This window comes from Marinobacter sp. AC-23 (genome assembly GCF_001858325.1).
Lineage (GTDB): Bacteria > Pseudomonadota > Gammaproteobacteria > Pseudomonadales > Oleiphilaceae > Marinobacter.
This window is the reverse complement of sequence record NZ_MBPP01000027.1, coordinates 1-43,412: the sequence shown is the minus strand read 5'-3', so window position 1 is coordinate 43,412 and position 43,412 is coordinate 1. Positions and strand designations below refer to the sequence as shown.

General features: G+C 54.3%; 40 protein-coding genes and 4 pseudogenes. 22 read left to right on the top strand and 22 right to left on the bottom strand.

Translation table 11 applies throughout. The annotated features are described in order from the left end of the window. The coding region (locus BCA33_RS21765) for an IS3 family transposase (protein WP_254774331.1) at positions 1–190 on the top strand (190 nt) is incomplete at its 5' end. A gap of 378 nt (positions 191–568) precedes the next feature. On the opposite strand, the gene fba is transcribed toward BCA33_RS21765, so the two are convergent. The 5 genes and pseudogenes from fba to tkt all read right to left on the bottom strand — a co-directional run bounded on the left by fba (position 569) and on the right by tkt (position 5,880). Then, the gene (fba, locus tag BCA33_RS10345) at positions 569–1,633 is read right to left on the bottom strand and encodes a class II fructose-bisphosphate aldolase (protein ID WP_071265584.1); all 1,065 of its coding nucleotides are present in this window, start codon (positions 1,631–1,633) and stop codon (positions 569–571) included. A 63-nt stretch (positions 1,634–1,696) separates the two neighbouring features. Next, positions 1,697–2,860, bottom strand: coding sequence for a phosphoglycerate kinase (locus BCA33_RS10340; protein WP_071265582.1), 1,164 nt, complete (start codon positions 2,858–2,860; stop codon positions 1,697–1,699). A 38-nt stretch (positions 2,861–2,898) separates the two neighbouring features. After that, on the bottom strand, positions 2,899–3,024 hold the full coding sequence (locus tag BCA33_RS22790) for a hypothetical protein (protein ID WP_368087237.1): 126 nt from the start codon (positions 3,022–3,024) through the stop codon (positions 2,899–2,901). Positions 3,025–3,027: 3 nt separating this feature from the next. Next, a pseudogene (locus tag BCA33_RS10335) lies at positions 3,028–3,926 on the bottom strand (type I glyceraldehyde-3-phosphate dehydrogenase); the annotation flags it as partial. Further along, positions 3,926–5,880: pseudogene (gene tkt, locus BCA33_RS10330) on the bottom strand (transketolase). The pseudogenes BCA33_RS10335 and tkt, both read right to left, overlap by 1 nt. A gap of 301 nt (positions 5,881–6,181) precedes the next feature. Here tkt and BCA33_RS10325 point away from each other — a divergent pair. The 9 genes from BCA33_RS10325 to BCA33_RS10285 all read left to right on the top strand — a co-directional run bounded on the left by BCA33_RS10325 (position 6,182) and on the right by BCA33_RS10285 (position 14,102). Beyond that, positions 6,182–7,186: a metalloregulator ArsR/SmtB family transcription factor gene (locus tag BCA33_RS10325; RefSeq protein ID WP_071265580.1), complete on the top strand. Its 1,005-nt coding sequence runs from the start codon at positions 6,182–6,184 to the stop codon at positions 7,184–7,186. Positions 7,187–7,350: 164 nt separating this feature from the next. Next, positions 7,351–8,541, top strand: a complete 1,191-nt coding sequence (gene metK / locus BCA33_RS10320; protein ID WP_071265578.1) for a methionine adenosyltransferase — start codon at positions 7,351–7,353, stop codon at positions 8,539–8,541. A 62-nt stretch (positions 8,542–8,603) separates the two neighbouring features. Further along, a complete protein-coding gene (gene ahcY / locus BCA33_RS20255; RefSeq protein ID WP_071265577.1) occupies positions 8,604–9,977 on the top strand; it encodes an adenosylhomocysteinase in 1,374 nt (457 codons plus the stop codon). A gap of 12 nt (positions 9,978–9,989) precedes the next feature. Next, positions 9,990–10,859: a methylenetetrahydrofolate reductase [NAD(P)H] gene (metF, locus tag BCA33_RS20250; RefSeq protein WP_071265575.1), complete on the top strand. Its 870-nt coding sequence runs from the start codon at positions 9,990–9,992 to the stop codon at positions 10,857–10,859. Positions 10,860–11,035: 176 nt separating this feature from the next. Beyond that, the gene (locus BCA33_RS10305) at positions 11,036–11,794 is read left to right on the top strand and encodes a transporter substrate-binding domain-containing protein (RefSeq protein WP_083394717.1); all 759 of its coding nucleotides are present in this window, start codon (positions 11,036–11,038) and stop codon (positions 11,792–11,794) included. 92 nt (positions 11,795–11,886) lie between these two features. Next, positions 11,887–12,558 (top strand): amino acid ABC transporter permease, encoded by a 672-nt coding sequence (locus BCA33_RS10300; RefSeq protein ID WP_071265573.1) that lies wholly within the window; start codon positions 11,887–11,889, stop codon positions 12,556–12,558. A 13-nt stretch (positions 12,559–12,571) separates the two neighbouring features. Next, positions 12,572–13,318 (top strand): amino acid ABC transporter ATP-binding protein, encoded by a 747-nt coding sequence (locus BCA33_RS10295; protein WP_071265572.1) that lies wholly within the window; start codon positions 12,572–12,574, stop codon positions 13,316–13,318. Positions 13,319–13,521: 203 nt separating this feature from the next. Further along, positions 13,522–13,728, top strand: a complete 207-nt coding sequence (locus BCA33_RS10290) for a type II toxin-antitoxin system VapB family antitoxin (RefSeq protein WP_071265570.1) — start codon at positions 13,522–13,524, stop codon at positions 13,726–13,728. After that, positions 13,725–14,102: a type II toxin-antitoxin system VapC family toxin gene (locus tag BCA33_RS10285; RefSeq protein WP_071265568.1), complete on the top strand. Its 378-nt coding sequence runs from the start codon at positions 13,725–13,727 to the stop codon at positions 14,100–14,102. Before BCA33_RS10290 ends, BCA33_RS10285 begins: the two co-directional genes overlap by 4 nt. 1,173 nt (positions 14,103–15,275) lie before the next feature. Here the strand turns inward: BCA33_RS10285 and BCA33_RS10270 are convergent. The 3 genes from BCA33_RS10270 to BCA33_RS10260 are packed head-to-tail and all read right to left on the bottom strand — an operon-like array spanning position 15,276 to position 17,675. Then, positions 15,276–15,650 (bottom strand): hypothetical protein, encoded by a 375-nt coding sequence (locus BCA33_RS10270; protein WP_071265562.1) that lies wholly within the window; start codon positions 15,648–15,650, stop codon positions 15,276–15,278. A gap of 1 nt (position 15,651) precedes the next feature. Beyond that, a complete protein-coding gene (locus BCA33_RS19800) occupies positions 15,652–17,148 on the bottom strand; it encodes a type VI secretion system PAAR protein (RefSeq protein WP_083394716.1) in 1,497 nt (498 codons plus the stop codon). Between the two features lie 38 nt (positions 17,149–17,186). Then, on the bottom strand, positions 17,187–17,675 hold the full coding sequence (locus BCA33_RS10260) for a DUF2505 domain-containing protein (RefSeq protein ID WP_071265560.1): 489 nt from the start codon (positions 17,673–17,675) through the stop codon (positions 17,187–17,189). A 180-nt stretch (positions 17,676–17,855) separates the two neighbouring features. Between BCA33_RS10260 and BCA33_RS10255 the strand changes: the two genes are divergently transcribed. The 4 genes from BCA33_RS10255 (at position 17,856) to BCA33_RS10240 (ending at position 22,441) form a co-directional block, all read left to right on the top strand. Further along, positions 17,856–19,205: an adenosylmethionine--8-amino-7-oxononanoate transaminase gene (locus BCA33_RS10255; RefSeq protein ID WP_071265558.1), complete on the top strand. Its 1,350-nt coding sequence runs from the start codon at positions 17,856–17,858 to the stop codon at positions 19,203–19,205. Positions 19,206–19,220: 15 nt separating this feature from the next. Then, a complete protein-coding gene (locus tag BCA33_RS10250; protein ID WP_071265556.1) occupies positions 19,221–19,955 on the top strand; it encodes a 16S rRNA (uracil(1498)-N(3))-methyltransferase in 735 nt (244 codons plus the stop codon). A gap of 106 nt (positions 19,956–20,061) precedes the next feature. Beyond that, entirely contained in the window at positions 20,062–21,291 is a 1,230-nt protein-coding gene (locus BCA33_RS10245; RefSeq protein ID WP_071265554.1) for a DUF445 domain-containing protein, read from the top strand. 109 nt (positions 21,292–21,400) lie between these two features. Then, complete coding sequence (locus tag BCA33_RS10240; protein WP_071265552.1) at positions 21,401–22,441, top strand: HDOD domain-containing protein; 1,041 nt, start codon at positions 21,401–21,403, stop codon at positions 22,439–22,441. Here BCA33_RS10240 and BCA33_RS10235 read toward each other — a convergent pair. The 5 genes from BCA33_RS10235 to BCA33_RS10215 form a co-directional block, all read right to left on the bottom strand. Then, positions 22,419–23,753 (bottom strand): YihY/virulence factor BrkB family protein, encoded by a 1,335-nt coding sequence (locus BCA33_RS10235; protein WP_071265550.1) that lies wholly within the window; start codon positions 23,751–23,753, stop codon positions 22,419–22,421. The genes BCA33_RS10240 and BCA33_RS10235 overlap by 23 nt on opposite strands. Positions 23,754–23,879: 126 nt before the next feature. After that, complete coding sequence (lpoB, locus tag BCA33_RS10230) at positions 23,880–24,482, bottom strand: penicillin-binding protein activator LpoB (protein ID WP_071265548.1); 603 nt, start codon at positions 24,480–24,482, stop codon at positions 23,880–23,882. Positions 24,483–24,494: 12 nt separating this feature from the next. Beyond that, positions 24,495–24,887: a YcfL family protein gene (locus tag BCA33_RS10225; protein WP_071265546.1), complete on the bottom strand. Its 393-nt coding sequence runs from the start codon at positions 24,885–24,887 to the stop codon at positions 24,495–24,497. 35 nt (positions 24,888–24,922) lie between these two features. Beyond that, on the bottom strand, positions 24,923–26,434 hold the full coding sequence (locus BCA33_RS10220; protein WP_254774330.1) for a COG3014 family protein: 1,512 nt from the start codon (positions 26,432–26,434) through the stop codon (positions 24,923–24,925). Between the two features lie 130 nt (positions 26,435–26,564). Next, entirely contained in the window at positions 26,565–27,500 is a 936-nt protein-coding gene (locus BCA33_RS10215) for a D-2-hydroxyacid dehydrogenase (protein ID WP_071265544.1), read from the bottom strand. A 75-nt stretch (positions 27,501–27,575) separates the two neighbouring features. On the opposite strand from BCA33_RS10215, the gene tmpT reads away from it, so the two are divergent. The 4 genes from tmpT to BCA33_RS10195 all read left to right on the top strand — a co-directional run bounded on the left by tmpT (position 27,576) and on the right by BCA33_RS10195 (position 33,310). After that, entirely contained in the window at positions 27,576–28,229 is a 654-nt protein-coding gene (gene tmpT, locus BCA33_RS10210) for a thiopurine S-methyltransferase (RefSeq protein ID WP_071265542.1), read from the top strand. Positions 28,230–28,467: 238 nt separating this feature from the next. Beyond that, entirely contained in the window at positions 28,468–30,390 is a 1,923-nt protein-coding gene (locus BCA33_RS10205) for a PrkA family serine protein kinase (protein WP_071265540.1), read from the top strand. A gap of 68 nt (positions 30,391–30,458) precedes the next feature. Then, a complete protein-coding gene (locus tag BCA33_RS10200; protein WP_071265538.1) occupies positions 30,459–31,754 on the top strand; it encodes a YeaH/YhbH family protein in 1,296 nt (431 codons plus the stop codon). Next, on the top strand, positions 31,751–33,310 hold the full coding sequence (locus BCA33_RS10195) for a SpoVR family protein (protein WP_071265536.1): 1,560 nt from the start codon (positions 31,751–31,753) through the stop codon (positions 33,308–33,310). Before BCA33_RS10200 ends, BCA33_RS10195 begins: the two co-directional genes overlap by 4 nt. Here the strand turns inward: BCA33_RS10195 and BCA33_RS10190 are convergent. From BCA33_RS10190 to BCA33_RS10180, 3 genes are read right to left on the bottom strand one after another with little or no spacing between them, the layout of a single operon-like run. Further along, positions 33,299–34,660, bottom strand: coding sequence for a HAMP domain-containing sensor histidine kinase (locus BCA33_RS10190; RefSeq protein ID WP_254774329.1), 1,362 nt, complete (start codon positions 34,658–34,660; stop codon positions 33,299–33,301). The two genes, BCA33_RS10195 and BCA33_RS10190, sit on opposite strands and share 12 nt — an antisense overlap. Continuing rightward, on the bottom strand, positions 34,657–35,328 hold the full coding sequence (locus tag BCA33_RS10185; RefSeq protein ID WP_071265532.1) for a response regulator transcription factor: 672 nt from the start codon (positions 35,326–35,328) through the stop codon (positions 34,657–34,659). The genes BCA33_RS10190 and BCA33_RS10185 overlap by 4 nt, the downstream gene beginning before the upstream one ends. Continuing rightward, on the bottom strand, positions 35,325–35,693 hold the full coding sequence (locus BCA33_RS10180; RefSeq protein ID WP_071265530.1) for a PepSY domain-containing protein: 369 nt from the start codon (positions 35,691–35,693) through the stop codon (positions 35,325–35,327). Before BCA33_RS10180 ends, BCA33_RS10185 begins: the two co-directional genes overlap by 4 nt. Positions 35,694–35,887: 194 nt before the next feature. Here BCA33_RS10180 and BCA33_RS10175 point away from each other — a divergent pair, with 194 nt between their 5' ends. Next, positions 35,888–36,364, top strand: a complete 477-nt coding sequence (locus BCA33_RS10175; RefSeq protein ID WP_071265528.1) for a PepSY domain-containing protein — start codon at positions 35,888–35,890, stop codon at positions 36,362–36,364. A 57-nt stretch (positions 36,365–36,421) separates the two neighbouring features. Here the strand turns inward: BCA33_RS10175 and BCA33_RS10170 are convergent, their stop codons facing one another. The 4 genes and pseudogenes from BCA33_RS10170 to BCA33_RS10160 form a co-directional block, all read right to left on the bottom strand. After that, positions 36,422–37,153 (bottom strand): LrgB family protein, encoded by a 732-nt coding sequence (locus BCA33_RS10170; RefSeq protein WP_071265526.1) that lies wholly within the window; start codon positions 37,151–37,153, stop codon positions 36,422–36,424. Further along, positions 37,146–37,525, bottom strand: a pseudogene (locus BCA33_RS22785) (CidA/LrgA family protein). The gene BCA33_RS10170 and the pseudogene BCA33_RS22785 overlap by 8 nt, the downstream one beginning before the upstream one ends. Positions 37,526–37,540: 15 nt before the next feature. After that, positions 37,541–37,684, bottom strand: a complete 144-nt coding sequence (locus BCA33_RS21750; RefSeq protein WP_254774327.1) for a hypothetical protein — start codon at positions 37,682–37,684, stop codon at positions 37,541–37,543. Further along, a complete protein-coding gene (locus BCA33_RS10160) occupies positions 37,684–38,424 on the bottom strand; it encodes a bile acid:sodium symporter family protein (RefSeq protein ID WP_254774326.1) in 741 nt (246 codons plus the stop codon). The genes BCA33_RS21750 and BCA33_RS10160 overlap by 1 nt, the downstream gene beginning before the upstream one ends. Positions 38,425–38,639: 215 nt before the next feature. On the opposite strand from BCA33_RS10160, the pseudogene BCA33_RS10155 reads away from it, so the two are divergent. Then, positions 38,640–40,075 (top strand): annotated as a pseudogene (locus tag BCA33_RS10155) (wax ester/triacylglycerol synthase family O-acyltransferase). Between the two features lie 34 nt (positions 40,076–40,109). On the opposite strand, the gene BCA33_RS10150 reads toward BCA33_RS10155, so the two are convergent. Beyond that, positions 40,110–40,739 (bottom strand): TetR family transcriptional regulator, encoded by a 630-nt coding sequence (locus tag BCA33_RS10150; RefSeq protein ID WP_071265524.1) that lies wholly within the window; start codon positions 40,737–40,739, stop codon positions 40,110–40,112. Between the two features lie 194 nt (positions 40,740–40,933). Here BCA33_RS10150 and BCA33_RS10145 point away from each other — a divergent pair, with 194 nt between their 5' ends. Both BCA33_RS10145 and BCA33_RS10140 read left to right on the top strand, forming a co-directional pair. Next, positions 40,934–42,049 (top strand): ferredoxin reductase, encoded by a 1,116-nt coding sequence (locus BCA33_RS10145; protein WP_071265522.1) that lies wholly within the window; start codon positions 40,934–40,936, stop codon positions 42,047–42,049. Between the two features lie 11 nt (positions 42,050–42,060). Then, a complete protein-coding gene (locus tag BCA33_RS10140; RefSeq protein ID WP_071265520.1) occupies positions 42,061–43,140 on the top strand; it encodes an acyl-CoA desaturase in 1,080 nt (359 codons plus the stop codon). 23 nt (positions 43,141–43,163) lie between these two features. Here BCA33_RS10140 and BCA33_RS10135 read toward each other — a convergent pair. Further along, on the bottom strand, positions 43,164–43,412 hold a 249-nt coding region (locus BCA33_RS10135; protein ID WP_254774325.1), incomplete at its 5' end, for an Rrf2 family transcriptional regulator.

Below are 43,412 nucleotides of genomic sequence, written 5' to 3'. Positions count from 1 at the left end.
GGATAATGCTCCGATGGAATCGTTCTTTAGTCGGCTTAAGGTGGAGTTGATCTACGCTGAGTGTTTCGAGTCGATCGCAGCGGCCAAATCCGCTATCTTCGAGTACATCGAAATCTTTTATAACCGAAAGAGAAGGCACTCCACTTTGGGCTATCTCAGCCCGGTGGAATACGAGCGCAGATGCGCATAACTGAGTGTCTATTTTTCGTGGGTAGGACCATGCAATAACGCCGAATCGTCGGCGCCTTACGGTTTCGGGTAGTCGTTCTGAGTTTTCTTTCGCACAACACCGCATAACCCACATGCAGAGCCGTACCCAATAGGCGTAACAAAGCGAAGCACCCAGAATTGAAAAAGAGAAATTGTATTGGTACTGAAGAGGTCATCGGCCGTCATCCATAACAAGCAGTGTGTCTATAGCGTACAGCTTTCCACACTAGCCCATCTCTGAACTGTTTGCTGTTGTCCTTTGCAATACTTTGTTAATTCGGGTGAAGAATATCGGGAGGGGAATTCGGAGGGAAAATCACAGCCCCGGGCAGGCGCCCAGGGCTGTATCACTACAGTCTTATTTAACCTTAGGATCCAACTCACCAGCCTCATAGCGCTCAAACATGCGCTCAAGGTTGATAGGCTTGATCTTGCTGGCTTGGCCAGCACAGCCGAAGGCTTCGTAGCGTGCAACACACACTTCGTTCATGGCCTTCATGGTGGCTTTCAGGAATTTGCGCGGGTCGAATTCGGCCGGGTTCTCGGCCAGGAAGCGACGCACAGCACCGGTGCTGGCCAGGCGCAGGTCGGTGTCTATGTTTACTTTACGCACACCGTGCTTGATGCCTTCCACGATTTCGTCAACCGGCACGCCGTAGGTTTCGGGAATCTCTCCGCCGTATTGGTTGATGATTTTCAGCCAATCCTGGGGTACCGAGCTGGAGCCGTGCATAACCAGGTGGGTATCTGGAATGCGCTTGTGGATGGCTTTGATCTGCTCGATGGCCAGGGTGTCGCCTGTGGGTGGGCGGGTGAACTTATAAGCGCCGTGGCTGGTGCCTATGGCGATAGCCAGGGCGTCTACGTGGGTCTTTTTCACGAAGTCGGCGGCTTCTTCCGGGTCGGTCAGCATCTGGCTCATGTCCAGAGTGCCTTCGGCGCCAATGCCGTCTTCTTCACCGGCCTGGCCGGTTTCGAGGGAGCCCAGGCAGCCCAGCTCGCCTTCTACAGATACACCACAGGCGTGGGCCATTTCTACGGTACGGCGGGTTACGTCTACGTTGTATTCATACTCGGTAGGCGTTTTGCCGTCTTCGCCCAGGGAGCCGTCCATCATTACGGAGCTGAAGCCCAGTTGGATGGAGCGCTGACACACAGATGGGCTGGTGCCGTGGTCCTGGTGCATTACCACGGGGATATGCGGCCACTCTTCAATAGCGGCGAGAATAAGGTGGCGCAAGAACGGTGCACCGGCGTATTTGCGGGCGCCGGCAGAGGCCTGAACAATAACCGGAGAATCGGTTTTGTCGGCGGCTTCCATAATGGCGCGCATTTGTTCCAGGTTATTTACGTTAAAGGCTGGCACACCGTAACCATGCTCGGCGGCGTGGTCCAGCAGTTGCCGCATCGAAATCAGGGCCATTTGGTTGTCTCCTTAGTTGAACACTAGTTACAAAATAATGTGGGGCTATCCAAATTCACAAACTTACTGCGTGCCGCGCTCTTCCAGTACGGCAACGGCTGGCAGTGTTTTGCCTTCTACAAATTCCAGGAAGGCGCCACCACCGGTGGAGATATAAGAGATCTTGTCAGCTATGCCGTATTTGTCAACGGCTGCAACTGTGTCACCGCCACCAGCCAGTGAGAATGCGTCGCTTTGGGCGATAGCTTCGGCCAGGGTTTTGGTGCCGTTACCAAACTGCTCAAACTCGAATACGCCTACAGGGCCATTCCACAGAATGGTTTTGGCGTTCTTCAGCAAGTCGGCAAACTGGCCTGCGGTTTCCGGGCCTATGTCCAGAATCATGTCGTCTTCGGTAACGTCGGAAATGTTGCGGGTGGTGGCCGTGGCATCTTCTGCGAACTCACTGGCAACCACTACATCTACCGGCAGTGGGATGTTAACGCGGGAGGCGATGTCTTTGGCGGCGTCTAGCAATTCGTGCTCGCACAGCGACTTGCCTACTGGGTGGCCGGCTGCGGCCAGGAAGGTGTTGGCTATGCCGCCACCTACGATGATCTGGTCGCACACTTTTTCAAGCGCGTTGAGTACGTCTAGCTTGGTAGAGACTTTGGCGCCACCAACAATGGCTACCACTGGCTTGGCCGGGTTATCCAGGGCTTTGCCCAAGGCTTCCAGCTCTGCCGCCAACAGCGGGCCGGCACAGGCTTCTGGTGCAAAACGGGCAACGCCGTGGGTAGATGCCTGGGCGCGGTGGGCTGTGCCAAAGGCGTCCATCACGTAGATATCGCACAAAGCGGCGTATTGCTTGGCCAGGGTTTCGTCGTCTTTTTTCTCGCCTTTGTTGAAGCGGACGTTCTCGAACAGCACTACTTCGCCGTCGGCCACTTCAACGCCGCCGAGGTAATCTTTAATCAGGCGCACTTCCTGGCCCAGCACGTTGGTGAGGTGCTCAGCTACCGGCTTAAGGGAGGCTTCTTCGCTGTACACGCCTTCTTCCGGGCGGCCCAGGTGGGACATCAGCATGACTTTGGCGCCAGCGTCTCTTGCTGCCCTGATGGTTGGCAGGGAGGCGCGGATGCGGGCATCGCTGGAGATCACGCCGTTTTTTACCGGTACGTTGAGGTCTTCGCGAATCAGAACCCGCTTGCCAGCGAGGTTCAGGTTGGTCATTTTTTTGATGGCCATTATCTGGGTTCCGTTGTTTCGGGTTATTGGCAAAGAGTTTAGGAGCGCGACAGCCAGCTCTGGCTTACATCCAGCATGCGGCTGGCAAATCCCCATTCGTTATCAAACCAGCACAGCACTTTTACCATGGTGCCCCGGGTTACGCGGGTTTGGCCGCCATCCACTACGCCGGAATGGGAATCGTGGTTGAAATCGGAGCTGGCTAGCAGTTCGTCGGTGTAGCGAGAATGCCTTTTAATGAGCCGTTGGCGGCTTCTTTGAGCACTTGGTTTACCGATGCTGCGTCGGTGGCTTCTCTTACGTTGAACACCATGTCGATGACGGAAACGTTCATGGTGGGTACGCGCAAGGCGACCGAGCTGAAGCGACCTTCCATGTGCGGAAGCAGCCGTTCGACACCCCGCGCCAGCCCGGTATCCACTGGCACTATGTTGTGGAGTGCGCTGCGGGTAAGGCGAAGATCCTGATGGTGATAAGCGTCGATCACCGGCTGGTCGTTCATGGCGGCGTGAATGGTGGTGGTACTGCCCTGCTCCACGCCAAAGGCTTTATCGAGCACGGTGATCACCGGCACCAGGCAGTTAGTGGTGCAGGAGCCTGCGGCCACTATCTGGTCTGTGTCTGCAATTTCTGTGTCGTTAATGCCGTAAACCACGGTGCGGTCCACATCCGATTCCGCCGGCTGGGAAAACAGCAGGCGCTTTGCACCTGCTTGAATGTGCCGTTCGGCAGTCGCCCGATCTGAATAGGCGCCAGAACATTCCAGCACCAGATCAATATCCAGCTCCCGCCACGGCAGGTCTGCCGGGTCTGCGTGGCTTAGCACGCGGATGGGATCGCCGTTGATGATCAGGTCTTGCCCCTGCACCGCAAGGCTTCCGGAAAACCGGCCGTGGGTGGAGTCGTAACGGGTTAGGTGCGCAATTGTGTCGATATCAGAAAGCTCGTTAATCGCGACCACCTGCAGGTGGTCGCGAAAACCGTTTTCGTATAAGGCACGCAACACGCACTGGCCAATACGGCCATACCCGTTGATGGCAATACGAAAGGGCGCGGAGGCTGTCATCAGGCGTCCAGCAGTTCCGAAGCCACTTCCAGCACGTTCTCTACGGTAAAGCCGAACTCCTTGAACAGATCGCCGGCTGGTGCAGATTCACCGAAGGTGGTCATGCCCACAACGCGGCCGTCCAGGCCCACGTACTTGTACCAGTAGTCGGCAATGGCCGCTTCGATGGCAATGCGGTTGGTGACTTCTATTGGCAGCACCTGTTGCTTGTATTCAGCGCTTTGGGCATCGAATACGTCGGTAGATGGCATGGATACAACACGCACTTTGCTGCCCTGCTCTCGCAACTTGGCAGCGCTGTCCTGTGCCAATCCAACTTCAGAGCCGGTAGCAATCAGGATGAGATCTGGCTCGCCTTCGCTGTCAGAAAGCACGTAGCCGCCTTTGGCAACGTCCACCAACTGCTGCGCATCACGCGCTTGGCCGGGCAAACCCTGGCGGGAGAAGATCAGGGCACTCGGGCCGTCCTTACGCTCCAGCGCGGCTTTCCAGGCCACGGCAGATTCTACCGCGTCGGCCGGGCGCCAGGTGCTCATGTTCGGGGTGGTGCGCAGGCTGGCGAGTTGCTCGACCGGCTGGTGAGTGGGACCGTCTTCGCCCAGGCCAATGGAATCGTGGGTAAACACGAAAATAGAACGCTGCTTCATCAGTGCGGCCATGCGCACGGCGTTGCGGCAGTATTCCATGAAGATCAGGAAGGTGGCGCCGTAAGGTACGAAACCGCCGTGCAGGGCGATGCCGTTCATGATGGCGGCCATGCCGAATTCGCGCACACCGTAATAGATGTAGTTGCCGCTGGCGTCTTCTTTGGTAACGGCCTTGGAGCCGTTCCAAATAGTAAGGTTAGAGCCAGCCAGGTCGGCTGAGCCACCCAGCAGTTCTGGCAACATCGGGCCGTATGCGTTCAGGGTGTTCAGGGAAGCCTTGCGGCTGGCAACGGTCTCGCTCTTGTCCTGACATTCCTGAATGTAAGCCTGGGCTTTTTCAGAGAAGCCGGCGGGCAAATCGCCAGCCATGCGGCGCTTCAGCTCGGCAGCCAGTTCTGGCTCGGCTTTTTCATAGGCCGCGAAGGTCTCGTTCCAGGCATTTTCAGCGCTGGCGCCTTTTTCTTTGGCGTTCCAGGCTTTGTAGATGTCGTCAGGAATTTCAAACGGGCCGTGGCTCCAGCCTAGCGCTTCGCGGGTTAGCACGATTTCGTCTTCTCCCAATGCGGCGCCGTGGCTGCTTTCAGAACCCTGCTTGTTGGGTGAGCCGAAACCAATAATCGTTTTACAGCAGATCAGCGTGGGTTGTTCGGTATTGGCACGGCCTGCTTCAATTGCCGCACGAACGGCATCTGCATCGTGGCCGTCTACATTGGCAATAACCTGCCAGCCATAGGATTCAAAACGCTGAGGGGTATTGTCGGTAAACCAGCCGTCGACTTTGCCATCAATGGAGATGCCATTGTCGTCGTAGAACATGATCAGCTTGCCCAGGCCCAGAGTGCCTGCCAGCGAAGACACTTCGTGGGAAATGCCTTCCATCAGGCAACCATCGCCCAGAAAGGCGTAGGTGTAGTGATCAACCACGTTATGGCCGGGGCGGTTGAACTGCGCCGCCAATGATTTCTCTGCCAGCGCGAACCCAACCGCGTTGGCCATGCCCTGCCCCAGCGGGCCGGTGGTGGTTTCTACACCCGGGTGTAACCGTATTCCGGGTGCCCCGGTGTTTTGGAGTGCAGCTGCCGGAAGTTCTTGATGTCATCAATGGAAACGTCGTAACCGCTCAGGTGCAGCAGGGAATACTGCAGCATGGAGCCGTGGCCATTGGAGAGCATGAAACGGTCGCGGTTGGCCCACTGTGGGTTAGCCGGATTATGGCTTAGGTAATCGTTCCACAGCACCTCGGCAATATTCGCCATGCCCATGGGCGCACCCGGGTGGCCGGATTTGGCTTTCTGAACCGCATCCATGCTCAGCGCGCGAATGGCGTTGGCGAGATCTGTACGAGAGGGCATTGACGTTTCTCCAGTGTTTTTCAGGGATATAGGGAGTAATCCAGCGCTTTTAACAGGGCAATAAAAAGCTGTTTAAAAATGAGGCGCGTATTTTCGCCGATTACGGTGTGCCGGGGCAAATCGACGTGCCGCTTCTGTGTAAATATCCTTACTCGGATCCCCGAAAGAGATTGATTTCAAAGAATGATAAATCTATATCAAAAAACTTTGATATGCCTATTGATTGAACAACCCAACCCACTTACACTCCGCAACCATGACAAGCTTAAGCGCACACGTTAACCAAATATCCTCCGTGGACGTACTTGCCCCTATCTTCAAGGCAAGCGGCGACCCGCTGCGTTTGGAAATTTTGCGCGTGCTGCGTCGCGATACCTTTGGCGTGCTGGAGCTGAGCCAGCTGTTTGATATGCGCCAGTCTGGCATGAGTCACCACTTGAAAGTGATGCACAAGGCAGGGCTGTTGGAGCCGCAGCGTGAAGGCAACGCTATTTTTTACCGTCGCCCGCTGCACCTGGATAACGAAAAGCCCACAGACCAAACCATTCGCCAGATTTTTGAAGCGGTAGATCGCGCGCCTTTGCCCGGGCACCTGCAGGAGAAGATTGAATCTATCCGCAACCAGCGCGCGAATCAGTCGCAGGCGTTTTTTTCCCGGCATTCAGAGCAGTTCCGGGAGCAGCAGGAGTTGATTGCCGCTTTTGATCTGTATGCAGCGCCTGTAGCCGACATGATTCGCAAGCGCACACGGAAGACACGGTGGCAAACGGCGTTGGAAATTGGCCCAGGCGAAGGCGGTTTTCTGCCAGTGCTGGCTGAGCTTTGCGAGCATGTTGTGGCGCTGGATAACAGCCGGGACATGCTCGCCAAAGCCACCCGCACCTGCATTGATGAGCGCCTGAACAATATTGATTTGATAGAAGGTGTAACCGACACCTTGCTGGCCCGCGGGGATGCATTCGATCTGGTAGTGGCCAATATGGTGCTGCACCACGTACCTAGCCCAGCAGACATTTTTCTGGATGCGGCCGCACTGATGAACAACGGTGGTTGCCTGGTGGTTAGCGACCTGTGCAGCCACGACCAAAACTGGGCGAAAGAGAACTGCGGCGATCTGTGGCTTGGCTTTGAACCAGAAGAGCTGACCGCTTGGGCCGCGGCTGCGGGCCTGAAGGCCGGTGAGCAACTGTTTATCGGTTTGCGTAACGGGTTTCAGATTCAGGTAAGGGAGTTCTGGAAAACTCATTTGCCGCTGAGGTAGCCGAACCCGGATACACCAAGCCCTGCACGGGCATATCAAAAAACTTTGATATTGCGTAGGTAGTAGTACCTACTCACGATCAACTTAAAAAACAATGTCGCCGGTGCCTTTAACACCCAAGCGCTACTGGCTAGATTTTAAAACGCTCACAAAGGAGCAAACCTATGTCTGACTACAGTGTGTTCACCTCCGAATCGGTCTCTGAAGGCCACCCGGATAAACTGGCCGACCAGATCTCCGATGCGGTTCTGGATTCCATTTTGGCAGAAGACCCACACGCCCGCGTGGCCTGTGAAACCATGGTGAAAACCGGTGTGGCCATCGTAGGGGGTGAAATCACCACCAGCGCGTGGGTAGATCTGGAAGACCTGGTTCGCGGTGTGATCAAAGACGTGGGCTACACCTCCTCAGACGTAGGCTTCGATGCCGACACCTGCGGCATCATCAATATTATTGGCAAGCAGTCTGTGGAAATCGCCCAGGGCGTTGACCGCCAGAAGCCAGAAGACCAAGGCGCCGGCGACCAAGGCCTGATGTTCGGCTACGCCAGCAACGAAACCGAAGTGCTGATGCCTGCACCTATCACCTTCGCCCACCGCCTGATGGAGCGCCAGGCCGAAGCCCGCAAAAACGGCATTCTGCCGTGGCTGCGCCCGGACGCAAAAAGCCAGGTAACCTGCCGCTACGAAAACGGCCAGGTTGTGGGCATTGACGCCGTTGTGCTTTCAACACAGCACGATCCAGACGTTACCCAGGCCGACCTGAAAGAAGCGGTAATGGAACTGATCGTGAAAAACGTACTGCCTGCAGAGCTGCTGCATAAAGGCACACAGTTTCACGTTAACCCTACCGGCAAATTCGTTATCGGTGGCCCGGTGGGCGATTGCGGCCTTACCGGCCGTAAAATCATCGTAGACACCTACGGCGGCATGGCCCGCCACGGTGGCGGTGCGTTCTCGGGCAAAGACCCCTCAAAGGTTGACCGTTCGGCTGCCTACGCAGGCCGCTACGTTGCCAAGAACATCGTTGCTGCAGGCCTGGCCGACAAGTGTGAGATTCAGGTTTCTTACGCCATTGGCGTGGCACAGCCAACGTCCATCTCTGTAAACACCTTTGGCACCGGCAGGATTGGCGACGACAAGATCATCGAACTGGTACGCCAGCACTTCGATCTGCGCCCATACGCCATCACCAACATGCTTGATTTGCTGCACCCCATGTACCGGGCCACAGCAGCATACGGCCACTTCGGCCGCGAGCCACAAGAAATAACCGTTGGCGACAAGACCTTCACCACCTTCCCGTGGGAAAAGACGGATCGCGCCGCCGCGCTTAAAGATGCCGCTGGCGTCTAACTAATTTTCGGGCGTATTGATGATTTCAATCGCCAAACCAGAACGAATTGGAGAACACCTGAATGAGCAACTTCGAAGATTTCAAAGTCCGCGATATTTCCCTGGCAGGCTGGGGCCGCAAAGAAATCAACATCGCTGAAGGCGAAATGCCGGCCTTGATGGCCCTGCGTAACAGGTATAAAGCGGAGCAGCCGCTGAAAGGCGCCAACATCATGGGCTGCATCCACATGACCATTCAAACAGCCGTGCTGATCGAAACACTGATCGAGCTGGGCGCAGGCGTTCGCTGGTCATCCTGCAACATCTTCTCCACCCAGGATCAGGCTGCCGCCGCTATCGCAGCCCAGAACATCCCGGTATTTGCGTGGAAAGGCGAAACCGACGAAGAATACGAATGGTGCCTGGAGCGCACGGTTGGTGCAGATATCGAAGGCTGGGAACCCAACATGATTCTGGACGACGGCGGCGACCTTACTGCCCTGCTCCACGAAAAGTACCCGGAAATTCTGGCCAACTGCCACGGTGTGACTGAAGAAACCACCACCGGCGTACACCGTCTGCAGGAAATGCTGCGCGACGGCACCCTGAAGGTCCCGGCCATCAACGTGAACGATGCCGTTACCAAATCCAAAAACGACAACAAATACGGTTGTCGCCACAGCCTTAACGACGCCATCAAGCGTGGCACGGACCACCTGATGGCCGGCAAGAAAGCGCTGGTAATCGGTTACGGTGATGTGGGCAAGGGTTCCGCGGCCTCTTTGCGCCAGGAAGGCATGATTGTAAAAGTAACCGAAGCCGACCCAATCTGTGCCATGCAGGCCTGCATGGACGGCTATGAGGTTGTTTCTCCTTACCTTAACGGTGTGAACAGCGGCACCGAGGCAAGCGTAGACAGAGCCCTGCTACAAAACACGGACATTCTGGTGACCACCACCGGCAACATGAACGTGTGTGATGCGAACATGCTCAAGGCTCTGAAGTCTGGCGCGGTTGTGTGCAACATCGGCCACTTCGATAACGAAATTGATACCGCCTTCATGCGCAAAAACTGGGAATGGGACGAAGTTAAGCCCCAGGTTCACGTGATCTATCGCGACAAAGCGGTTAACGACCACCTGATTTTGCTTTCCGAAGGCCGCCTGGTAAACCTGGGCAACGCTACCGGTCACCCATCACGAATTATGGACGGCTCTTTTGCCAACCAGGTTCTGGCACAAATGCACCTGTTCGAGCGCAAGTTCGCAGACCTGCCGGAAGAAGCCAGAGCCAAGGGCGTGTATGTTCAGGTTCTACCCAAGCACCTGGACGAAGAAGTGGCCCGCGCCATGGTGGAAGGCTTTGGTGGCGTGATCACCAAAATGACCCCGGAACAGGCGCAATACATTGGTGTACCGGTCGAAGGCCCGTACAAGCCAGAAAGCTACAAGTACTGATCGGATAATAAGATGCAATCCCAGAAACAGTTCAAACGCCGCTTCAGCTTTGAGTTTTTTCCGCCCAAGACCGACCAGGGCAAGGAAAAACTCCAGGTTGTACGCGATCAGCTTGCCGGGGTGAACCCGGACTTTTTCTCGGTCACCTTCGGTGCGGGCGGTTCCACCCGGGACCGCACCATTGAAACCGTGGTCAACCTGCATAAGCAGGGCATTTCCACCGCACCACACCTCTCCTGCGTCGGTGGTACGCGGGCGGAGATTGCGGAGCTACTGGACGTGTATAAAGAGAACGGCATCAACCGGATTGTCGCCCTTCGGGGTGACATGCCTTCGGGCATGGGCGCATCCGGCGAGATGCGTTACGCCAACGAGCTGGTTGCGTTCATACGCGAGCACAGCGGCGATCACTTCAATCTGGAAGTAGCGGCTTACCCGGAGTTTCATCCCCAGGCCCGCAACGCTGAAGAAGATCTGAAAAACTTCGCCCGCAAGGTGGAGGCTGGCGCCAACAGTGCCATTACTCAGTACTTCTTTAACCCGGAGAGTTATTTCTATTTCATCGACCGGTTGGAAAAGCTGGGGGTAACCATTCCGGTGGTGCCGGGCATAATGCCCATCGTGAACTTTTCCAGCCTGGTGCGGTTCTCCGACATGTGCGGCGCAGAAATTCCGCGCTGGATTCGCAAGCAGCTGGAAGCCTATGGCGACGACACTGTAAGCATCCGAAAGTTTGGTGAAGAAGTGATCACCGAGATGTGTGAGAAGCTGCTAAAAGCCGGGGCGCCGGGGTTGCACTTTTACACTCTGAACCAGGCTGAGCCGAGTATCAGCATTTGGAAGAACCTTGGGATTAGTGAGCGGGACAAGATCGCGTTCTGAGGCTCCATCGTCCCTCAGCGCCAAGCATTTGATTTTCTGCGCCCATATGAGTAATAGTCTAAAGTGTACGTGTGCAGTTCCACTAATGCTCCCCGGGGGTCACAGTCATCAACAGTGACCCTGCCGGCCTGCCTTACCAGGCAAACGGAGCCTCATAAGAAAGATAAGGAGAAAGCATGACCACGAAATGGATGAAAACACTAGGAACCGGCCTGGCACTTACCGTCGCTGCCGGCACCGTAAGCGCTGAAACTCTACGAGTGGCTACCGACCCCAGCTTTGTTCCGTTCGAGATGTTGGACCAGGAAACCGGTGAGATGATCGGGTTTGATATGGAAATCATCGCCGAAGTCGCTGAGCGCGCAGGCTTTGATTACAACCTCAACACCATGGACTTCAACGGCATTATCCCTGCCCTGCAAACAGGCAACGTGGATATCGCCATTGCCGGTATTACCATTACCGACGAGCGTGAAAAAATCGTTGATTTCTCTGACCCATACTACGATTCCGGTCTTCGGATTCTGATTCGCCAAGACAACGAAGACGTTACAGAAATATCCGATCTTGAAGGCCTGAAAATCGGCTCCAAGATTGGCAGCACCAGCTACGACTACCTGAAGAAGAATCTGGATGAAAACGACGGCGTTACACCGTATCCGGGCAGTTCAGATATGTATATGGCACTCATGTCCGGTGCCGTAGACGCTGTATTCTACGACGCCCCGAACGTTGGCTACTTTGCCCGCACCAAGGGTGAAGGCAAAGTCAAAACCGTTGGCGAGCTGTACGAAGGTCAGCAGTACGGCATTGCGTTGAAAAATGGCAGTGAGTGGGTTGACGAGGTTAACGAAGCCATCGCCTCAATGAAAGAAGACGGAACCTACAAAACCATCTATGAAAAGTGGTTTGGCCCAATGCCAGAAGGCATGTAAAGGCTGAAGGGCCGCCAGGCCCGTTTCTTTTGTAGCGCCGGGGCCATGTGCCCCGGCGACTTCTGACTCCAACCCCTGCGGAGACGCACACTGTGGATTCCCAGTTCCAATTTGACTGGCAGGCAGCCATCAACTCCATCCCTTTTCTTATCAAAGGGATACCCTACACTTTAATGATTTCTTTTGGCGGCCTGGTTATCGGCTTCGCCTTGGGCATCATTTTTGGGCTGCTGAGCATCAACAAAAAATGGTTTCTTAAATGGCCAGCAACGGCCTATATTGAAATCTTTCGCGGCACCCCTATTCTTGTTCAGGTTCTGTTTATCTTCTACGGGCTGCCTGATCTTATCGGCGGCCCTATCGACCCTCTTACTGCGGGTATCGCCGCGATTGCGCTGAACTCAGGCGCTTACATTTCTGAAGTGGTACGTGGTGGCGTTCAGTCCATCGACAAAGGCCAGGCGGAAGCCGGGCTTTCTCTGGGCCTCTCCCGCACTCAGACATTCTGGTCGATCATTTGGCCACAGGCTTTCCGGCGTATGATTCCGCCGCTTGGTAACCAGGCCATTGTAAGCATCAAGGACACCTCGTTGTTCTCGGTTATTGGCGTGGGCGAACTCGTACGCCAGGGCCAGGTTTACATTGCCAGCACCTTCACCGCCTTTGAGGTGTATTTTGTGGTCGCGATTATGTATCTGGCCATCACCCTCTCGCTGTCCCTGATTCTCCGCCTGGTTGAACGGCGCGGACTGGCCTCTGTCTGAAGGAACCTGACCCATGACTCAGATTGTACAAATGAAGGGCATGAACAAGTACTTCGGCAAACTGCATGTCCTTAAAGATATCGATTTATCCGTAAATCAAGGCGAAGTAGTGGTTATTATCGGTGCCAGTGGCTCTGGTAAATCCACCCTCATTCGTTGCGTGAACGGCCTGGAAGAGTTCGAATCCGGGCACCTGGAAGTCGAAGGCCAGGCTCTGGCCCCAAAAGGTGGCAACCAGCAAGCCCTCGCGGAAATCCGCAAAGAAGTCGGCATGGTGTTCCAGCAGTTCAACCTGTTCCCTCACCTTACGGTGAAAAAGAACATCATGCTGGCGCCCCAAAAGGTTAAAAACGCGCCGCAAACGGTTGCGAACGCCACAGCCGAGCGCCTGCTGGAACGAGTGGGCATTGGTAGCCAAGCCGACAAATACCCCACTCATCTCTCCGGCGGGCAGCAACAGCGCGTAGCCATTGCCCGGGCACTGGCCATGGAACCGCGCTTGATGCTGTTCGACGAGCCTACCTCGGCCCTGGACCCAGAAATGATCGGGGAAGTGCTAGACGTAATGCGCGAACTGGCGAAGGAAGGCATGACCATGATGGTGGTCACCCACGAAATGGGCTTCGCCCGGGAAGTGGCCGACCGTGTGATCTACATTCACGAAGGTCAGATTGTGGAAGAAGGCAAACCGGACGACGTGTTTGATAACCCGCAGAATGAACGCACTCAGGCGTTTCTCTCGAGGGTGCTGGCGCACTGACTGCTTACTGACATTACATGCCCGTTGCCTTGAACAAGCCCCTGCGAGCCTTTATTGCTCTCAGGGGCTTTATTTTTGACACTCATTGCCTCTTACAGATAGCGCGCGGCCACAAAGGCGAAACTTCGCGGTTCATTGATCATACCGCCTCTTGATGCTATACATGATGCACCTAGTCATCAAAATTCTAATCAGGAGCTGCCATGCGCACCACCGTGACAATCGACGAAGAGCTCTACCAACAGGCGCTGGACATGGCTGACCCTGGCATGGACAAGGCAGAGCTTTTTCGAGAAGCCATCAAAACGTTTGTAAGAGTGCGTGCGGCCAAGCGTCTGGCGGCCTTGGGTGGTTCTGCGCCCGACATGGTGGCCATCCCCCGCCACCATGAGGACGTTCCAGCGAAATGAATGTACTGGTTGATACATCGGTTTGGGTAGATCACTTCCGCAATCACAACACGGTGCTCACCGACCTATTACTCTCTGACAGGGCCCTCACCCACCCCATGGTGGTCGCCGAACTCGCCTGCGGCACTCCGCCAGCACCACGCAAACAAACCTTGGGTGATATTGGCTTACTTCAGCCCGCAACGCAGGCAAGCCTGGACGAAATAAGAACGCTGATTGAGCGGGAAAAGCTCTATGGCTTGGGGTGCGGCTTGATAGATATCGCCTTGCTGGCATCCACATTGATCACACCCGATGCTCGGCTATGGACCTTTGACAAGCGACTGGCAGGTTTGGCGCTGCGGTTTGATGTGGGCTTTGAGTCCAGAAATTGACAAGTCATCATCAGAGCATCTTGGTAATCGCGCTTGCGATAAGTACGCTCCCAACCATCAGATAAAGAAAAAGCACCGGTATCACCACCCACGCTTGCCAGTGCCTCGGTAAAGGAACATTTGGATCCCCAAGCAAAGATGCCCTTTGTTTAAAAAAGGAACCGGGGAAACTTCGCAGAACGAGGTAAGCAAATACGTTACTGCTTCTGAAAAAACGACCAATCACTCGTCCCTGCCAAAACATTCTTGCAGCTTCGATGCCGCCCGAATCAGTGGCCACGCGATCTTCGATCAGAGCTGCGTATCGAAACCCAATAGTGACAATAATAGGTAGAGGTATCAGGCCCAAAAAAAGGCTGAGATAGCAACGTATGCCACGATTACGATAATTTCGTCAGTTATAACTTCGCGCATAGTTAATATCAATCAGACGTACCCTAAAACAAATCCCAATACGAAAAAGCAGACCCCTGAAAGCAGATATATGCTCATCGGGATAAAAAGCCACAGCTTTAACTTAATCGGTACAAGTGGCGACTCATCCCCTAGCCTTGCTTTCATCTGAGGCCCAATAACGGGTAGGTACCGGAGCGTAAAAAAACCGAACAGCCAATTAAGGCGCATAAGTCTCCCTATCGGGCCATTTCCCCATACACGCCGTATCTCATCAAGGCCTTTGCCTGGGGTCGCAACTAAATCTTCTATTTGGCGTACTTTGTCGAAAGCTGCAGTTAGCGCAATCATCACGGAGGACAAGCACAGAGCCAGTGAAATCAGAATCGAATATTCCAGCACGCTAACACTGGCATCAACCACTTTTAGCTGCCTTATAAAGAATAACCCCGACTCCCCAATCACCAGGCAGCGCTAAAGGAAAACTCCGACCACCATAACAGCAGCACGAACCCCATACATTGCCAATGCAGGTATCAGACGCCAGGCCTGCCAACTTCTAGGCAAGGGCACATCCGGATCTCCGAGCAAAAACCGCTCTTTTTTTAAGGGTGACACGCGGCAACTCGTCCGAGGCCAACAGTTCCGTCTCCGATAACGACGCAGGCCAATGACACATCGCCAACCAAGCTCGCTCACACTGGTGCCATTAAATAAACAAATCGTTTCTGCAGAAGCAATCATTCCTTTTCAGGCATAACGAAAGTAAGGTGGCATTATTCAATAATCCATAGAAAGTCCAATCGAAAAGAACACGATGCCAGCGAGAAAAAACACAGCGTTCGGCACAGTGACCCACAGCTTCAAACCCAATGGAAGAGGTTCGAGTTCATCACCGTAACGCGAAGCAATCTTCGGCCCGTATCCGGGGATTCGCCTGAACGCAAAAAAAGCAAACACATGAAGCGACCGCATCCATCGGCCAATAGGCCCGCCGCCGAAATACACTCTTACGGTATCAATCAGTTTGCCCGAAGTTCCGATTCGCCGTTCAATTTCAGCAATTCTAGGAAACGCTACAGTCACAATAAATAATATTGAGAGCAGTCCGATTGGAAGCGAAATAACCAACGCATACTCTGTAAATGTGAGCACACTACTCTCCTTCAACAATGATCTTCCTTATCAAACTACCTGTATTTCGTCCAACCGTTCCACCTAACTGTCCCCCAACAGCTGAGCCAACCCCACCCACGATAATTACACACGCAACACCTCCTACCCCCGCAGTTGCTATACCAAGAAAGCCGCAGCCCACCGCCGCAGTGGAACCTAGCGCTCCTCCGAATGCGCTGCCCGAAAATTGCCCATACTCTTGATACCTTGCGACCTCACATTGCTCCTCACTTCCAAATGTGCAGACCTGCTCAAGTCTTTGGTCCATAGCCCAGTAGTCAAGCCCAATAGCCACATAACCGGCACCCTGCGCATACTTAGCCGCACTCGCAAGTTTTGCATAATGTGTACCATACCCCGGAATCCCGCCAACCCCCGCAGTCTTCCACTCATGTACAATTCGCTTCGTTGACATCCTCATTGCTTTCTTAAGCTTCGGACTATCATCTAACGACATCCCTTTTCTGGCGATTTTACCAAGTGCAAAGTCCAGCTTGGTAAATAAACGCTGGCGCTGCTCAAAGAATTCCGGGTGGCTAAGCTTTCCATGCTTTCGGAAGGTATCCTGATGCAGAACCTCCAGCTCCTTCAACGTAGTGTTGATGCTCTTGATCTGCTGCCCGATCATGGTGGCTCCCACACCAAGACCCGTTGCGGCATTGGAAGTCATCATTTCCAGCAGGTCGTAGTGGTCGACAATGAATTGAGCTTCTTGCTCACTTAACTGACGAACCTCCTGGTTTACCTGTTGGGCAACTTCCATCAGGTTGTTTTCTTCGATCGTGCATTCATGACTGTTGGGATCGGCAATCACAATCATTTCGCCAGGCAATACCCGGTTATTTAATCCGGGGTTCAGGCGTTCAAAATTATCCGGTTTTGCTGACGCATCGCCATAGAGCAGTGTGAGTAATTCATTTTTGCTCATTGGTTGGCGAACAACGTGGAAACCAGGCTCGCTCACCGCCTGATCCCGTTTAACGACAGACTCACCAGTGGCTTTCTCAGCGGTGTTCAGGCTCGCAACAGGGGCGGAATGTTCTCGCTGCGTTCCCGTTTGACCGGGAGCCTTCAATGCTTCAGCAGCAGATGTGTTTTTCTCCGACAACGAAGCCTGTCTGGCTGCAGGTGCACTCCTGGCGGTTAATGCCATGGGCGTCACGCCAGAAAATGCTGCCGGCGCATGAGTATCGCCAATAATCACCGACCCAGACCCAATCGTCACACCACCACAAGTAATAGCACCACCAGTCACTGCTGCGGGCATACCATTAATCAGCACAGTGCCAGAACCGGCTGCAATGGCGCGTGGGTGTGGAGGATGTTTCGGTTTGGAGTGAGGCGCCAATGGATCGCCCACTCGGGCGACTGGTTTGCCATCAATCAGTACATCGGGGGAGCCGGCTAGCACCGGCGTAGGCGGGAAACCTTCGTGATCAGAGCCCAAGTCTCCGAGAAGCACAACTGCTTTGCTCATGTCGCATCCTTTGCGTCGTTTTCATCCGTGAAACCACATTATAACAGCTGCTGAATAGTTTCATACTCACGCTCTATTTTGGCGTGTGAGTCCTCTGCCAGAAATGCCGCAATCTTTTTGCCCATCAGCGGCACGTCGCAGCGCACGCTCAGGGTTACATGATTGGTGCAGGCTTCTTCTGAGCCTTCCAACTTCATCATGCCTTTGATCTTTGCCGGTATGCCTTCGATGTGCACGCGAAACTCGCAATGCCATTCGCCATCATTCTTACGAAACCAGTGCTCTTCCTGCCTAACCTGGTTCCACTCACGGTGAAATCGGGAAAGAACGCGAGGCACTTCTGCGGAAGATGACATCTGCCGCTCAATCACCAATTTTGCGGAAGCATCATCCTTTTCCAGCTCAGCCACCCGGACATTTCGGGCACCCAGAAGGGCATTTTTCTCAAGGATGTGATCCTTGTCGAAGAAGGCTCCAAGCACTCGCCCAATACCGACCTGATATGGGTGCGTCAGTTGAAGTTCCATAGTAAACACGCCTCTTTTTACGATGCTGGAATTGTCGGGGGAGAGGCTATCGCGCGCATTGGCCAGCCGGTCGACGACTATTGGCACAGTAGTCAGTTGTCGCTGTTAACTGTATTATTGCCTCAGGTTAACAGCCGATAAATTATGACCTCAGAACCACCGTCTTACCGGAGAACCTCTATGCGCAATGCCGACCTCGCAGCCCGTGGCCTAAAATCCGTGTGGCACCCCTGCACCCAGATGAAAGACCACGAATCTATCCCCCTGGTTCCCATCAGGCGGGGCAAAGGCGTTTGGCTGGAGGATTTTGAAAACAACCGGTTTATCGATGCCGTAAGCTCTTGGTGGGTCAACCTGTTCGGCCACGCCAACCCCAGAATCAACGCTGCGATTCAGAAGCAGATCGGCGAACTGGAGCACGTTATTCTGGCCGGCTTCACCCATGAGCCGGTGGTCAATTTGTCTGAGCGGCTTATCGAGGTGACGCCAGAGGGCCTCAACAAGTGTTTCTACGCAGACAATGGCTCGTCGGCTATCGAAGCTGCGCTCAAAATGAGCTTTCATTACTGGAAAAACCAGGGCAAACCCAGCAAAAAGAATTTTGTGAATTTGAGTAATAGTTATCACGGCGAAACCCTGGGCGCCTTGGCATTGGGCGATGTAGCTTTATACAAAGACACTTACCAGCCATTGCTGATGGAGGTGCTAACTGCACCCTCGCCAGACGCCTACAACAAGGAAGAAGGTGAAACCGACGAGGCCTATGCCCTGCGCCAATTTGAGGCCATGGATGCGCTATTGGCAGAAAAGCATGAGGAAATCTGTGCCGTTGTGGTGGAGCCGCTGATCCAGTGTGCCGGCGGCATGCGCATGCACCACCCGATTTACCACACCAAGCTGCGCGAAGCCTGTGACCGCTACGGCGTACACCTGATTGCAGATGAAATTGCTGTTGGTTTTGGCCGTACCGGCACCATGTTCGCCTGCGAGCAATCTGGTATTACCCCGGATTTCATGTGCCTTTCCAAAGGCCTGACCGCCGGCTACCTTCCGCTCTCCGTGGTGCTGACCACCGATACCGTTTACAACGCCTTTTACGACGACTACGAAAACCTGAAAGCGTTTCTGCACAGCCACAGCTACACCGGCAACCCGATCGGTTGCGCCGTGGCGCTGGCAACCCTTGATATTTTCCGGGACGACAATGTGATTGAGAACAATCGCCGGCTCTCAACGTGCATGGCTGATTCCGTGGCTCACCTTGCCGATCACCCCAACGTTGGGGATATTCGCCAGCATGGAATGACCTTGGCAATAGAAATGGTGAAAGATAAAGCCTCGAAAACACCTTTCCCCTGGCAAGAACGCCGGGGTGTTCGGGTTTATCAGCACTCGCTAACGCGTGAGGCCTTGCTTCGACCCCTGGGTAATGTGGTTTACTTCATGCCGCCTTACGTTATCACCGAAGACCAGATTCGCCATCTGGCCCAGGTTGCAACCGAAGGCATCAACATAGCCGTTCGGGACTGATCAAGGTAAACACGCATGCGCATCCCCAGAATCTATACCGATTCGCCATTGAGCGAAGGAACCCACGCGGATCTGGATGATAACGCCGCCCAGCATGTTGGCCGGGTGTTGCGCATGCAGCCAGGGCAAGAGCTAAGCCTGTTTAATGGGGATGGCGAGGATTACCCAGCTACGATTACAGAAGCGGGAAAGAAGCGCGTAGAAGTACTGTTGGGCAAACCTGTGGCTAACCTTACTGAATCGCCTCTGCGCATCACCCTTGGCCAGACATTATCCAAGGGTGATCGCATGGATTACGCGGTTCAAAAGGCCGTGGAAATGGGTGCTACCTGCATAGTGCCGCTCACCACCGAGCGCTGTGAAGTTAAGCTGAAAGGCGACCGGGAAGACAAACGTTTGCGCCACTGGCAGTCGGTTGCCATAAGCGCCGCAGAACAATGCGGCCGCGCTCGGGTGCCCGAGATCCTACCGGTAATGACCGTGGAGCGATGGCTGGAGCACAGCCGCAACGCCGACCTGCGTTTGGTGCTGCACCACCGCACCGAACACTCGCTGGAATCTATGGCCAAGCCAAGCAGCATAGCCCTGATGATCGGCCCGGAAGGTGGCCTTACGGCAGACGAAATTGCACTCGCGGAAAAGGAAGGTTTTCTGCCTGTGGCTCTGGGCCCACGGGTACTCAGAACCGAAACTGCCCCGGTTGCGGCCATGGCACTTTGTCAGTGGTTATGGGGGGATATCGGCGGCTAGACCGCACCGCCGCTTGCAAAGGGTCTGACGAGTCATTGACAGGCCCTCGCCATCCACACATGCTCCAATCCGCAGACACAAACAAAAAAGCGAGTGCAAATCCCGGATGACAAGCCTGCTTAGCAACCCAGAATTCTGGCAGTACCTCAGTATTCCCGTTATTGCGGCCCTGATTGGCTGGATCACCAACTGGCTCGCCATCAAAATGACTTTCCTTCCGCTGGAGTTTGTTGGCATACCACCGCTGCTGGGCTGGCAGGGCATTATTCCCTCCAAAGCCCGAAAGATGGCTGCGATAAGTGTAGACGCAACCATTTCCAAAATTGGCACCGTGCGGGAAATCTTCGAACAAATTGACCCCAAACTGCTCGCTACCCACATCGTCTACTCCGTAGAGCCCCGCATCGAAGAATACGTCGACGAGATGATGCTCAGGGAGTACCCGACATTTTGGGAAAACCTGCCTGCCTCCGCCCGGAAGATGGTTTACGACCGAGTACGCAAATCCACACCGCAGCTGGTCGACAATTTGGTAGACGACATTTCCAATAACATAGAAGACCTGCTTGATATCAAAGCCATGGTTATTGACAGGCTATCTGTCGATAAACAGCTGCTGAACCGTATTTTTCTTGAGTGCGGCGAAGCGGAGTTCCGCTTTATTGTGAACTCAGGCCTCTACTTCGGTTTTCTTTTCGGCTTGATTCAGATGACCGTCTGGTACTTTTACCAGAGCTGGTGGGTGCTGCCTTTCTTTGGTTTGCTGGTTGGCTGGGCCACCAACTGGATTGCACTGAACGTTATCTTTCGACCCTTGCACGCCAAAAAAATCGGTCCCTTCCGCATTCAGGGCCTGTTCCTTAAACGACAACCCGAAGTGGCTCAGTCTTTTTGCCATATCGTGACCCACGAGATTCTCACCGTCGGCAATATCATTGGCGCCATACTAGACGGCCCCAAAGGCGATCGAGCCCGCAACATGGTGAAAAAGCACATCAAACCGTTGGTGGATGAAACCGCTGGCATGGGCAAAGCCCTGACTCAGATGGCATTCGGCCCCACCGGCTTTGCTACCTTGAAAAACCAGGTGGGCGAAAAAGCCATCGAGATTTCACAAACTTCGTTTAACAACCCAGTGTTTGAGACCGACAGGGCCCGCGCTGTGGAGTCCATTATGGTGGAGCGAATGATTGCCCTCTCCTCTGAGGAGTTCCAGGATTTGCTTCGCCCCTGTTTTCAGGAGGATGAAATTAAGCTGATCCTGGTGGGCGCTACTCTTGGCCTTATAGCGGGCATCTGCCAACTCGTTTTTGTGTTCGGTGGGGCTTTGGCATAAATAGTTTGCTGACCGCATGGGGTTTTACCTGTGCAAGCCTGTAGCGGATCTCTATACTGCGAGATGCAGGCACGTACACTTTCGCGACTGGTTTGCCAGGAGGCAACGGATGCCAGGCTTCTTTTCCTGGATAGCAGGCTTTTTTACTACAGAAAAACCGTTACCCCCTCCAGCTACTGAGGCACGGCTGTTCAATCGTGCAGAAACTAAAGAACCAGGTGGAACAGCCGAAGACGCCCAAAGGCTGGCGCTGCAGCTTGAAGAAAACCTCTTTTGTTGGCTCCTGGACACCGGCCCTTCTAACCTGCGCGCTGAGCAATCCTCATCTGACCGTGCACTTCAGGAACTCGATTACCGCCTCGCAAACAACAAAATGGAAGAGCTGCCAAGGCGGCCCATGACGCTTCCCATGCTGATGAGAGCGCTTTCAGATGAGTCAGGCGACAGGCAAAAACTCAGCCAGATAATTCTGGGGGATCCCTCTTTAACAGATCAGATACTGCAGGTTGCCAACAGCCCGTATTTCCGTACCGGAGATCACACCATAGAGTCGGTGGATCAAGCGGTTTTCGTTCTGGGCATAGATGGCATACGGAATGTTATTGCGGCGGCGGTTATGCGCCCAATGATGGCGGCCCGTAACAGCCGGGAGGCACTGTTTGCCCAGAGGGCCTGGCGCTGGGGTCTTACCTGCGCCCGCGCGGCGGAGTTTATAGCCAAGCTCCAGAATGAAGATACCAGCGCTCATTTCACCGTTGGGCTCCTACCAGCGCTTTCCTACATCACCATTCGCCGGGAGCTGCAGCAAATATGCAGGGCTCAGCGTGGTGGCGAAGAGCCAGATGTTGTATTGATCCGAAACGCACTGACCCGCTACCAGTGGATAGCCAGCCAACTCATTGCCAGTGAATGGAGCCTGCCACCCAAATACCACGCATACCTTTTGTCTGCTGAACGACCGACGCCAGACCAAGAACAGGCAGCCCTGATCGACGGCATGGTGATAGGCAGCCGCGAAGTGTTGCGCCATGCCCACCAGCGCAACCTGCCGGAGGAGGATCTGGAGAAAATCCTGCACCTTACCCCCGAGCAGACTGGCCGCGTGCGGGCAGCTCTAAAAGCTGTTCTCAGCGAGGGGGCTCGGGGCTAACCCCAGCAGTCGCCTCATTCCTAAGCAGCGTCGCAAAGGTAGTAGATTCGTTCTCACGCTCACCTTTTAGCAGTTCGGCAGGGAATACCGGCGGCAATCGGTCTACCACGCGGTCTTCATCCTGGCGCACCACCTTTAATACATCGCCTACCGTTATCAGGTCCAGGGCCCTCCCTGGCACCAACTGATCGCCCTGCCGGCCCGCCAGCGTGAGTATGCCCGCACGAATCAACTTGTCGCTAACCCCACGCGTTACTTCTCCTGGCACACGCAGCTGCTGCTCCAGGGCTTCCTGCTGCGGTGCCTTAGTACCCTCGCTGAATGGGCGGGCCACAAGCCACATCATGGCCAGACCAATCTTTTCTTGCAGCTCCGGTGCCAACTGCACATGCGTGCGCTTGGCAACAGAACCCGGGTTTTGCAGGTAGAACGCCAGGCTTGCCCCCAACAGCAGAATCATCCAGTTCAGGTAGATCCAGATCAGCATGGTAATGCCAATCGCAAAACTGGAATATATAGCGGCGTACTTAGCCGAACCTGCCACAAAGGAGGCAAACAGTATTCCCGCCGCCTGCCAGGAAACCCCCGCCACCAAACCTGCGATAAATCCACAGCGCAGCTTTACCCGGGTATTTGGCATAAACACATAGACAAACGTGAAAGCCGCGACCACAAGGAAGAAGGGCATGAGGCGGCTAACCAGCAGTATTAACGAGCCAAACGGCTCGATCTCAATCAGCGCTTGAACAACTGAGGACGAAAAAATGGCGGCGCTGACACCAACTGCCGACACCATCAACAGCGGCCCGACCATGATAACGCTGAGATAATTGCTGAACCTTTGGGCCACTGAACGCATCTCTGGCACTCGCCAAATCATGTTAAATGAGCGCTCAATTTTCTGGACCAGCGACACAACGGTATAAACAAGCAGCGCCAGCCCAACAGACCCGAGAACTCCCACCTTCATGTTGTCCACAAAGCCCAAAATGCGCTCGGCCATTTCAACGCCCTGAGGGCCCATAGGCTGGAAAAACTGAAACAGGAAAGGCTCCATGCGCTCGTGTACACCCAGCGCTTTTAGCACCGAAAAGCTCAAGGCCAGCAACGGCACAATACTAAGCAATGTGGTGTACACCAAACTCATGGCGTGCAAGGTTAGTTGCCCACTGATCACATCACGTATCAGGGCATACGCAGAGCGCCCTACTTGGTATAGCCAAGTCCAGGGCCAGTTCTTGGGCGGGTTAGGGTTAGCCAGTATCCAGGTTTCAACCGCCTGAAGCCGTTCTTTAACTTGAAAAGAAGCCACTTAACATCCTGTTGTACGGGAGCTGTGAAATTGCACAAAGCTCTGGTTCGATTGATTCCAGTATGGCTTAAATTTTAGGAAGGTGAAAAGCAGGTGGAAGATTTGCCACCTGCTTTCCTGGACTTCTCACCAAGTAACAGATTTATCAGACCCACGTTTGATGATAGGTGTTTCTCCCTCCCAAATGGCCAGGCCTGAGGCAAGGTCGGTCAGTGACAGTTGAACGTAGTACTCCACCTGCTGCTCTTTGCCTACTTTATGATTGCGCTGCAAAATTTTTCCGGAAAGGCTCAGATCAGGTGCCTGCAGGGTACCTTTCTTCTGAACACCCGATTGGTCAAACTCATCAGACTCACGCAATTCACGGGCTTTTTTCGTCATTTCATCTTCTGCCCCATTGAGGCCAACCGCGGTGGTGGTCACTACCTTTCCTGAGCGCAGCAATGAAACACGGATTTTCTTGGTGAGCTGATCGGTATCGATACGTTGCATGGTGTCGTTGGTTATACGACTAACCACCATAATGGATCGACCACCATCTGGATTGTTCACGGCACCGCTGGCCAGCATGTCTTCAACCGCCTCTGTGGCAGCCTTTTCGAAATCCCGGTAGTCCATGGTCATGGCTACCGGGCCATCGTCTGCAGCCGGGTCAATGTAGCGGGTAGGCGCGGCACAGCCGGCAAGAACCGCAAGGCTTATAGAAATCGCAACAGCGCGAATCAACATAGGTTTTTCCTTTTATCTGGGTTCACGAAGATGTAACTGAAAACTTGCAACGCGCTCATGGGGTGCCGTGGCCGTGAAATAGCGGGTTTGGCCAGTCAGCAACGTGGCCTTTCGGTAGCCTTCACCAACGCCTTGAACCACCATGCCATTGGCGTCAAACCAGGTCACTTTCCATGCCATATCGGCGTCGGACCTTGCCTCTACCGCGAATTGTACTTGCAGTAGACTACCGCCACCTGGCTGCTCCACACGCTTTTGAAAGAGTTCTGTGACATCTGCTGCGTAAATAATGTCTGGATCTACCTTCAGCTCCTGCCTGTCGACCAATGAACTGCTGGTTTCGGGTGGCGTAGCGCAACCAGCCAGGCCAAGCACCAGCAAGCTGGCGAACAATAACGTTTTCATAATGTACGTCCCGTGGTTTTGGTGTGTTGTATTGATTACTGACTACTCGAAACCTGGCCCTCTGCCTCAGGGCGCGCTGGTAACCGCGCAATCGTTGCTGCCCTGCGCCCTTGCAAATCCATAGTGATCACCGTGGCCGGGGCCAGCTGCGTCGGCCGCTTAACATACACAAGGGTGAAGGGTTGCTGTGGTATGTCCACATCACCCAGGATTTCACCCCGGTTACCCAGTAACGTCAATATTCCCCTCTCTGGGCGATCCACCCGCGCAGCCTGCCAATGATTAGGCATCGCCTGCCAGCCCCGCAAATCTGCCTGAGTGGTTGCCGCGGTAAAAACCAAGGCGCCCAACTGCCCTATCGGTCCAAACTGCTCTGCGGCCTGGCGTTGCAAAACAGCTTTAACAACTGCGGATGATACGGCTCTGGTAAGAATACCGGCAAAACGCTCTTTCATTTCGGTTCGAATGACCGTACCCATGTCAGAGATTTGTTCGGTGTGAATGACCTCTCCGGTGTCGCTCACCAGGCCGATACTACCCGGCACGGCAGGTCGCTCCGTGTATTGCGGCAGTGCGATCCCAAAATATATAAGAGAGGGTCGTCCCTCACGGGCTAGCAGTAAAGGAACGTCAAAACGGGACTCCTGAAGCGCCGGGCCTAATCCATTCTCATACACCACCCAAACCTGCGGGGGTAGCTTTACCAGGCTCTGTTTGCCAGATGCGAGGCTGGTCGCCAATTCTGCATCGGCTTTTAGTACTGCGCTTTCGGGCCGCATTTCCGCCACGCGTTTGAGCGACGTAGCGGCTCGCTCATAGTCACTACCACCGGTGGCGTTTGCCAGAAAATAGAGGCCATGCAGGTAGGTACTTGAGGGAACGATAAAGTCCGGATAAACAGCCCAATTGGACGCTTCGCCATAGTGATTGGTAACCGCTGCCTGAAAACCCTCGTTGTTGAGGCTACTGCTTACCATAGAAGCGTTGCCGCCCCCTGCCCGCGCTTCTTTTTTTAGCGTTGCCTGCTGCGCTGCAATCTCTTTCTGGAAGTAATCAACTGCGCGCCGGGTGCGGTCATTGGCCCGGTTGAACTCAACGCGCGCATAGTCGCTGTTACCCGCCGCAAGAAACGCTAGCCCTTTGTAGGTGTTAACTAAAACGGCTTCAGACATCAGCGCCTCATAATCGCGCTGGGAGTCATTCACCACAACCGCCATAAAACCCTCTGAGGTTTTCTTTAGAAGCCCTTCTGTGTCCAGATACTTCATGCCCTCTTCTGCCAGGTCGTAAGCCTCTGTAGATTCTTCATAACGACCGGTCAGGCGGTACATTTCGCCCTGATGCAGCAATTCAAGCAAATGGCCCTCAGAATCTATGGCCTTGTCTTTGCCTACCTTGAAACTGACAGCCTGCAGCGCAGCATCATAGTCTCCCGTGGCGTAGGCGGCATTGAACGAAGCCATTTGATTGCGGTGTTTAAGAGAGGAGCACCCGGAAACAACAACCACCGCTACAAGCGCCAGCATCAAGTGCTTAAATGCTGCCACACAGTTACTCCCTGAACCTGCTGCTTGCCGGATTGTCTTCGGAGAAATAGCCAAGCCTCTTTTTTTGGTATTTATTTAGGTTACCACCTTATCAAAAACGGTCGTTGCACTAACCTGGCATTTGAGCATCCTACTTAACAGTAATGAGATTCCGCGCGGTGATTTCCACAATCCTCTGTCGCGCTTCGCGGCTGGCCCAGGCGGAGTGAGGTGTAATGATCAGGTTCGGAATATCTCCGGCAAGCAGGGGGTTGCCATTGCGTGGTGGCTCCTCTGTCAGAACATCAAACCCTGCTCCAGCAATAACGCCGGTTCGCAAGGCCTCTGCCAGGGCTGTCTCATTCACTAAACCGCCACGGCTGGTGTTAATCAGCAGGGCATCTGGTTTCATCATCTGCAACTCCCTGGCGCCAATCAGGTTGCGGGTTTCGTCGGTAAGAAGGCAGTGCAATGAGAGCACATCGACTTGCGGCAGGAGCTCGTCCAGAGGTATTCGGGGATGCCCATCAACTTCGCCTGCCGCCTGCCCCGGCCGAGCACCCAGCAGTATATTCATGCCGAAGGCCTTGGCTCGTTTGGCAACGCCTTGACCAAGATCGCCATAACCCACAATACCCAGGGTTCGGCCTTCCAGCTCCATAATGGGGTGGTTCATCAGGCAGAACATGTCGCTTTCTGCCCAGCGCCCAGCACGCACATCGCGGTCGTAGTCCAGCAGGCGGGTTGCCAGAGCCAACATCAATGCCATGGTGTGTTGTGCCACGGTAGAGCGCCCGTAATTTGTTACATTCAACACCTGAATGCCGTGGTCTTTGGCTGCCTGCTGGTCAATATTGTTCAGCCCGGTGGCCACAACAGCGATGGTTTTCAGCTCCGGGCACTGCTCAAAATGCTCTCGCGTGAGCACAACCTTGTTGACCAGCACGGTATCAAACCCCCGGATCCGCTCGGCGATCTGGCCTGCAGGCGTTGCTTCATACTTCACCAAGCTGCCGGTGACCCGCTCAACCGGTGCAAGATCTACATCATTGCCGAGCGTTGCGGCATCAAGAAACACGGCCTTCATACTTTTCTCCTTCATCAACAATCGCTGAGATTAGGGTAGACTGAATAAAACGTCCAAATTAAGAGAGCAGAAACCATGGAACACGAATTTTGGCACGAGCGCTGGAGCAAAAAAGAAATCGGCTTCCACGAAGGCTCCGTCAACAAGTTCCTCTACGACCACTGGCCAGATCTTTCTGGCGGCGGCACTGAAGGTGTTTTTGTACCGTTATGTGGTAAAGCCCATGACATGTGGTGGCTGCACGACCGTGGACACGCCGTAATTGGCGTAGAACTGAGCCAAATTGCCTGCAAGGACTTCTTTGAGGAGGCTGGCGAAAAAGCACAGGTACACCCCAGCGAGCCGTTCACAACCTTCCGGCACGATAACCTGCAGCTTTGGTGCGGTGATTTCTTCCAATTGGCGCCAGACGATTTGAAGCATATCCGTTTAGTATACGACCGCGCCGCACTTATCGCTCTTCCGCCGTCTGTGCGAAAGCGCTATGTGGATCACCTTACGACGGTTATTCCCGAAGGTACCCGCATTCTGCTCATTACTCTGGACTACAACACCAAGATTACTGCGCCCCCGTTTAACGTGAGTGATGACGAGGTTCACGAGCTCTATACGGCCGACTACGACATTGAGCACATCCTAACCAACACACTGCCCAGCGACCACCCGTTCACCAAACGCAAAGGCTTGGTTGGCGCCACAGAGAGTGTCTTCCGGCTGACTAAACGATAACGCTTCCGCCCGGCGGTAACATAATTTAATGAACCTTAACTGCTAACGGCCTGTCCAAGTTTGTGACCGTGAACTAAGCTCAAATTGAACAGGCCGAAACCCGACACAGATCGCGGCCGGTCGAAAGTGCTGATTCCATCCACCCATAACCAAATCGAATCGCCGCCATGGCGACCGTAATCGAAACGGGGATACTGCGTGCACTGAAAGCTGAAGAACAGCGAGCGAGGGGCTACCCATGAGCATACTGCAGCAATTTAAAAACCGGTATGAAAGCACCCAGGAAGAAGAGTTCAGCCTCGAGGAATACCTCGAGATCTGCAAGAAAGATCCAACGGCCTATTCCACGGCCGCAGAACGATTGTTGATTGCCATCGGCGAACCCGAGTTTGTCGATACCTCCCGTGACACTCGCCTGTCACGCATCTTTTCCAACAAAATGATCAAACGATACCCAGAGTTCGCCGAATTCTATGGCATGGAAGAAGCTGTGGAGAATATTGTGTCTTTCTACAGGCACGCGGCACAGGGCCTGGAAGAAAAGAAGCAGATCCTTTATTTGTTAGGGCCGGTTGGCGGTGGTAAATCGTCATTGGCAGAGAAGCTCAAGTTCCTGATGCAGAAGGTTCCCTTCTATGCGATTCAGGGTTCGCCGGTTAACGAATCTCCTCTCGGGCTGTTTGATCCGGCGGAGGACGCGGCCATTCTGGAAGAAGAGTTCGGCATTCCCTCCCGCTATCTGAAATCCATCATGTCGCCCTGGGCGGTAAAGCGCCTGCACGAGTATGGTGGCGACATAAGCAAGTTCCGTGTGGTGAAAAAGTACCCGTCGGTGCTCGATCAGATCGCTGTCTCCAAAACCGAGCCGGGGGACGATAACAACCAGGACATTTCTGCGCTTGTCGGCAAGGTGAACATCCGCATGCTGGAGGATTACTCCCAGGATGACCCCGATGCTTACAGCTTCAGTGGTGGCTTGTGTAAGGCCAACCAGGGGTTGATGGAATTTGTGGAAATGTTCAAGGCGCCTATCAAGGTGCTGCACCCGTTGCTGACTGCCACCCAGGAAGGCAACTACAACACCACTGAAGGTATGGGTTCGGTGCCGTTTGACGGGGTTATTCTGGCCCACTCCAACGAATCTGAATGGCAAACCTTCCGCAACAACAAACACAACGAGGCTTTTCTCGACCGGGTGTATATCGTCAAGGTGCCCTATTGCGTGCGTGTGACGGAAGAGGTCGAGATCTACAAAAAACTGCTGAAAAACAGCTCTCTGGCCGGCTCGCCCTGCGCGCCGGATACGCTGGACATGCTGGCTCAGTTTTCTGTGCTTTCACGTATCAAGGAACCAGAAAACTCCAGTGTTTTCTCCAAGATGCGGGTCTACGACGGCCAAAACATCAAGGATACCGATCCAAAAGCCAAATCCATCCAGGAATACCGGGATGCGGCGGGCGTAAACGAAGGTATGGACGGGCTCTCTACCCGGTTTGCGTTCAAGATTCTCTCCAAGGTTTTCAACTTCGACACCACCGAGGTAGCCGCCAACCCGGTGCACTTGCTGTATGTGATTGAAAAGCAGATTGAGCAGGAACAATTCGCGCCGGAAATCCAGGAGCGTTATCTGCGCTTCATCAAAGAATTTCTGGCCCCGCATTATGTTCAGTTTATCGGGAAGGAGATCCAGACTGCGTACCTGGAAAGCTACAGCGAATACGGCCAGAACCTGTTCGACCGTTATGTCACATATGCCGATCTGTGGATTCAGGATCAGGAATTCCGGGATCCGGAAACCGGCGAAATTCTCGACCGATCCTCTATCAACGAGGAACTGGAGAAAATCGAAAAGCCAGCGGGCATCAGCAATCCCAAGGATTTCCGCAACGAGGTGGTCAACTTTGTGCTGCGGGCACGGGCCAATAACCAGGGGCAGAATCCGTCCTGGCTCAGTTACGAGAAACTGCGCAGCGTAATTGAGAAGAAGATGTTCTCTAACACCGAAGACCTGCTGCCGGTTATTTCGTTTAACCCCAAAGCCAGCCAGGAGGATCAGAACAAGCACAAGCAGTTCGTCGAACGCATGGTCGATCGGGGCTACACAGAGAAGCAGGTACGCCTGCTGGCAGAGTGGTACCTGCGAGTTCGCAAGTCCCACTAGCGGAGCCGCATGGCTGGGGGAACCTAGCCTGCAGCTTTAGCCCCGAACGTGTAAGTGGAGTGTGAATTATGGGTATGACCCACATTGTCGACCGACGACTGAATGGCAAAAACAAGAGCGCGGTGAATCGGGAGCGGTTTTTGCGCCGCTACCGGCATCACATCAAAAAAGCGGTTTCAGATGCGGTGCACCGGCGCTCGATAACCGACATAGAGCGAGGGGAAAACATCAGCATCCCCACGCGAGATATTGATGAGCCCGTGTTCCATCACGGCCAAGGCGGCCACCGCGAAATGGTGCACCCGGGCAACCAGGACTTTGTGGCCGGAGACCGGCTACCCAAACCGGAGGGCGGAGAGGGGCAAGGCCAGGGCCAAGGCCAGGCCAGCCCCGACGGCGAAGGCATGGATGAGTTTGCCTTCCAGATCACCCAGGAAGAGTTTCTGAACTTTCTGTTTGATGACCTGGAACTTCCTAATCTGGTGCGTAAAAAGCTCAAAGATACCGAAACATTTAACTATGTGCGCTCTGGGTTCAGTACCCAAGGCGTTCCAGCCAAGCTTGACGTTATCCGATCACTGCGCGGCGCCCACGCCCGACGCCTTGGCCTTGGCGGTGCACGCAAGAAGAAAATTCGCGAACTGGAAGCCCAGCTAGCCGACCTATTGACGGCGCCCGCCGATCTGGACGCGGCATTCAGCCATGAGGATCAGATTAAGGTACTCGAGGACGAAATCGCCCGACTGAAAGCCAATGTGAAACGGATTCCGTTTATTGACGAAATCGACCTGCGTTACCGCCAGCACCTGAAGCAACCCAAGCCAGCTACCAGCGCCGTTATGTTTTGCCTGATGGATGTATCCGGCTCCATGACCCAGATGCACAAGGACACAGCCAAGCGCTTTTTTCTTCTGTTGTACCTGTTCCTGAAAAAGAACTACAAAAGGATCGACGTGGTTTTTATACGCCATCACACCAGCGCAAAAGAGGTAGATGAAGAAGAATTTTTCTATTCCCGCGAAACCGGTGGCACGATTGTTTCCAGCGCCCTGAAGCTGATGCACAAGATTATCGATTCTCGTTATTCGCCTGCTGAATGGAATATCTACGCCGCTCAGGCCTCCGATGGCGACAACTGGAACGATGATTCCCCTGTGTGTGGCAAGCTGCTGACCGAGAGCATTTTGCCCCTGGTGCAATACTTCGCCTATGTGGAGATTACGCCCCAGGATCACCAAATGCTCTGGTACGAATACGAGCAAGTGCAGGAACGATTCCCCGAGAGTTTTGCCCAGCAGCAGATTGCCGACCCAAGTGAGATCTACCCGGTCTTCCGGCGGCTTTTTGAGAGGAAAGCGGCATGAGTGATGCTATCGATCGCCCCAATGCGCTTGGCAGTGAAGGCCCGGCAGCTCGCGAACCTGTGTCCACCGGCTCGGAATGGACCTTCGAGCTGATCCGGCAATACGATGAGGAAATTGCCAAATGCGCCGCGGAGTTCGGCCTGGACACCTACCCTAACCAGGTAGAAGTGATCAGTGCCGAGCAAATGATGGACGCTTACAGCTCCGTCGGCATGCCAGTTGGTTACAACCACTGGTCCTTCGGCAAGCAGTTTCTCAGTACGTCCAAAGGCTACCAGCGCGGGCAGATGGGCCTGGCCTATGAGATTGTCATCAACTCCGACCCGTGCATTGCGTACCTGATGGAAGAGAACACACTACCCATGCAGGCGCTGGTTATCGCGCACGCTTGCTATGGCCATAACTCATTTTTCAAAGGCAACTATCTATTCCGTACCTGGACCGACGCCAGCGCTATTGTCGATTATCTGGTATTTGCCCGGAACTACGTCTCCGAATGCGAAGAGCGCCACGGCGTGGACGCAGTTGAGCAAATACTGGATTCCTGTCATGCGCTGATGAATCATGGCGTTGACCGCTATAAACGGCCCGCGCCGATTTCTGCCGAAAAAGAAGCCCTGCGCCAGGAAGAACGGGAAGAATACCTGCAGCGACGGGTGAATGATCTTTGGCGCACCATCCCGAAAATGGATGAGGATGAAGACCCGGTAAAGCGCAAAAAACGCTACCCGGAAGAACCCCAGGAAAACCTGCTTTACTTCATCGAAAAAAACGCCCCGCTGCTGGAAACCTGGCAGCGAGAACTCATACGGATTGTGCGTAAACTGGCCCAGTATTTCTATCCGCAACGCCAGACCCAGGTGATGAACGAAGGCTGGGCCACGTTCTGGCATTACACCTTACTGAACAGAATGTACGAGAAGGGTCTGGTGACTGACGGCTTCATGCTGGAGTTTCTGCAAAGCCATACAGCCGTGGTGTATCAACCACCGTTTAACAGCCCGTGGTATTCCGGCATTAACCCCTACACTCTTGGTTTTTCTATCTTCATTGACCTGCGGCGCATCTGTGAAACACCCACCGACGAGGATCGCGAATGGTTTCCAGACATCGCCGGCACAGACTGGGTTGAAAGCCTGCACTTTGCCATGGCCAACTTCAAGGATGAAAGCTTTATCCAGCAGTTCCTGTCGCCCAAGGTTATGCGGGATTTAAAGCTGTTTGCCATTGAAGATGACGACCTGGAAGACAGCTACAAGGTAACCGCCATTCACGACGAACCCGGCTACCGCGAACTGCGAGAGAAGCTGGCCCGCCAGTACAACCTCAGTTACCGGGAGCCCAACATACAGGTGTGGAACGTAGATGTGCGCGGTGATCGTTCACTAACCCTGCGACACGTACCCGTAGACAGAGTGCCTCTGGGCGAGGACACCGAAGAAGTTTTGCGCCATGCGCACAGGCTTTGGGGCTTTGACGTGCATCTGGAAAGCGTGGAAGAAGGAACATTGATAGATGATTACCACTGCCCGCACCCGCCGCCATTAAAGTCTTGAGCGCAGCTGAGTCATTGGCAGAACCACCTCTGCGCGCAAGCCGCCCTCAGGGCTGTTGTCTAACCTGAGCTCACCGCCGTGCAGCAAGGCCAGCTCTGTCACAATGGCCAGCCCCAAACCAGAGCCAGATCTTGACTCATCAAGCCTGCCGCCGCGGCTTAGAGCCTCTTGGCGGGTATCCGGTGACATGCCAGGCCCATCGTCGGATACACTGAGCACCAGCCAGCCCCCTTCAATAACCCCTGCCAATTTGACGCAGCTTTCGGCCCAATTGATCGCATTTTCCAGCAGATTACCGGCAATTTCCTGCAAGTCCTGGGCGTCAATCCGCACCTGAAGCCCCTGCTGCAAATCACTCTGAAACACCAGATTGCGCCTGCCTGCCAAACGCCGAATGCCTTCAATAACGGGCTCAAGCACGGTGGCAACCTCCTGTTCAGCACCCAGTGCAACAGGGCCCGCCGCAGAAGCACGGGCAAGGTGGTGCCTTACGGCTTCGTCCAACCTTTTGAGCTCCGCACGCATTGCCACTTGCTGCTCTTCCGGTAACCGTTCCGCCAAAGTACCCAGTACAGCCACCGGTGTTTTCAACGCGTGGGCAAGGTTGCCCGCAGCGGTTCTGCCCCGTTCAATCAAACGCTGGTCTCTGTCCAGTACGGTATTGATCGCGCCCGCCAGCCTTGCCAGCTCTTTGGGCAGGTCTGTCTCGACCGATGGCTGCCGGCCCTGCTCTACCGCTTTCAGGCTTTGCTCCACCCGGCGCAGAGGCGCTAACCCCCAGCGGATCTGCAAACCGATCAAGACGATGAGCAGACCACCCAATGTTGCCAGTGAAAGCCACAGCAACGTTTGAAAGCGGGCAATTTGCGCCTCTACTTCACCCAAATCCGCAGCAACTTGTACGTGCAGCAGATCCTCAAGATTGGGGAGTCGAATATCCCGCTCCAGTACACGCAGTTGCTTATCACGGGGGCCAGTGACGGTTCGGAAGGTCATGCCGGATTCGCGGGAAACCGCCAACCTCTGATCCCATAGTGAACGGGAAGTAAGCACTCGTTCACCCTCATCACTAACCTGCCAGTACCAGCCGGAAAACACCCGATCGAATCGTGAATCGCCCAATTGCCTGTTAGTTACCAGGGCATTTTGCCGAACATCGTAGCTGACCCCGGCAATCACCACATTGAGTAAGGATTCCAGCCGTTCATTGAAGGCCGTATTTACCGCCTCCCTGAAGTTCCACGACAGCAAGGCGCCGGCTGCCGGCAGTACCAGCACCACCAAAACCAGGGCAGACAACAGCATGCGTGCGGCAATGGGGAGCCGGCGCAAACGTTCAGCCAACATCATGAGGCCTTGTTATCCGCAACCATCCGGTAGCCCTGGCCGCGCAGGGTTTCAATACTCTGGCTGCCCAGCTTGCGACGCAGGCGGCTGACCTGAACATCAATCACATTGGAATCCGGCTCTGTGTCACCGTCATACACGTGCTCGGTTAATTCAGTACGGCTGACCACACGAGGCGCCGCATGAACAAGGTGGGAAAGCAGCCGCAGCTCCTGAGCAGTCAGGGATACCGGCATGCCCGCGCGAGTCACCTGGGCACTGTGAGTATCCAGGGAAATATCCCCCACCCGAATAACTGGGTGGGCGTGGCCGTGAGCCCTGCGCACCAGCGCCCTCAGCCGGAACAGGATTTCAGCGGTTTCGAAGGGTTTGGTAACGTAATCGTCGGCCCCGGCGGAAAAGCCTGCGGCTTTATCAGACCAACGCTCCCGCGCCGTCAAAATCAGAACCGGAAGTTCAATGCCCTGTTCGCGCCACCGGGATAGCCACTGCGCCCCGTTGCCATCGGGCAGGCCCAAGTCGAGAATAACCGCATCATAACGCTCGGTACTCACCAGAAAATCCGCCGTGCGGCCATCACCAGCTATCTCCACCAACAAGCCGGCATCTTCCAGCGCCGAGGCAAGCCCGAGGGCCAGTGGCTGATCATCTTCTACCAGTAAAATTTTCATTGGCGCTTCATTCCATTGATGTTGTTGCCCTCAATGCCAATAAGTTCTCCGGTTACGGCATCCACTTCAAACTCGACAACCTGGCCTTCGGAGCCCAGCAGTTCAATTTCGTAAAGCCTGCGGCCATCTTCTTCCTCAAACTCCACATCAATGACCTGGCCTTTCCAGTCCTGCAGCAGGCCATCCAGAATCTCGCCCAAGGGTTTTATCCTGCCCGCCTGCACTTCTTCATGGAGTTTGCGCCAGTCTTCATCAGCAGATGCAGGTAAAGAGCCTAACAGGCACAAAGTGATCGAAAACGCCGCAACAATGAATGCCGAAGTTGGGATGATTAGTTTCAGAATATAGCAGGGCAAGTTTTTCATGGGTTCATTCTGTCAGAGCCAACATGAATGAACCATGAACAAAACACTCACCCTCCTGCAAACAGCCCATGTTTAAGATGCACCCAACGTTCAGGAAGACCTCCCACTGGAGGCGCTGCCATGAACGCATTCAGATAAGTACTTAAAGACCCTAAATAAAGACACACTGCAACCAACGAGTCAGGAGAAACATCATGAAAACACTTATAGCAACGACACTTGCGGCCAGCCTTGTTGCTGCACCTATGGCTTTCGCATCCGGCACCATTGATGACGCCAAGCGGGCCCTGCAGATTGGGACAGATTATGGCATTGCGCACTTCCACAGTATTGAGCTGGAAGACGACCACGGTGATGACGGCAGCATGGAAATCGAAGGCTGGCTAGATGAGCAGTGGTACGTGGAGCTGGATGTAAACGGCGATGGCTCGATCCGCAAGGAAGAGCGCCACAAGCGCACAGACGGCCCCTGGGGTTTGTCCTCCGCCGAGGCTGCTGAGTACATTGATGCCAGCGCGAACCAGGGTATGAGCCGAATTGAGGAAATCAAAATCAACGCCAAAGGCGAAATTGAAGTAGAAGGTGACAACGCCGACGGTCAGGAGCTGGAAATCGATTACCGCGCCGGGAGCATGGAACCCACAAAAGTGGATAGAGACGACCGGTCTTAATCCCCAAGGGTTACCGGCAAGGGACTGCCGGTAAGCTTAATAGGGCGGCCTGACTGTCTACAACAGCGCCTGAATCCAGTCCACCATCCAAGGCACCATCAGCGCAGTTGCGAAGGCAGATAGTGCCATGGCCAACCCCGAAAATGCCCCCATTCGATTGCTCACCTGGAACGCCCTTGCGGTTCCTATACCGTGAGCCGCAACGCCCATGGCAATACCCTTAGCCGTGTCATCCTTTACACCAATCCACTCAAATAACTTGGTGCCCAAGATGGCCCCGGTAATACCAGTAATCACCACCAGAACCGCTGTGAGCGACGGCAAACCACCGATTTTTTCGGATATACCCATAGCCACAGGGGCGGTAGCCGATTTGGGTGCGAGAGACATCTGGATTTCCAACGAGCCTCCCAAAAGCCGCGCCAGCAAGACAGAGCTGCCTGCAGCGATTCCAACGCCACAAATCAGAGATATGAGAACGGGTAACCAAAGCTGTCGCAATCTTGAAAACTGCTGATAAAGCGGAACCGCCAAAGCCACGGTGGCGGGCCCCAGCAGGAAGTGCACAAACTGCCCACCGGCAAAGTAATCATTGTAGGAAATACCGGAAACCAACAGTACTGCAATCAGCATGGCCACCGACGTCACCACCGGATTGGCCAGTGGGCTGGAGTTGGTTTTCAGATAAAACCGATACGCCAATCCATAAGCAACCAAGGTGATTGTCAGCCCAAACAATGGGGTAGCCGAAAGATATACCCAAATATCCCGCAACGCCGGGTTATTCATCACTGTGCCCTTGTGCCGGTGCTGATTTTGTAAACCAGCGGCTGGTCTGCTGCATGATCAGTGCAGTGGCCACCATGGTAATCACGGTGCTGAGAAGCAAAGCAAACGTAATCGGCAGCCATTCATCCGCAATCCGGCCAAAGTGCGTCATCATGCCAACACCTGCGGGAACAAACAGCAGAGACAGATGGCTTAACAGTGCCGTAGAGGCCTGTTCAACAGACGCGGGCGCCTGCCACGGATCATCATGGTGATAAACAGCATGACCATACCGAGCACTGGCCCCGGGATCGACACGCCCAGCAGGCGCACGATTATCTCTCCAGCCAGCTGATAGACAAGCAGCAGGGTTATACCGTTGAGGAAATTCATGGGGCCGGTCTCCGATTACTTCCCGATGTCAGGGCTGACCCTGGGAATCATGCGCCGGCCATACATGGCCAGTATAAATCCGATTGGGAACATCAGAACCCCGTATACAGCAGCGGGTATGGACATGGAGCTGGATTCCAGCAGTGTTAGCGTTACCATCAGGCAATGGTGCCATTCTTTACGCCCAGTTCCACCGCAACTGCCAAGGACTCTCGCTGGGTCAGCCCCGCGGCGCGGCCAGCAAGCAAACCGATAAAAATACCCGCGGCGTTCAGCAAAATGGTTGCCGGCCCCGCCTGCTTCAGCAGTTCCCAAATCTGATCCCGCACTCCGTAAACCAGCGCTACAATTAACAGAGCGAGAACCACGCCCCCAAACACGCTGACAATGCTCTCTGCTTTGCGCGCCAAGTCAGGCTTACGGGAACGCACCAGCATGCCTATGGCTACCGGCAAAAGTACAATACCCGTCAGCACACCTATGGTTTTCCATACCGGCAGCACTATGTTCTCTTCTGTACCCATATAGTACTGAAGAGCAGCATTGGCAAACAGCGGCAGCGTAAGAATGGTGATCAGGCTGGCGCTAACGGTTAGCACAATAGACAGCGCAATATTACCCCGCGCAAGCAACACGAACAGGTTGGAGGTTGTGCCGCCAGGGCACGCGGCAATGATAACCAAACCAACCGCTATAGCCGGCGGCACTGCTAACAAGGAAGCGATCGCAAAAGCCACCAAAGGCATCAGAAGAATCTGCGCCACAGTGCCTACAATCATACCTTTGGGATAAACCGCCACCTGGCGAAAATCACGAATGGTCAGGGTCATACCTATACCAATCATGATAATAAACAGTGCTATTGGCAGTCCTGCCGAGATGAGCGGGCTGGATTCCACAGTGCCTCCGGAGGTCGTTGTTTTTATTAATTCAATGAAGTGAAACTACCACAAGTGCTTTGTTTTCGGGAGTCTGAAAACAATAAACCGCCAGCCCGGCTTTTTCTGGATTTTTTTACATCGGTGATCGTCTGTACAGGCAGTAACACGTATACTTGCAACCAACAATTAAAAGACAATCTTTCAAGCCCGAACCGGGTAGAGGTGGACAAGGAATGAAACGCCTGGGAACACTCGATGCATCATGGCTCGCCGTAGAGTCTGAAGATACGCCAATGCATGTTGGCAACATGCTGATCTTTGAGCTGCCAGAAGGCGCACCTGACACTTTCCTTCGCGATATGGTTACCAGTATGAAGGAAACCGGGGAGATCGCCCCACCCTGGTGCTCTAAACTGGCATGGTCGGGGTTTCTGGGCCGGTTGCTAGCTCCCGCCTGGAAGGTCGACAAGGATATCGACCTGGACTACCACGTACGCCACTCCGCACTGCCGAAACCTGGCGGCGAAAGGGAGCTCGGCATTCTGGTATCTCGCCTGCATTCCAACCCTCTGGATTTCGCCCGTCCGCTCTGGGAATGTCACGTTATTGAGGGCTTGGAAAACAACCGTTTTGCCCTCTACACCAAAATGCATCACTCGATGATTGATGGCATCAGCGGCGTGCGCTTGCTGCAAAGGGTCCTCAGCAAAGACCCGAATGAGAAGGATATGTTGCCGCCCTGGTCCGTTCGACCCGAGCGCCGGCGGGGTGCCAAAGGCGATTCGGAAGCCAGCATACCTGCGGCATTCTCCCAGGCCTTAGAAGCACTCAAACTTCAAGCAGATATGGCGCCTACGCTATGGCGGGCAGGCAACCGGCTTGTGCACTCGGTACGTCACCCAGAAGATGGTCTAACCGCGCCGTTCACCGGCCCCGTTTCCAAGATCAACCACCGGGTAACGGGGCAGCGCCGATTTGCCACGCAGCACTACCAGCTTGATCGTCTGAAAGCGCTAACCCGGGCAACCGGCGCCTCACTGAACGACATTGTGCTTTATCTTTGCGGTACGGCACTGAGGCGCTTTCTGCTGGAGCAGGACGATCTTCCCGACACTGCACTGACGGCGGGCATTCCGGTTAATATCAGGCCAGTGGATGATCAAGCACAGGTACCCAAATCAGCTTCATGATCGCCTCCCTTGCGACAAACGAAGCCGACCCCCTTACACGCCTTCAAAACATCAAATCGTCCACTCGCCGGGCCAAAGAGCACCTGCAAAAACTGCCGAAGAGCGCCCTTAACCAGTACACCATGCTGCTGATGTCGCCTTACATCCTGCAGCTTATGTCTGGCCTTGGTGGGCGCATGCGCCCTGTGTTCAATGTAACCATATCCAATGTTCCCGGCCCTCAGGAATCCTTGTATTACGAAGGCGCCAAGCTGGAGGCTATGTACCCGGTTTCGCTGATTGCACACGGCGGTGCCTTGAATATTACTTGCCTGAGCTATGCGGGATCACTGAACTTTGGATTTACCGGCTGCCGGGATACCTTGCCCAGTATGCAGAAACTGGCGGTGTATACCGGAGAAGCGCTGGATGACCTGGAAAAGCTGGTTATTCCGCCCAAGCCGAAAAAAACGCGGGTAAGCAAAAGCACAAAGGCCTGAACAAAGCGCCTCTGTGTTCACGACAGTTCTGTGTTCAGAGGTGTTTGTTATCCCAGTGCGCGGCGCCCACAAAAATAAGCTGAAGGAAGCGGCAGGTCCGCTTCCTTATCTGTTCTACCTGATACTCGTCTTCAGCCGAAACACCCATTAGATCTGTAAGGCTGAAGGCGACACTACGAACCACCAGATCACAGGTCATTTCCAGATCCCCATCGCAAAGATGGTCAACCAGCTTTAATCGCTGCAAATCGTTCGCAAGCTCACTGGCAAAATACCGCATTTCACTGCGGATGCCGTCCTGGATAGCCCGACTCTCGCCGGCCAGCCCCTGAGCCATAAACAGAAAGAAGCTCCGATTGGCCTGTGCGTGGCTGATAAAAATCCCCACCGATTCCTCAATAAGCTTGTCAGCTTGCAGAACGTTTGCGCGCGCTTCCCGCATCATTCTCCGCAAGACCAGCCCAAGCTCGTCGACTAGCTGCAGCCCCAGATCGTCCATATTCCGGAAGTGCCGGTAAAAGGAGGTGGGCACCACCCCCGCTTGACGGGTCACTTCGCGAATACCCAGGCTGGCGAAATGCCGGCCTTTCCCAACCAGTGTTAACGCCGCACTCATCAATTTTTCACGGGTTTCACCGGGTTTGCGTTTTTTTCGTTCCGACATTGCTCGCCCATACCGCAGTTATCGTTTGGCTCAAGTAACAAGTGTACACATCCGAGAGATTTAAAGTATCGAATGCTTGTCATTATGTGCCAACGAAATGCGCCCCGTTGTGCACAGCAGCAGCTATGTGTACAGTCGTACACAACTTGTGCACAAGTGTACACATTTTAAAGAGCCGCATTACGGAGAAGACCATGCTGGCAAGAAATACTCAAACAAAAGCTCTGCACTGGCTTGGAAAGCAGCTTTTTAACCGGAATGATCCGGCTGCCTTCTTCGACCCTCTGCTAGAGAAGTTTGACCCCATGCTGGTGCAGGCTTACACCCCTGCCCGGGTTGAGCAGGTCATTCAGGAAACCGCTGACACACGCACATTTTTATTGAAACCCGCTGCCCGGTGGCAGGGTTTCCAGGCCGGCCAACACGTAAACATCTGTGTTGACGTTGGCGGCGTTCGGCGCACTCGCACGTTTAGCCTTTCCGGCTCGCCCCGGCTCTGGGCTCAACAAGGCTTGGTTACTCTGACCATCAAACGCCTGCCCGGCGGGTTAGTCACCAACTGGCTGCATGACAACCTGAGCCTTGGTGCAGTGATTGGCTTAGGCGAAGCCTTCGGAGATTTCCTGTTACCTGAGCCACCACAGCCGGTACTGTTTATTGCCGGTGGCAGTGGCATTACTCCTGTACTAAGCCAGCTAGAGGCCATGGCCGCCCAGGATTTTCTGGCGCCAGTTACCCTGCTCTATTTCGTGCGCACACAGCAGGACGTTATCGCCGCAGAACGCCTCAAGGCACTTGCTAACCGCTACAGCGCTCTGACACTAAACGTCATCGCTACCCACGAAAACGACAAGCCCCGGTATTTAAACAGCCAGGATTTGGCAGGCGTACGCGACCTTAAAGCAAGGCAAGTTTTCCTGTGCGGCCCGAAGGGGCTGATGGACCTGGCCAACGAGCTATTACACCAACACGGCGTTCACGAAAAGGATATTCACAGCACCTTTTTTTCTGCCGCAGCTCCGGCGCTGAACCCGGATTTGGCGAATCAAACTCTTGGGGGCCACGTGCAGTTTGAAAAGAGCAATCTGAAAGCCAGCTCTGAGGGCGATGCCAGCTTGCTGGAAATAGCTGAGGCCTCGGGCCTTACGCCCCGCCACGGCTGTCGTATGGGCATTTGCCATCAATGCAGCTGCCGCAAAACCAGCGGCACGGTAATCAACCGGCTCACCGGCCAGGCCTCCGGGCCAGGGGATGAAAGCATTCAGCTTTGTATATCCATTCCCCACGGCCCTGTCGCCATCGACGCTTAGAGAGCAAAGCCATGAAACAGATGACCGAAAATCAGCTCCAGGAATTGGCGCAAGACCTGAACACCATTCGCGACGAAGTGGTCGCAGACCTGGGGGAGAAAGACGCCCGTTACATACGCCGGGTAATCCGGCTCCACCGCGCCCTTGAAGTAGGAGGGCGGGTAATGATGCCCTTCGGCTTCATCCCACCGGTTTTTGCGGCGGCAACGCTTTCGCTGGGCCTGTCAAAGATTATAGAGAACATGGAAATTGGCCATAACGTGATGCACGGCCAGTATGACTGGATGAACGACCCCTCTCTTCATTCCCAGACCTACGAGTGGGACACCGCTTGCTCATCCGATTCGTGGCGCCGCACTCACAACTACGAGCACCACACCTACACCAACATCATCGGCAAAGATCGTGACTACGGCTATGCCCTTCTGCGCTTAAGTGATGATGAAAAATGGCACCCGGCGCACAGCCTGCAGTTTTTCAACTACCTTTTGCTGAGTGTGTTTTTCCAGTGGGGCGTCGGTTTGCATGAGCTGGAGTTCGAGCGGATACGCAGCGGCGAGATCCGCTTACGCGACAAACTCCCGTTCCTGAAAGACGCCCTTCGCAAAGGTGGGCGCCAGGCGTTCAAGGATTATGTGTTTTTTCCGCTGATTACCTTTCCGGTTGCCCCAGTTGTGCTGGCCGGCAACCTGGGCGCCAATTTGATACGGAACCTGTGGTCATCCACGGTTATTTTCTGCGGGCACTTTACTCAGGACGCTGAGACGTTTAATGAAAAGGACTGCGAAAATGAAAGCAAAGGCCACTGGTACCTGCGCCAACTTACCGGCTCATCCAACTTCACCGGTAACAAGTGGGTACACCTGTTGAGCGGGCATTTGAGTTACCAGATTGAGCACCACGTTTTCCCCGATTTGCCCGCATACCGCTACCCGGAAATTTCCGAGAAGGTTCAGGCGGTTTGCCGCAAGCATGGCATAGGCTACAACACTGGCACTTTCAGGCACCAATATGGCACCGTAGTAAAAAGAATTCTGAAATATTCGTTGCCGGATCGGCTGCGCCTGAGGCTTACAAACCAACCGGCCTGAAACAGGCCGGAACACAAAGGTGGTCAGGCGATCTGAAGCAGCCTCAGTAATTGCGGCTTGTATTCATCCCTCATTACGTCTTTAAGTGTGTACTTGTCGAGCACAGAAAGGAACGCCTGCAAGGCTTCTCCGAACATGGGCTTAAGCCCACAAACCGGAGTAATTTTGCAGGCATTTTTGGAGGTGAAACATTCAACGACACTAAGATCGTGTTCAGTTTCGCGCACCAACACACCCACATTGATATCTTCCGTCGCCATGCGAAGCTTCAG

Coding starts and splice junctions, on each gene's coding strand:
- fba (WP_071265584.1), bottom strand. CDS start 1,633: ATGGCCCTGATTTCGATGCGGCAACTGCTGGACCACGCCGCCGAGCAT.
- BCA33_RS10340 (WP_071265582.1), bottom strand. CDS start 2,860: ATGGCCATCAAAAAAATGACCAACCTGAACCTCGCTGGCAAGCGGGTT.
- BCA33_RS10325 (WP_071265580.1), top strand. CDS start 6,182: ATGACAAGCTTAAGCGCACACGTTAACCAAATATCCTCCGTGGACGTA.
- metK (WP_071265578.1), top strand. CDS start 7,351: ATGTCTGACTACAGTGTGTTCACCTCCGAATCGGTCTCTGAAGGCCAC.
- ahcY (WP_071265577.1), top strand. CDS start 8,604: ATGAGCAACTTCGAAGATTTCAAAGTCCGCGATATTTCCCTGGCAGGC.
- metF (WP_071265575.1), top strand. CDS start 9,990: ATGCAATCCCAGAAACAGTTCAAACGCCGCTTCAGCTTTGAGTTTTTT.
- BCA33_RS10305 (WP_083394717.1), top strand. CDS start 11,036: ATGACCACGAAATGGATGAAAACACTAGGAACCGGCCTGGCACTTACC.
- BCA33_RS10295 (WP_071265572.1), top strand. CDS start 12,572: ATGACTCAGATTGTACAAATGAAGGGCATGAACAAGTACTTCGGCAAA.
- BCA33_RS10290 (WP_071265570.1), top strand. CDS start 13,522: ATGCGCACCACCGTGACAATCGACGAAGAGCTCTACCAACAGGCGCTG.
- BCA33_RS10285 (WP_071265568.1), top strand. CDS start 13,725: ATGAATGTACTGGTTGATACATCGGTTTGGGTAGATCACTTCCGCAAT.
- BCA33_RS19800 (WP_083394716.1), bottom strand. CDS start 17,148: ATGAGCAAAGCAGTTGTGCTTCTCGGAGACTTGGGCTCTGATCACGAA.
- BCA33_RS10260 (WP_071265560.1), bottom strand. CDS start 17,675: ATGGAACTTCAACTGACGCACCCATATCAGGTCGGTATTGGGCGAGTG.
- BCA33_RS10255 (WP_071265558.1), top strand. CDS start 17,856: ATGCGCAATGCCGACCTCGCAGCCCGTGGCCTAAAATCCGTGTGGCAC.
- BCA33_RS10250 (WP_071265556.1), top strand. CDS start 19,221: ATGCGCATCCCCAGAATCTATACCGATTCGCCATTGAGCGAAGGAACC.
- BCA33_RS10245 (WP_071265554.1), top strand. CDS start 20,062: ATGACAAGCCTGCTTAGCAACCCAGAATTCTGGCAGTACCTCAGTATT.
- BCA33_RS10240 (WP_071265552.1), top strand. CDS start 21,401: ATGCCAGGCTTCTTTTCCTGGATAGCAGGCTTTTTTACTACAGAAAAA.
- lpoB (WP_071265548.1), bottom strand. CDS start 24,482: ATGTTGATTCGCGCTGTTGCGATTTCTATAAGCCTTGCGGTTCTTGCC.
- BCA33_RS10225 (WP_071265546.1), bottom strand. CDS start 24,887: ATGAAAACGTTATTGTTCGCCAGCTTGCTGGTGCTTGGCCTGGCTGGT.
- BCA33_RS10215 (WP_071265544.1), bottom strand. CDS start 27,500: ATGAAGGCCGTGTTTCTTGATGCCGCAACGCTCGGCAATGATGTAGAT.
- tmpT (WP_071265542.1), top strand. CDS start 27,576: ATGGAACACGAATTTTGGCACGAGCGCTGGAGCAAAAAAGAAATCGGC.
- BCA33_RS10205 (WP_071265540.1), top strand. CDS start 28,468: ATGAGCATACTGCAGCAATTTAAAAACCGGTATGAAAGCACCCAGGAA.
- BCA33_RS10200 (WP_071265538.1), top strand. CDS start 30,459: ATGGGTATGACCCACATTGTCGACCGACGACTGAATGGCAAAAACAAG.
- BCA33_RS10195 (WP_071265536.1), top strand. CDS start 31,751: ATGAGTGATGCTATCGATCGCCCCAATGCGCTTGGCAGTGAAGGCCCG.
- BCA33_RS10190 (WP_254774329.1), bottom strand. CDS start 34,660: ATGATGTTGGCTGAACGTTTGCGCCGGCTCCCCATTGCCGCACGCATG.
- BCA33_RS10185 (WP_071265532.1), bottom strand. CDS start 35,328: ATGAAAATTTTACTGGTAGAAGATGATCAGCCACTGGCCCTCGGGCTT.
- BCA33_RS10180 (WP_071265530.1), bottom strand. CDS start 35,693: ATGAAAAACTTGCCCTGCTATATTCTGAAACTAATCATCCCAACTTCG.
- BCA33_RS10175 (WP_071265528.1), top strand. CDS start 35,888: ATGAAAACACTTATAGCAACGACACTTGCGGCCAGCCTTGTTGCTGCA.
- BCA33_RS10170 (WP_071265526.1), bottom strand. CDS start 37,153: ATGAATAACCCGGCGTTGCGGGATATTTGGGTATATCTTTCGGCTACC.
- BCA33_RS21750 (WP_254774327.1), bottom strand. CDS start 37,684: ATGGTAACGCTAACACTGCTGGAATCCAGCTCCATGTCCATACCCGCT.
- BCA33_RS10150 (WP_071265524.1), bottom strand. CDS start 40,739: ATGTCGGAACGAAAAAAACGCAAACCCGGTGAAACCCGTGAAAAATTG.
- BCA33_RS10145 (WP_071265522.1), top strand. CDS start 40,934: ATGCTGGCAAGAAATACTCAAACAAAAGCTCTGCACTGGCTTGGAAAG.
- BCA33_RS10140 (WP_071265520.1), top strand. CDS start 42,061: ATGAAACAGATGACCGAAAATCAGCTCCAGGAATTGGCGCAAGACCTG.